This is a genomic window from Stenotrophomonas sp. 78350_Sma, assembly GCF_056482105.1.
In genome coordinates, this window is record NZ_CM151182.1 from 1,708,399 (window position 1) to 1,760,232 (window position 51,834).

62 protein-coding genes and 2 pseudogenes (1 of these 64 only partly in view) are annotated in these 51,834 nt (G+C 65.3%); 11 read left to right on the forward strand and 53 right to left on the reverse strand.

What is annotated here, in order from left to right; translation table 11 throughout:
* The 6 genes in view from ACZK4H_RS07905 to ACZK4H_RS07930 are tightly spaced (at most 16 nt apart) and all read right to left on the reverse strand, a layout consistent with a single transcriptional unit that may run on beyond the window.
* Nucleotides 1-227: the beginning of a TIGR03749 family integrating conjugative element protein gene (locus ACZK4H_RS07905; RefSeq protein ID WP_004350604.1), read on the reverse strand. It extends 685 nt beyond the left edge of the window; only the first 227 of its 912 coding nucleotides appear in the window; it begins with the start codon at nucleotides 225-227; its stop codon lies off the left edge, out of view.
* A complete protein-coding gene (locus tag ACZK4H_RS07910; protein ID WP_004350603.1) occupies nucleotides 224-916 on the reverse strand; it encodes a PFL_4703 family integrating conjugative element protein in 693 nt (230 codons plus the stop codon). Before ACZK4H_RS07910 ends, ACZK4H_RS07905 begins: the two co-directional genes overlap by 4 nt.
* Nucleotides 913-1,311, reverse strand: coding sequence for a TIGR03750 family conjugal transfer protein (locus tag ACZK4H_RS07915; protein WP_003153632.1), 399 nt, complete (start codon nucleotides 1,309-1,311; stop codon nucleotides 913-915). Before ACZK4H_RS07915 ends, ACZK4H_RS07910 begins: the two co-directional genes overlap by 4 nt.
* Before the next feature lie 12 nt (nucleotides 1,312-1,323).
* Nucleotides 1,324-1,683 carry a TIGR03745 family integrating conjugative element membrane protein gene (locus ACZK4H_RS07920; protein ID WP_003153634.1) on the reverse strand — a complete coding sequence of 120 codons (360 nt, stop codon included), beginning with the start codon at nucleotides 1,681-1,683 and terminating at the stop codon, nucleotides 1,324-1,326.
* 16 nt (nucleotides 1,684-1,699) lie between these two features.
* Nucleotides 1,700-1,933, reverse strand: a complete 234-nt coding sequence (locus ACZK4H_RS07925; protein WP_003050225.1) for a TIGR03758 family integrating conjugative element protein — start codon at nucleotides 1,931-1,933, stop codon at nucleotides 1,700-1,702.
* The gene (locus tag ACZK4H_RS07930) at nucleotides 1,930-2,313 is read right to left on the reverse strand and encodes an integrative conjugative element protein, RAQPRD family (RefSeq protein ID WP_003090167.1); all 384 of its coding nucleotides are present in this window, start codon (nucleotides 2,311-2,313) and stop codon (nucleotides 1,930-1,932) included. Before ACZK4H_RS07930 ends, ACZK4H_RS07925 begins: the two co-directional genes overlap by 4 nt.
* Before the next feature lie 203 nt (nucleotides 2,314-2,516).
* Here ACZK4H_RS07930 and ACZK4H_RS07935 point away from each other — a divergent pair, with 203 nt between their 5' ends.
* From ACZK4H_RS07935 to ACZK4H_RS07970, 8 genes are all read left to right on the forward strand, one after another.
* The gene (locus tag ACZK4H_RS07935) at nucleotides 2,517-2,987 is read left to right on the forward strand and encodes a helix-turn-helix domain-containing protein (protein ID WP_003050245.1); all 471 of its coding nucleotides are present in this window, start codon (nucleotides 2,517-2,519) and stop codon (nucleotides 2,985-2,987) included.
* Between the two features lie 68 nt (nucleotides 2,988-3,055).
* On the forward strand, nucleotides 3,056-3,559 hold the full coding sequence (locus ACZK4H_RS07940) for a PIN domain-containing protein (RefSeq protein ID WP_019416316.1): 504 nt from the start codon (nucleotides 3,056-3,058) through the stop codon (nucleotides 3,557-3,559).
* 17 nt (nucleotides 3,560-3,576) lie between these two features.
* The gene (gene cap6 / locus ACZK4H_RS07945) at nucleotides 3,577-4,491 is read left to right on the forward strand and encodes a CBASS system CD-NTase-associated protein Cap6 (protein WP_003050256.1); all 915 of its coding nucleotides are present in this window, start codon (nucleotides 3,577-3,579) and stop codon (nucleotides 4,489-4,491) included.
* Nucleotides 4,488-4,958 (forward strand): type III CBASS phage resistance system CD-NTase-associated protein Cap8, encoded by a 471-nt coding sequence (gene cap8 / locus ACZK4H_RS07950; RefSeq protein ID WP_003153638.1) that lies wholly within the window; start codon nucleotides 4,488-4,490, stop codon nucleotides 4,956-4,958. Before cap6 ends, cap8 begins: the two co-directional genes overlap by 4 nt.
* Nucleotides 4,955-5,455: a type III CBASS phage resistance system CD-NTase-associated protein Cap7 gene (gene cap7, locus ACZK4H_RS07955; protein WP_003090159.1), complete on the forward strand. Its 501-nt coding sequence runs from the start codon at nucleotides 4,955-4,957 to the stop codon at nucleotides 5,453-5,455. Before cap8 ends, cap7 begins: the two co-directional genes overlap by 4 nt.
* Nucleotides 5,455-6,357 (forward strand): CBASS oligonucleotide cyclase, encoded by a 903-nt coding sequence (locus ACZK4H_RS07960; protein WP_003153640.1) that lies wholly within the window; start codon nucleotides 5,455-5,457, stop codon nucleotides 6,355-6,357. The genes cap7 and ACZK4H_RS07960 overlap by 1 nt, the downstream gene beginning before the upstream one ends.
* A gap of 38 nt (nucleotides 6,358-6,395) precedes the next feature.
* Entirely contained in the window at nucleotides 6,396-7,121 is a 726-nt protein-coding gene (nucC, locus tag ACZK4H_RS07965; protein WP_003050273.1) for a CBASS effector endonuclease NucC, read from the forward strand.
* 66 nt (nucleotides 7,122-7,187) lie between these two features.
* Nucleotides 7,188-9,755 carry an AAA family ATPase gene (locus tag ACZK4H_RS07970; RefSeq protein ID WP_425505335.1) on the forward strand — a complete coding sequence of 856 codons (2,568 nt, stop codon included), beginning with the start codon at nucleotides 7,188-7,190 and terminating at the stop codon, nucleotides 9,753-9,755.
* A gap of 40 nt (nucleotides 9,756-9,795) precedes the next feature.
* On the opposite strand, the gene ACZK4H_RS07975 is transcribed toward ACZK4H_RS07970, so the two are convergent.
* The 25 genes and pseudogenes from ACZK4H_RS07975 to merT form a co-directional block, all read right to left on the reverse strand.
* A complete protein-coding gene (locus ACZK4H_RS07975) occupies nucleotides 9,796-10,545 on the reverse strand; it encodes a TIGR03747 family integrating conjugative element membrane protein (RefSeq protein WP_003153644.1) in 750 nt (249 codons plus the stop codon).
* Nucleotides 10,542-12,731: a type IV conjugative transfer system coupling protein TraD gene (gene traD / locus ACZK4H_RS07980; protein ID WP_004350569.1), complete on the reverse strand. Its 2,190-nt coding sequence runs from the start codon at nucleotides 12,729-12,731 to the stop codon at nucleotides 10,542-10,544. The genes ACZK4H_RS07975 and traD overlap by 4 nt, the downstream gene beginning before the upstream one ends.
* 4 nt (nucleotides 12,732-12,735) lie before the next feature.
* A complete protein-coding gene (locus ACZK4H_RS07985) occupies nucleotides 12,736-13,284 on the reverse strand; it encodes an integrating conjugative element protein (protein ID WP_003109779.1) in 549 nt (182 codons plus the stop codon).
* On the reverse strand, nucleotides 13,281-13,850 hold the full coding sequence (locus tag ACZK4H_RS07990) for a transglycosylase SLT domain-containing protein (RefSeq protein ID WP_003050289.1): 570 nt from the start codon (nucleotides 13,848-13,850) through the stop codon (nucleotides 13,281-13,283). The genes ACZK4H_RS07985 and ACZK4H_RS07990 overlap by 4 nt, the downstream gene beginning before the upstream one ends.
* 2 nt (nucleotides 13,851-13,852) lie before the next feature.
* The gene (locus ACZK4H_RS07995; RefSeq protein ID WP_003098886.1) at nucleotides 13,853-14,590 is read right to left on the reverse strand and encodes a TIGR03759 family integrating conjugative element protein; all 738 of its coding nucleotides are present in this window, start codon (nucleotides 14,588-14,590) and stop codon (nucleotides 13,853-13,855) included.
* 12 nt (nucleotides 14,591-14,602) lie between these two features.
* Nucleotides 14,603-15,247 (reverse strand): hypothetical protein, encoded by a 645-nt coding sequence (locus ACZK4H_RS08000; RefSeq protein ID WP_003098888.1) that lies wholly within the window; start codon nucleotides 15,245-15,247, stop codon nucleotides 14,603-14,605.
* Nucleotides 15,244-15,843 carry a PFGI-1 class ICE element type IV pilus protein PilL2 gene (gene pilL2, locus ACZK4H_RS08005; RefSeq protein WP_003098890.1) on the reverse strand — a complete coding sequence of 200 codons (600 nt, stop codon included), beginning with the start codon at nucleotides 15,841-15,843 and terminating at the stop codon, nucleotides 15,244-15,246. The genes ACZK4H_RS08000 and pilL2 overlap by 4 nt, the downstream gene beginning before the upstream one ends.
* A 138-nt stretch (nucleotides 15,844-15,981) precedes the next feature.
* The gene (locus ACZK4H_RS08010; protein ID WP_004350563.1) at nucleotides 15,982-18,261 is read right to left on the reverse strand and encodes a helicase-related protein; all 2,280 of its coding nucleotides are present in this window, start codon (nucleotides 18,259-18,261) and stop codon (nucleotides 15,982-15,984) included.
* 136 nt (nucleotides 18,262-18,397) lie between these two features.
* On the reverse strand, nucleotides 18,398-18,703 hold the full coding sequence (locus tag ACZK4H_RS08015; protein ID WP_003116817.1) for a hypothetical protein: 306 nt from the start codon (nucleotides 18,701-18,703) through the stop codon (nucleotides 18,398-18,400).
* An 89-nt stretch (nucleotides 18,704-18,792) separates the two neighbouring features.
* On the reverse strand, nucleotides 18,793-19,113 hold the full coding sequence (locus tag ACZK4H_RS08020; protein WP_003116818.1) for a hypothetical protein: 321 nt from the start codon (nucleotides 19,111-19,113) through the stop codon (nucleotides 18,793-18,795).
* A gap of 50 nt (nucleotides 19,114-19,163) precedes the next feature.
* A complete protein-coding gene (locus tag ACZK4H_RS08025; protein ID WP_003116819.1) occupies nucleotides 19,164-20,273 on the reverse strand; it encodes a DUF6094 domain-containing protein in 1,110 nt (369 codons plus the stop codon).
* A 64-nt stretch (nucleotides 20,274-20,337) separates the two neighbouring features.
* Nucleotides 20,338-20,985, reverse strand: coding sequence for a hypothetical protein (locus ACZK4H_RS08030; RefSeq protein ID WP_003116820.1), 648 nt, complete (start codon nucleotides 20,983-20,985; stop codon nucleotides 20,338-20,340).
* 76 nt (nucleotides 20,986-21,061) lie between these two features.
* Nucleotides 21,062-21,322 (reverse strand): hypothetical protein, encoded by a 261-nt coding sequence (locus ACZK4H_RS08035; protein ID WP_003090124.1) that lies wholly within the window; start codon nucleotides 21,320-21,322, stop codon nucleotides 21,062-21,064.
* Nucleotides 21,323-21,338: 16 nt separating this feature from the next.
* Nucleotides 21,339-21,746, reverse strand: a complete 408-nt coding sequence (locus tag ACZK4H_RS08040; RefSeq protein ID WP_003116821.1) for a hypothetical protein — start codon at nucleotides 21,744-21,746, stop codon at nucleotides 21,339-21,341.
* A gap of 104 nt (nucleotides 21,747-21,850) precedes the next feature.
* Nucleotides 21,851-22,192, reverse strand: coding sequence for a hypothetical protein (locus ACZK4H_RS08045; protein ID WP_003116822.1), 342 nt, complete (start codon nucleotides 22,190-22,192; stop codon nucleotides 21,851-21,853).
* A 94-nt stretch (nucleotides 22,193-22,286) separates the two neighbouring features.
* The gene (locus ACZK4H_RS08050; protein WP_003116823.1) at nucleotides 22,287-22,976 is read right to left on the reverse strand and encodes a DUF3275 family protein; all 690 of its coding nucleotides are present in this window, start codon (nucleotides 22,974-22,976) and stop codon (nucleotides 22,287-22,289) included.
* Nucleotides 22,977-23,070: 94 nt separating this feature from the next.
* Nucleotides 23,071-23,898, reverse strand: coding sequence for a DUF932 domain-containing protein (locus tag ACZK4H_RS08055; protein WP_003116824.1), 828 nt, complete (start codon nucleotides 23,896-23,898; stop codon nucleotides 23,071-23,073).
* 145 nt (nucleotides 23,899-24,043) lie between these two features.
* On the reverse strand, nucleotides 24,044-24,949 hold the full coding sequence (locus tag ACZK4H_RS08060; RefSeq protein WP_003116825.1) for a DUF3577 domain-containing protein: 906 nt from the start codon (nucleotides 24,947-24,949) through the stop codon (nucleotides 24,044-24,046).
* Between the two features lie 310 nt (nucleotides 24,950-25,259).
* Nucleotides 25,260-25,710: pseudogene (locus ACZK4H_RS08065) on the reverse strand (XF1762 family protein).
* A 141-nt stretch (nucleotides 25,711-25,851) separates the two neighbouring features.
* Entirely contained in the window at nucleotides 25,852-26,136 is a 285-nt protein-coding gene (locus tag ACZK4H_RS08070; RefSeq protein ID WP_031629745.1) for a DUF3085 domain-containing protein, read from the reverse strand.
* 45 nt (nucleotides 26,137-26,181) lie between these two features.
* Nucleotides 26,182-26,700 (reverse strand): annotated as a pseudogene (locus ACZK4H_RS08075) (Tn3 family transposase); the annotation flags it as partial.
* Nucleotides 26,664-27,179 (reverse strand): Tn3 family transposase, encoded by a 516-nt coding sequence (locus tag ACZK4H_RS08080; protein ID WP_003098931.1) that lies wholly within the window; start codon nucleotides 27,177-27,179, stop codon nucleotides 26,664-26,666. The pseudogene ACZK4H_RS08075 and the gene ACZK4H_RS08080, both read right to left, overlap by 37 nt.
* Nucleotides 27,180-27,197: 18 nt before the next feature.
* Nucleotides 27,198-28,886, reverse strand: coding sequence for a mercury(II) reductase (merA, locus tag ACZK4H_RS08085; protein WP_003098932.1), 1,689 nt, complete (start codon nucleotides 28,884-28,886; stop codon nucleotides 27,198-27,200).
* Between the two features lie 10 nt (nucleotides 28,887-28,896).
* A complete protein-coding gene (merP, locus tag ACZK4H_RS08090; RefSeq protein ID WP_003116826.1) occupies nucleotides 28,897-29,184 on the reverse strand; it encodes a mercury resistance system periplasmic binding protein MerP in 288 nt (95 codons plus the stop codon).
* A 12-nt stretch (nucleotides 29,185-29,196) separates the two neighbouring features.
* Nucleotides 29,197-29,547: a mercuric ion transporter MerT gene (gene merT, locus ACZK4H_RS08095; RefSeq protein ID WP_003116827.1), complete on the reverse strand. Its 351-nt coding sequence runs from the start codon at nucleotides 29,545-29,547 to the stop codon at nucleotides 29,197-29,199.
* Nucleotides 29,548-29,618: 71 nt separating this feature from the next.
* Here merT and merR point away from each other — a divergent pair, with 71 nt between their 5' ends.
* On the forward strand, nucleotides 29,619-30,026 hold the full coding sequence (merR, locus tag ACZK4H_RS08100; RefSeq protein ID WP_003098939.1) for an Hg(II)-responsive transcriptional regulator: 408 nt from the start codon (nucleotides 29,619-29,621) through the stop codon (nucleotides 30,024-30,026).
* Nucleotides 30,027-30,287: 261 nt separating this feature from the next.
* Here merR and ACZK4H_RS08105 read toward each other — a convergent pair whose 3' ends face one another.
* The 9 genes from ACZK4H_RS08105 to ACZK4H_RS08145 form a co-directional block, all read right to left on the reverse strand.
* Nucleotides 30,288-31,112: a hypothetical protein gene (locus ACZK4H_RS08105; RefSeq protein ID WP_003098941.1), complete on the reverse strand. Its 825-nt coding sequence runs from the start codon at nucleotides 31,110-31,112 to the stop codon at nucleotides 30,288-30,290.
* A 288-nt stretch (nucleotides 31,113-31,400) separates the two neighbouring features.
* Entirely contained in the window at nucleotides 31,401-31,679 is a 279-nt protein-coding gene (locus ACZK4H_RS08110; RefSeq protein WP_003116828.1) for a hypothetical protein, read from the reverse strand.
* Between the two features lie 97 nt (nucleotides 31,680-31,776).
* Nucleotides 31,777-32,514 (reverse strand): DUF5983 family protein, encoded by a 738-nt coding sequence (locus ACZK4H_RS08115; protein WP_003116829.1) that lies wholly within the window; start codon nucleotides 32,512-32,514, stop codon nucleotides 31,777-31,779.
* An 83-nt stretch (nucleotides 32,515-32,597) separates the two neighbouring features.
* Nucleotides 32,598-33,284, reverse strand: coding sequence for a hypothetical protein (locus ACZK4H_RS08120; protein ID WP_003116830.1), 687 nt, complete (start codon nucleotides 33,282-33,284; stop codon nucleotides 32,598-32,600).
* Nucleotides 33,285-33,466: 182 nt separating this feature from the next.
* Nucleotides 33,467-33,859: a hypothetical protein gene (locus ACZK4H_RS08125; protein WP_003116832.1), complete on the reverse strand. Its 393-nt coding sequence runs from the start codon at nucleotides 33,857-33,859 to the stop codon at nucleotides 33,467-33,469.
* Between the two features lie 21 nt (nucleotides 33,860-33,880).
* A complete protein-coding gene (locus ACZK4H_RS08130) occupies nucleotides 33,881-34,093 on the reverse strand; it encodes a hypothetical protein (protein ID WP_003116833.1) in 213 nt (70 codons plus the stop codon).
* Between the two features lie 337 nt (nucleotides 34,094-34,430).
* Complete coding sequence (locus tag ACZK4H_RS08135) at nucleotides 34,431-34,742, reverse strand: hypothetical protein (RefSeq protein WP_003108988.1); 312 nt, start codon at nucleotides 34,740-34,742, stop codon at nucleotides 34,431-34,433.
* Between the two features lie 336 nt (nucleotides 34,743-35,078).
* Nucleotides 35,079-35,579, reverse strand: a complete 501-nt coding sequence (gene lspA, locus ACZK4H_RS08140) for a signal peptidase II (RefSeq protein ID WP_003098955.1) — start codon at nucleotides 35,577-35,579, stop codon at nucleotides 35,079-35,081.
* Nucleotides 35,580-35,582: 3 nt separating this feature from the next.
* Nucleotides 35,583-38,495 (reverse strand): heavy metal translocating P-type ATPase, encoded by a 2,913-nt coding sequence (locus ACZK4H_RS08145; protein ID WP_003098961.1) that lies wholly within the window; start codon nucleotides 38,493-38,495, stop codon nucleotides 35,583-35,585.
* A gap of 91 nt (nucleotides 38,496-38,586) precedes the next feature.
* Here ACZK4H_RS08145 and cadR point away from each other — a divergent pair, with 91 nt between their 5' ends.
* Entirely contained in the window at nucleotides 38,587-38,985 is a 399-nt protein-coding gene (cadR, locus tag ACZK4H_RS08150) for a Cd(II)/Pb(II)-responsive transcriptional regulator (RefSeq protein ID WP_003098965.1), read from the forward strand.
* A 67-nt stretch (nucleotides 38,986-39,052) separates the two neighbouring features.
* On the opposite strand, the gene ACZK4H_RS08155 is transcribed toward cadR, so the two are convergent.
* Both ACZK4H_RS08155 and ACZK4H_RS08160 read right to left on the reverse strand, forming a co-directional pair.
* Entirely contained in the window at nucleotides 39,053-39,427 is a 375-nt protein-coding gene (locus ACZK4H_RS08155; protein WP_011516992.1) for a DUF3703 domain-containing protein, read from the reverse strand.
* A gap of 12 nt (nucleotides 39,428-39,439) precedes the next feature.
* Nucleotides 39,440-39,649: a sterol desaturase family protein gene (locus ACZK4H_RS08160; protein ID WP_014747696.1), complete on the reverse strand. Its 210-nt coding sequence runs from the start codon at nucleotides 39,647-39,649 to the stop codon at nucleotides 39,440-39,442.
* Between the two features lie 411 nt (nucleotides 39,650-40,060).
* On the opposite strand from ACZK4H_RS08160, the gene ACZK4H_RS08165 reads away from it, so the two are divergent.
* On the forward strand, nucleotides 40,061-40,696 hold the full coding sequence (locus ACZK4H_RS08165; protein WP_099552667.1) for a cation efflux transmembrane domain-containing protein: 636 nt from the start codon (nucleotides 40,061-40,063) through the stop codon (nucleotides 40,694-40,696).
* 723 nt (nucleotides 40,697-41,419) lie between these two features.
* On the opposite strand, the gene ACZK4H_RS08170 is transcribed toward ACZK4H_RS08165, so the two are convergent.
* The 11 genes from ACZK4H_RS08170 to ACZK4H_RS08220 all read right to left on the reverse strand — a co-directional run bounded on the left by ACZK4H_RS08170 (nucleotide 41,420) and on the right by ACZK4H_RS08220 (nucleotide 51,730).
* Nucleotides 41,420-43,450 (reverse strand): DNA topoisomerase III, encoded by a 2,031-nt coding sequence (locus ACZK4H_RS08170; RefSeq protein ID WP_003116834.1) that lies wholly within the window; start codon nucleotides 43,448-43,450, stop codon nucleotides 41,420-41,422.
* A 283-nt stretch (nucleotides 43,451-43,733) separates the two neighbouring features.
* Nucleotides 43,734-44,174, reverse strand: coding sequence for a single-stranded DNA-binding protein (locus ACZK4H_RS08175; RefSeq protein WP_003098976.1), 441 nt, complete (start codon nucleotides 44,172-44,174; stop codon nucleotides 43,734-43,736).
* Nucleotides 44,175-44,247: 73 nt separating this feature from the next.
* Nucleotides 44,248-44,775, reverse strand: a complete 528-nt coding sequence (locus ACZK4H_RS08180) for a DUF3158 family protein (protein WP_003098978.1) — start codon at nucleotides 44,773-44,775, stop codon at nucleotides 44,248-44,250.
* Nucleotides 44,772-45,563 (reverse strand): PFL_4669 family integrating conjugative element protein, encoded by a 792-nt coding sequence (locus tag ACZK4H_RS08185; protein WP_003116836.1) that lies wholly within the window; start codon nucleotides 45,561-45,563, stop codon nucleotides 44,772-44,774. Before ACZK4H_RS08185 ends, ACZK4H_RS08180 begins: the two co-directional genes overlap by 4 nt.
* A 429-nt stretch (nucleotides 45,564-45,992) precedes the next feature.
* Nucleotides 45,993-47,231, reverse strand: coding sequence for an STY4528 family pathogenicity island replication protein (locus tag ACZK4H_RS08190; protein WP_003116837.1), 1,239 nt, complete (start codon nucleotides 47,229-47,231; stop codon nucleotides 45,993-45,995).
* A 3-nt stretch (nucleotides 47,232-47,234) separates the two neighbouring features.
* Entirely contained in the window at nucleotides 47,235-47,795 is a 561-nt protein-coding gene (locus tag ACZK4H_RS08195; protein ID WP_003090097.1) for a DUF2857 domain-containing protein, read from the reverse strand.
* Nucleotides 47,796-47,809: 14 nt separating this feature from the next.
* Entirely contained in the window at nucleotides 47,810-49,489 is a 1,680-nt protein-coding gene (locus ACZK4H_RS08200) for a ParB family protein (RefSeq protein WP_004350508.1), read from the reverse strand.
* Nucleotides 49,482-49,751 (reverse strand): hypothetical protein, encoded by a 270-nt coding sequence (locus ACZK4H_RS08205; RefSeq protein WP_003050422.1) that lies wholly within the window; start codon nucleotides 49,749-49,751, stop codon nucleotides 49,482-49,484. Before ACZK4H_RS08205 ends, ACZK4H_RS08200 begins: the two co-directional genes overlap by 8 nt.
* On the reverse strand, nucleotides 49,735-50,610 hold the full coding sequence (locus tag ACZK4H_RS08210; protein WP_003098988.1) for a ParA family protein: 876 nt from the start codon (nucleotides 50,608-50,610) through the stop codon (nucleotides 49,735-49,737). Before ACZK4H_RS08210 ends, ACZK4H_RS08205 begins: the two co-directional genes overlap by 17 nt.
* Before the next feature lie 42 nt (nucleotides 50,611-50,652).
* Nucleotides 50,653-50,865: an AlpA family transcriptional regulator gene (locus tag ACZK4H_RS08215; RefSeq protein ID WP_003090093.1), complete on the reverse strand. Its 213-nt coding sequence runs from the start codon at nucleotides 50,863-50,865 to the stop codon at nucleotides 50,653-50,655.
* 118 nt (nucleotides 50,866-50,983) lie between these two features.
* Nucleotides 50,984-51,730 (reverse strand): hypothetical protein, encoded by a 747-nt coding sequence (locus ACZK4H_RS08220; protein ID WP_003098991.1) that lies wholly within the window; start codon nucleotides 51,728-51,730, stop codon nucleotides 50,984-50,986.
* Nucleotides 51,731-51,834 lie beyond the last annotated feature (104 nt).

A 51,834-nucleotide genomic window follows, 5' to 3' on the forward strand; every position in this document is an offset into this window, starting at 1 on the left:
GCGCGCAGGTACACCGCGCCACCCGCACTCTGCACGCGCAGGCGTTCGCCCACGCCCGCGGGCACGCCCACGCGCACGTTCCGGTCGATGAACACGATGCGTTCCTGACCGACCTTCAGCGGCACTGCCAGTGGCATGCGTTCCCAACGCAGGATCTCCACCGCCTGGGCGACGGGTGCCGCGGCCACGGCCAGTAGCCCCAGCAGCGCGAGTACAGGATGCTTCATGGGGTGTTTCCTCCTTGAGGCGCTTGCGGAGACAGGCCACTCGACGCCGGGCGCGCCGGCTCCGGTGCACTGATGCGCTGGGGCGCGCCTTCGTAGCAGTCCAGCGCCAGGCCGAACGGGTTGCGGGCGGGATCGACGTCCACCCGCGTGACCTTGATCGGATAACGCACCAGGGCGCGCTTGACCTGCTCGGCGCCGTAGTACTCGTCCGCCGTGATGTCCAGCGTCACCACCCAGTCGCGATCGGACACGGTGCGCACGCGCGCCGTGGGGTCGTCGCCATAGCCGCGGCCGGGAATCTCGTAGATGCCGCGCACGCGCTGGCGTAGCTCGCCGGTGGAGCGGCGGTAGTCGTAGTCCGCGCGAAGGAAGGCCTGGCAGGACGGGGTGAGGTACGGCGAGAGCGTGTGGAGGTTGCGCGAGTAGTCTTCTTCGCCATTGGTCGGCCAGCGGTTCAGCGTCTGGAACACGTAGAACGTGAACGCATAGACCGATTCGGGCGGCACTTCCCACCACTTGCGGGTACTGCCAGAGCGCAGGTCGGGCGGGACGTGGATGGTCAGGTCGCGCGGCGCGCTCCACCAGCCGCCGCCCATGACCAGGGCGACAATGACCAGCGCGCCCGCGCCCAGGCGCAAGGTCTTGATGTGCGCCTGCAGGTGGGCGATCTCGTTCTTGAAGCGACTCATCGCATGCTCCTGCGGGTGGACCAGAAGCCCGAGCGCGAGATCAGCACGTGGCCGCCCACCCAGCCGGCCATCAGCGGATGGCCCGTTGCGATGCGCCACTGCAACTGCCGATAAAGCCAGGTGTCGGGGCGCCCACGCTTGAGGCGGCGCAGGATGCCGCCGCCGATGAACACGCCCAAGGCCACGCCCAGGACAACGAACGTCGGTGCGATGGCGATCGTGCGGAACACCCACGAAAGCGGCGCGCCGACCAGCAGGCCGGCGGCGCCGGACAGGCCGCAGCAGATCCACAGCTCGTCGGCGGTGAGGCCGCGCACGACAACGGGATGGCGGTTGAGCCGGTGCGGAAGGAACGTGACCGTCCCGTCCGCACGGACGTGCTGCTGCTCGGACATACCGGCCTCGCCTTACAGGATGCCCGTGGCTTCGGTGAGCAGCCAGATGCCGATCACGAGCAACACGGCGCCGATGGCGACCGTGAGGCCGAATTGGCCCCACGTCTTGCGGCCGGTGTGGATCTCCGCGTAGGTTCCGTAGGCGTGGTAGCAGACGCCGATGAACATCGACGCCACCACCAGCAGGGCCACGAGCATGATGATGTCGTAGCCGTAGTTGCGGATCGTCTCCATGATGCCGTTGCCGGTGCCGCGCGTCGGGTTCTCCAACTGCGGCAGGCCTTGCGCGAACGACAGCGCGGGCAGCGCGGCGGCGCCCAGGGCCATGGCGGCGCGCTGGGCGAGACGGGAAGTGAGGATGCGGTTGTGCATGGTCGGGCCTTTCAGGTCAGGACAGAAGGAAGAAACTCAGGACGAGGTACATCGCGACGAAGCGGATGCAGACGCCGAGGAACTGGCGCTGGTTGAGGCGGCTCTCGGACCACCCCACGTAGGCCGTTCGGATGGCCCAGACGCCCCACACGAGCAGGACCGCGAACACGACGCCGACCAGGACGGTCGCCATTGCGGAAGGCGCGATGCCGCTGTTGGCTTGAAATGCCGAGACCTGGGCGCCGTTCATTGCTTGCCCCCCGCAGTCGTCGCCGGCAGCGGCTCGGCCGCCCGCTCGGTGCGGTAGTCGCCGGCCAGTTCGGAGGGGTCGCGCGGCTGAGCGCGCGATGGCGTCAGGTGAAACTGGATGCCGGCGCGAACGCGCGCCAGGTCAGCCAGCAGCCGCGGGTAGTCGAAGTGGTAGCGCTCGCCCGGCTGGATGGGGGCATGCGCGGCGCTGTCCGCGACGGTGCGCTCCAGCGCGTCGAGCTGGCGCAGTGCGGCGACCAGCTCCTGGCGCTGTGCCGGAGACTCGGCCAAGGCCATCTGGGACTGACCCAGCAGGAGGGCCGTCACGAGAAAAGTGGGCACGCCGCGATGCGCGGCGCGCAGCCAGATCGAAGCCACCATCGCGCCATTCCTGTGTGATCAGCAATGGGGTGATCGTGGAGATCAGGGCTGTTTTAGGCCGCAAACAATAGGAACTGGCGGACGACCGGATTGGGCATACCGCGAGCGAACCTACAAAAGCCCGGGTGGAGTTTCGATTATTGCGTTTTTCGAGTGTTTCGAATATGATCGGCTCTGCAACCGTTTTCGCTTAGGAGCTACCCATGACCACCGCCACTGCCCAATCCAAGATGACCCTTCCCGCCGCGGGAGAGGTTAAGGCAGCCGTCCAGGGTCAACGTGCCTTGGCGGCTTACCTCGCAACCCAGTTCGAGACGCAGCACATCCAGATCTTTGATGACCACAAACAGGCTCATCAGGTGGAACTGCCTACCTCGGCTTTACGCCTGCTGGTCGACATCCTGGCCGAGTTGGCCGATGGCAATGCAGTAAAGGTGGTGCCCGTCCATGCAGAGCTGACGACCCAAGAGGCGGCGGACTTGCTCAACGTGTCCCGTCCCCATTTCGTCAAGCTGCTAGAAGATGGGGTGTTGGCATTTCATCGCACCGGCAAGCACCGCAGGGTGAGGTTCGCCGATCTGATGCAGTACAAGGAAGCGCGCGAGCGCGCCAGTGAGCAGGCGATGGCCGAACTCGCTCAGCAGTCGCAAGAGTTGGGAATGGGATACGAATGAGGCATTCCCCATTCACCGCCGTCTACGACGCGTGCGTTCTATATCCCGCGCCACTGCGGGATTTCCTGATGTGGCTCGGCCTGTCTGGCCGCTTCCGGGCGCGGTGGAGCCAAGCCATTCATGAGGAGTGGAAACGCAATCTGTTGATCAACCGCCCCGATCTCACCCGGGTTCAGGTCGACAGGACGTCGGATCTCATGGACAGGGCCATTCCGGACGGCTTGGTGGAGGGCTACGAAGCGCTCGTGGCAGGCCTGACATTACCCGATCCGAACGATCGGCACGTCCTGGCTGCGGCGATTCGCTGCGGTGCGAGCGTGATTGTGACGTTCAACGAACGTGATTTCCCGAACGATCTGCTGGCTCCGTACGGCATCGAATCGCAGCACCCCGATGAGTTTGTGGACAACCTGCTGGATCTGGATGCGGCCGCCGTAGTGTCGGCTGCGCAGCGCCAGCGTGCCCAACTCAAGCATCCGCCGATCGATGTGGACCGCTATCTCGAAATCCTGCTGCGCCAAGGCCTTGTGCAAACGACCAAGGTGCTGGCGACCTATCGCACCATTCTCTGACCCGCCGAGAGCCACGGATGACCAAGAATCCTTCATCAGACGCCACTTTGCCGAAAGGCATCCATCGAAGCTGGAAGCTGCCGGATAAGTCGCTGGGTGACTTGTGGGATTCGATCGTGATGGACGAAGCCATCAAAAAACAGTTGCTGTCACAAGCGATCGTCAACTTCACGGTGCGCCCCAAGGTGGAGCGCACGGTACTCCCCCTGCACGGCGTGATCTTGTTGGTCGGCCCGCCGGGGACTGGGAAGACCTCCTTGGCACGGGGCTTGGCGCATCGTGTGGCCGAATCTTTTTCTTCTGCGAAGTTTCGATTGCTGGAAGTGGAGCCTCACACGCTGACGAGCTCTGCAATGGGAAAGACTCAACGCGCCGTGGCAGACCTGTTCTCGCAATCGATCGCAGAATCCGCAGCGGCGGGCCCGACGATCGTCCTTCTGGACGAGGTCGAAACGCTTGCGGCTGATCGAGCGAAGCTCAGCCTGGAAGCCAACCCGGTTGATGTGCACCGGGCCACCGACGCGGTGTTGGTGCAGTTGGACATGTTGGCCGAACGCAACCCGCATCTGCTGTTCGTGGCCACCAGCAACTTCCCACAGGCCGTCGACAGTGCCTTCCTATCTCGTTGCGACATGGTGATGGAGGTGCCACTGCCCGGCAAGGATGCCTGCAAGCAGATCCTAGTGGACTGCCTGAATGGCCTGGCAAAGACATTTCCGGGGATTGGCAAGCTTTCCTCGGCTCACCAGTTCGACGCGTGCGCTGGCGAGTGCGTCGGATTGGATGGTCGGGCCATTCGCAAGGTCGTAGCCAACGCCCTCGCGGCCGACCCGCAAGTGGCTATCGATCCGAACAAGCTTTCCGTAGAGCACTTGCGCAGTGCGATACGACAGGCAAAGCAAATGCGCCTTCAAGGAGGGAAGCAAAAATGACCACCGTTGTCAGCCGGACGTTTCGCAGCTCGCCGCACCGCGATGCGTTGCAGACATGGGATGCCATTGTCGAACTGCTCACTCAGGGCAAGGACGGCACGGCTCGCTCTGAACTCAGGGCCGTGACGGGCGTGGCCGCCAGCTTGATCGCCGACCAGGCACCCAAGAGCGCGCCCATCGTTGCGACATGCGATGGACCACGGACCAGGATCTACTGCCTCTTCGACGAAGACGCGATCTATGGTGATGATGCCAACGAAGAAGTCTTGGGGTTCGAGCCGTTGAAGGGAGACTGGGGAGTCTCGCTGCCGTGTCCGAAGGAGCAGCTCGGCTGGGTGCAAAGCGCGCTCAAAAAGCACAGTTCTCGCATCATTGCACGGGACTTGAGCCAAGGAATTGCCACGCAGGCGCAGGCCGATGCTGGGCAAGCGCTGTCGCTCGACCTCGGAGGTTTCCTCAAGTCATGAGCACCGTCGCCACCTACTCGTACACGCACTCGGTTACCTATGTGACCGACAACATCCTCAAGAGCTTGAAAGACATCATCCTGCTCAGTGGGCTGGACCCTGAGCACTTTGCGGATCGCTGGGAGAGCAATACCCGAGCCATCAAGACGTGGCTCGGGACCGGTGATCTGCGCAAGGTGATTCTGGAGATCTACAACCCGGCAACCGACAAGCTCGTGACCCGATGGGATATCGACATCGTGTATGGGTGGTCCGATGGCGACGGCAGCTTCTGGACAGATACCGAGCAGTTGAAGTACGCGATCAAGAAAGCTGGGCTGCTGCCATCGCAGGCCAAGTACAAGTTAATGCTCGATACAAAGCCAGGGCGACCTGATGTGGAGGGATGGAGCAAAGGAAGTTATCGCTCGACGGATGGAATGGTCAAGCAGAGCCTAGGCTCGACTGTCGAACACAGCGGCCTGGCGGGTCAGGCCGGATATTGGAGGCAACGCTGATGCTGTCGATCGATGAAGCTTTTCGCAAGTTCAAGTCGCGTCTGGAACTCAACGAACGCGAACAGAAGAATGCCTCGCAACGCCAGAACGAAGTGCGGGACTACCTGCAGACCAAGTTCGGCATTGCGCGCAGCTTCCTGACCGGTTCCTATGCTCGATACACGAAGACGAAGCCGCTCAAGGATATCGACATCTTCTTCGTGCTGAAGGACTCGGAGAAGCATTACCACGGCAAGGCCGCATCGGTAGTGCTGGATGATTTCCACTCTGCATTGGTGGAGAAATACGGTTCGGCGGCCGTGCGCAAACAGGCGCGCTCGATCAACGTGGATTTCGGTGTTCACATCGACGCGGAGGACAACACGGACTACCGGGTGGTCAGCGTGGATGCGGTGCCCGCATTCGATACCGGCGACCAGTATGAGATCCCCGATACGGCGTCCGGAAAGTGGATCAAGACGGACCCGGAGATCCATAAGGACAAGGCGACCGCAGCGCACCAAGCCTATGGCAATGAGTGGAAAGGTCTCGTGCGCATGGTGAAGTACTGGAACAACAATCCCAAGCACGGCGATCTGAAGCCGGTGAAGCCCTCGTTCCTGATCGAGGTAATGGCCCTTGAGTGTCTTTACGGCGGCTGGGGAGGATCGTTCGATCGCGAGATCCAGTCGTTCTTTGCCACGCTTGCCGATCGAGTTCATGACGAGTGGCCGGATCCCGCCGGACTTGGCCCGGCGATCAGCAACGATATGGATGCCGCGCGCAAGCAGCGCGCGCAGCAGCTGCTGTTCCAGGCGAGCCAAGACGCAAGCATCGCCATCGACCACGCGCGTCGTGGTCGCAATATCGAAGCGCTTCGCGCCTGGCGCGCACTGTTTGGCCCCAAGTTCCCACTGTCCTGATTCCATCGGCTTCCATACACGTCCCATCGAGGTACAGCATGTCCCAGTGGTCGCTTTCCCAGCTCCTGTCGTCCCTGCATGAGGACATCCAGCAGCGCTTGTCCGTAGTACGCAAGACCTTCGGTCACCCGGGTACGAAGGGGGATGCGAGCGAGAACGTCTGGATCGACATGCTGGATACCTATCTGCCCAAACGGTACCAGGCGGCCAAGGCGCATGTGGTGGACAGCCTGGGGAACTTCAGCCAGCAGATCGATGTGGTGGTGTTTGATCGGCAATATTCGCCTTTTATCTTCACCTACGAGAACGAGACGATCATTCCAGCCGAAAGCGTGTACGCCGTTTTCGAGGCCAAGCAGACGGCTGACGCGGGGCTTGTGGCCTATGCCCAGGAGAAGGTCGCCAGTGTGCGCAGGCTGCACCGCACGAGCCTGCCGATCCCGCACGCTGGCGGGACCTACCCAGCGAAGCCGTTGATTCCGATTCTGGGTGGCTTGCTCACCTTCGAGAGCGAATGGAGTCCTGCATTGGGTCCATCCATGGACAAGGCGCTGAACGCAAACCTCACCGAGGGGCGTCTGGACATCGGATGCGTTGCCGCCCACGGGCACTTTTTCTATGACCAAGCCAGCGGCGCGTACAGCTACACCAACGAAAACAAGCCGGCGACCGCGTTTCTTTTCAAGCTGATCGCGCAGCTTCAGTTCAGTGGAACGGTCCCCATGATCGATGTGGAGGCTTACGGTCAGTGGTTGACCAAGTGAGGGGGCGCTGTGGCAAGCATACGTTCGGAGTACCACCGGTTCCTGGCGCACTTGGCGCAGCGGCACGTGCACGACGACGTGCGCCGGCTGGCGCACCTGGTGCTCGATCACCTGCAGCCACTGGCCGAGGTCGGTGCTGCACGCCGGGGGCGCTCCACGCGCTTGGCGCCGCTGGCCATCGCGCATCTGGCGCAGATGCCTGTCGCCTACGACGGGGACGCGCGCGGCCCCGAAAACGGGCCGGCGCTCGGGCGACTGCACCAGCTCGAAGTCGGGCCGTTTCGAGGATTCATGCGGCAGGAGACGTTCGACCTCAGCCATGACATCACCTTGGTCTACGGTGCCAACGGCACCGGCAAGAGCAGCTTCTGCGAAGCCTTGGAAGTGGCGATGCTCGGTTCGATCAGCGAAGCGCAGGCCAAGCGGGTCGACCAGCGGACGTACTGCAACAACGCTCGCCTGCGCCGCCACGTCGCGCCAGTCCTGTCGTCTACGGCGGCGGGCGAAGCGCAGGCCGTCCAGCCCGACGAAGCTGAGTATCGCTTCTGCTTCATCGAGAAGAACCGCCTCGACGATTTCGCCCGAATCGCCGCGCGGACCCCGAGCGATCAGCGCCAGCTCATCGCCACCCTGTTCGGCGTGGACCAGTTCAGCGAGTTCGTGCGCGGCTTCAACCCCTCGCTCGATCAGGACCTGATGCTTGCCGGCGTGCAGGCGGCGCAGCTGGCGCAGCGTCGCCTGCGGTTGGCGAACTCCGAACAGACCATCGCCGCCTACCCGCAGAAGATCGCAGCGGTCGAGGGCCTGGAACAAGCTTTGGCGCAGCGCATGTCACCTGGCGCGACCTATCAAGCCTGCGTGGACTGGCTGCTGGGTACGCCGCAGCAGCAAGGACGGCTACCGTATGTCCAGGCTCAGCTGGACGCCAACCCGCCTGCCATTCACGAGGTGACCCAGGCCCGCCTGCAAGCGTTGCTGGCAGAGGCCTACCGCGTCCAGGGACTGTGGCAAGCGTCTTCCGCGCAACTCGCGGCCCGCGCGGGCGAGGTGTCGTACGCGAAGCTCTACGAGGCCGTGCAAGCGTTGGCGGACGGGGCGACCGCGTGTCCGGCATGTGGAACCGGACTGGCCGCTGTGGCACAGGACCCGTTCGCCAGGGCGCGAATGGGCCTGGAGCAGCTCGCGCAACTGGCCGTCCTGCAGCAGCAAGAGGCCGGGCATCGGACGCAGTTGAGCGAGGCGGTCCGAGCGCTGTGGGACGAAATGCGCCGCGTGGTGGCGGCGGCTGGGGTCGCTTGTCCTGCCGAATCGCAGGCCGCGGGCCTGCCACTGCTGCCTCCCACGTCGGCGGGCAATTGGCTCGGCGGCTGGGTGAATGGGGACCAGCGCGCCTGGCAAGCCCTCTTACGGATCGCACAGATCATCGAAGGCTTCGACGCGCAGGCGCGCGACGTGCATGCCCAGCGCGGCGCGATGGCCCAGGAGCGGGACCGCCTGCAACAGCATCAGCTGGAGATCGAACGGCTGCGGACCATGCGCACGACTGCGGATCAGGAGCTGGCGGCCGCCCGCCAAACCGTGGCCCAATTCGACGACGCGAACCGCGGCCTGATCCAGGCGGCCACGGACGAAATGCCGGTGGTGGTGCACCATCAGCGGGTCAAGGCCGCCTACGACGGCTTCCTACCCGAGATTCAGGCATACCTGACCGCTCTGCCGGGGGTTCTGCTACAGGGGCTGGGAGACCAAGCCCGCCATCTCTACAACGCATTCAACCGGGCCGATCCGCCCGGCGATCTGCTGCACGCGCTGTGGTTGCCCGTGGCCGAGAACGGCAAGATCGAGGTGGAGTTCGCCGGCGAGCCGGGCGTGCGCTACGACGCGTTGATCGTCTTCAGCGAAGGGCACATCAAATGCTTGGGTCTGGCGATTCTGCTTGCCAAGAACCTCGCGCAGGGCTGCCCCGTGGTCATCTTCGATGACGTCGTCAATGCGATAGACGACGACCATCGCGATGGCATCTGGCGTACCTTCTTCGAGGACGGTTTGCTCCACGGCAAGCAGGTTATCCTCACCTCGCACGCAGAGGAGTTCCTGCACCGCATCCAGCAGGAGTTGGGCGTGCGCCGCGCCGCGGCCATCAAGCGCTACAAGTTTCTCCCGCATCAGGGAGAGCACGAACTGCGGGTCGACAGCGACCCGCCAGCGAAGAACTATGTTCTTCTGGCCCAGCAGGCGTTGGCGGCTGACGAGAAACGCGAGGCACTGCGCCAGGCCCGGCCGGCGCTGGAGAGTCTGACGGACCGCCTGTGGACGTGGCTGGGTCGGCGGGCGGACGGCCGGATCGACATCAAGCTGAGCGGGCCCCGCGCGCCTTGGGAGCTGAACAATAAATGCACCAAGTTGCGGTCGGCCGTCGAGCGTATCGCGGCGCAACATGCGGGTGCGCCGGATGCCGTAGGGGCGTTGGTCAGGCTGCTCAATGTCAGCGGTACGAGTATTGAATGGGGTTACCTCAATAGCGGTGTGCACGACGCTCAGCGCGATCATGAGTTCGATCGGGCGACGGTAAGAACGGTCGTCGAGGCGGTTACGGCGTTGGATGCTGCTCTTGATACCCTGCAGAACCGATGAACGGCACACGGCTTTGCAGAGCAGTGCCGCCCGTGTCACCTCATAAGTACTTCTTGAAGCTGCCTGCGGTCAGGCTGACTGCCATCCCCAGCAACGCCGCGCTGGGCAGCAGGATGACCAGAGGATGCACCGCTATGGGCAGTGCGAGATAGGTGACCCAAGGCAGCACGGCCAACGGCATCAGGCTGGCCTTCGCGCGGTGGTAGATGAAGCCGGATTCGCGGCCCGCGCCGAACCGGCGCACATCCCGTCGCACCAGGCCGTCGATCAGGCCGACGAATGCTGCAGTGAGGATCAGCGGCAGCGTGAGTACCAGGACCAGCAGGCGCACCAGGAAGGTGAGCGTCGTGAAGGCCGCAGCGATCAGGTAGCTTTCGGCCCAGACATAGACTTGGCTGATGTAGTAGCGGAAGTTGCGGCTCTGCCCGTGGCTGGCCGCGCGGGCGCGCTCGGCGGTCTGGCTCATGCGCTCCAGCAACCCCGAGCGCACGAACACCCACTCGTACCCGGTATCCACCAGCTCGTGCGCCGTGCGCCCGGGCTCCTGCACCACCACGCTGCGCGTGAAGTGGTTGGACAGGTGCCCGAGTTCGTACTGCAGCATCTGCTGGGAGTGGCGCCAGCCCTGGTCCTTCCAGAACAGGTGCATGCCGACGCACTCCACCACGATCGAGAACAGCAGCGAGCCGATGAGCACCCCGAGCAGCCGGAACGGCAAGGTGATGGTGCCGACGATCAGCCCCTGGCGCTGGTTCTGCTCCCGCTGCGCGGTCGAGGCGGCATCCTTCATGGTGCGGCCTCGCCGGTGCTGTCGTCGGCGCCGGTGGCCACCGCGTCAGGCTCGGCTGGAGCGGCGTCATCCAGCAGGTCGTCGGGCAAGGCTGCATGCGGCAAGGCTGCGGAACTGGTGAACTCCCACCACTGCGTGGCCTCGCTGTAGCTCTGGCGCATATACCCGGCCAGTTGCTGCAAGTCCGTCGGCATCACTTCATCGGGGTCTGGCGCCGGAAGCGGCATGCGCACCTTCCAAAGCTGGCCGCCCTGCAGCAGCGCGAAGCATTGGCCCTTGGGCAGACCGACGACGTGTGACGGCTCGATCATCGGCACGCTGGCCATGCTGATGCGGTCCTGGGTGTTCGACGTGAAGTCCGTCGCGCCGCGGATGTCTGAGCTGTCCGTCGCGCCCGAGACGATGGTGGTCGTATAGACCTCGACCTTCGGCAACTGCCTCGTCAGCAGTTCCGCGGTGGCCGTCTCGCGCACGCGCAACATGAATAAATTGTTGAAATTCCCGATCACTTGGCCGGCCTTCGCGCGGTTGCCGATGCGGGCCTCGATGTCCGAAAGCGTTTGCGTGTAGGCGGTGACTTGCAGGCCCGCGCCACCGCCCTTGTTGATGAGCGGAATGAACTCGTCACCCATCAATTCATTGAACTCGTCCGCATGCACGTTGATCGGCACGCGCGCACCAGCCGATGCGCCCGGCAGGCCATCGTCGATTCCGTGCTTGTAGATGTGCCCAGCCACCGAGACGAGATCGCTGAACATCGAGTTGCCGACCGCTGCGGCGACCTCCGCATCGGACAGCGCGTCCAAGCCGACATAGACGACGGCGCGCTTCCTGATCACCTGCATCCAGTCGAAGATCGGGCGCGGGTCGGCCAGGTCGGAGTAGTTCGGCGCCAGGAGCTGGGCGATCTTGCCGCTCGTGAGCTTTTCCAGCAGCGGCAGCAGCGATGCAACGATCTTGTCGAAGTAGGTCTTGTCGTAGCGCACCGCCGAGCGCAGGCCATCGAGCACAGGGTCGTAGTTGCGCGCCTGGGAGAGGTATTGCTCCAGCGCCACCACACGCTTCTCGCGCCCGATCATGTTCCTTGGGATGTTCTTCTCGTTGAGCTTGGCCTCGATCTGGACGATCACCTCCCAGGCCTTGGGCTCCGTCTTGGCAAAGTAGTGCTGGGCGTACTCAATGAACAGCGCGTCGATGTTGATGACGTGGCGCTGGATCAGCATGTAGTCCGGGCGCTGCCCCAGTTCCACCAGGGCGCGGGCGATGATGTTCACGAAGCGCCATGCGAACTCGCGGAACGCCGCGCTGTTGCCTTCGCCGGAGAGCTGCCCCGCGATGCGTGTCGCCACTTCCGAGATCCGACCGAAGCGGCCCACGGCGTTGTAGCGGGCGCTGATTTCCGGCCAGCCCAAGTGGAAGATGTAGAACTCGCCTTCGCGGCCAGCGCGCTGGGCTTCGACGTACATCCGTTTCAAGAGATCGGCATCCCCCTTGGGGTCGATGACGATGACGACCTCATGCTCGCCGGCAGCATTCCTGCGACGGATGTCCTGCGTGACGAACAACTCGGCCAGGCGCGTCTTGCCCACCCGCGTGGTGCCCAGCACCAGCGAGTGCCCGACGCGCTCGCCCAGCGGCAGGCTGACGTCCACTTCGTCGGGCTCGATGCCGTGCAGCCTTGGCAGGCCGCCGACAGGCGGCAACGGGCGCACGGGGTTGAAAGGCGCGTCCCAGCCGGTGAGCTTCGGCAGGCGCGAGAGCGGCAATGGCGCGAACTCCAGCCGTTCCTCCAGGCGCCTGGTCAGCCGGTAGGCCGGCGTCGGCTCGACGTAGCGGCGGAACTCGGGCCGGTACGTCTGCATCAGCCGATGCGTGTGCTTCTGCTCCCAGAGAAAGCCGCGCCCCACGAATAGGCGCTGCTGGCTGACCGGCACGTCCTTGCTGGTCATCACGTAACGCGGCAGACGGCGGATGTTGCGCCGGTAGCGCAGGATGATGCGGGCATCGCGGTAGCGGATCGCGCCGTAGGCGCCGAACGCCAAGGCGCTGCCGATGCCCATGGCCGGGCTCAGCGCGAGCGACCATGGGGCCACCAGGCACAGAAACGCGGCGCCTGCACACGCCGCGACGGTGTATAGCTCCACCGCTGGGCGTAGCAGAACCTCGACCGGCTGTTTGCCCGACATGGCTTCATTGCTCGATGCCGGTGGCCGTGATCAGCGCCGGGTAGTGCCGCAGGCCCAGGCGATCGGCCAGGTCGTCGCCGGCCACGGGCGCGAGCGGCACGCCCGGCACCAGGGCGCGCAGCCGCGCCAGGCCCTGCGCGGTCTCGACGTTGACGACCAGGCCGACCGCGCCACGTTCGCGCAAAGCGGCGGCGCGGCGCTGCAACCAGGCCCGGGAAGCCTCGTCGTCGCCGATGACCACGAACGGCCGCAGGCCGGGCGCTTCGATCACCCGTCGCGCGACGGTGCCGGGCGTGAGCTTGGCGCTGCGCACCGGCAGCATCGCGGCTTCGTCCGCCCGTGTGGCAGGAACCTGGGGCGTCGGGATGGACGGCCGCGCCGGTGCGTTGGCGCGCGGCTGGAGATTCAGGGCTTCGTAGTACGGCAATGCCGACGTGCCGCCACGGTCCTCGACAACGATCAGTGGCTCGCCGGCACGCGAGGCCAGCGGCAGGCCTGACAGCAGCATGAGTAGGCCCGTGAACGCGAGATGGGCGGGATGGGGTTTCGTCATGGGGAGGTCTCCTGGCGCGCCGCGAGGACCGCGGCGGCTGGTCGCGTGCCCTGCACGCGGGCAAGGTGGCGCGACACGCTGCGCCGATAGCGGGCGGCGGGCTCGCCGCCTGCGGGGCGGTGGTAGCGGCCGATCGCCAGCAGCCAGTCCTCGCCGGGGGTGTGCTGCTCCTTCAGGATCTCGGCGGCAACGGCCAGGTTGCGATACGGATCCAGCAGGTCGCACGCGCCGGTAAAGCGGTGCTTGTGGTAGCCGAGGTTGATCTGGCCCAGGCCCGCATCAATGCGCGTGTGCGGCGTGGCGCGCATCGCCTGCTGCAGGCCAGCGCAGGCGTCGGCGCGCGTGGCGAAGCGGCGCGACTGGCCGGCGACGTTGAGGGACCACGGCCACGGCACCAGGCGCCCGTTGCGCCGGATGCCGCTCTCCTGCAAGGCCACGGCGTAGAGCACGGTCGAGGGGATGCCTGCGCGCTGGGCGGCAAGCTGGTAAGCCGGTGGCGGAACCTCCTGGGCCAGGGCGGCAACGGCATACAGGCCGGCAGTGAGCACCAGTGCGCGCAGGGGCATGGCTACGGCTGGCGCTGCCATTGGCCGTTCACTTCGCGCACGGCGGCGGGCAGATCGCCGGGCAGGCCCAGTGACAGCCAGCGGCCGCCGTCGTGGTTGAGCGTGATGCTGCCGGCGCGCACGCGCGCCGGGTCGATCTGCGCGCGCTTGGCCCAGTCGCGGATGCGCGCGTCATCCTGGCGGCTGCCCACCATGTACAGGTCGAACTCCGCGCCCGAGGATTGCAGGCGCTGCACGAGCTGTCCGCAGGCTGCGCAGCCGTCCTTGACGAACACCGCCATGCGGCCGCTGCCGCGCAAGGGACTGCTGGATGGGCCGGCGCCCGGCTTGTCGTCGGGCAGGTTCACGCGCTGCATCCCCGGATTCAGGCGCTGCCAGGCCTCGTCGTAGGCGCGCTGGTAGGCGAGCAGCTTCTCGACGCGGCGCGCTTCCACCTGCACCTGCAGTTCCGCATAGCGGCGCCGTTCTTCGTCCGTGCGAGCTTCGATGCCCAGGGCGGACAGCGGGTCCAGGTTGGGCGAGTAGATACCCAGCGGCCCATCCATCAGCTCGCGGTAGCGTGCCCATTCTTGTGGCTGCAAGCCCCATTCGGTTGCCACCCGGTCGTCCAGCACGCGGGCGGCCAGCGGGCGCTCCTGGCTCTGTGCGTTGCGCGCCGAGGTCGTTGCGGGCTGCTGCGCCCAGGCGGGCCATTGCGACGACGCCACCAGGACCGCGAAAAGGAGGATCGACGGCTTCATGGGGTGCTCCGGTCAGGGAATCGCCACGCGGCGGGTCTGGTTGCCGGCCTGGAACACTGCGGTGTTGCCCTCGATCGCCTGCAGGCGCCACGGGCCGACCGCATCCCCGGGCAGCAGCACCTGAAGTTGGGCGGGCGTGAAGTCCCCGATGCTCGGCGCGACGGACACGCTGCGCTGGCCGGCGCGCAGTTCGGCGCCGACGACGCGGAATGGCAGCGGCGGCAGCTCGGTCTTGGAGGCGGCGGACGTGCGCGATGCGCGCCGCTGGGCGGGTGCGGTGGCACGCGCGGCGGCTTGGCGCGCCTTGATCTGCTCGACCTCCGCGCGCAGCGCCTGGAGGTCGTCGGCCGCTGCGTAGCCACTGAGAGATTTCTCGACCTGGGCCGCGCGTGCTTCCAGAATCTGGCGGGTGTCTTTGAGGTCAGCGTCCGTCGCGACGGCCGGGCGCTGCTGGATGGCCTCGATCGTCTCGGCCAAGCCAGTTGCCTGCGCTTCCAGGCGTTGCAGGCGGGAATCCAGCCGCTCCTGGTCGGCCTGGTCGCTGAGGGCCTGGTAGCCCAGGGCCGCCAAGACGCTGAGGAAGATCAACCAGAGCCACATCAGGCTCTGCACCACCACGGCGGCGGTCGATCGCTGGGCAGGTTGCGGGGCGTTCATGGCTGGCCTCCCGAAACCATGGGTGCCAGCGGGAACGTCTGCACCGCCTCGGTGGCGGGTGGCTCGGATGGGGACTCGGCGACCGCGCGATCGCCGGGCCGCTCGAAGCAGATTTGCCGTGCGCGGTCATCCGCGTGCAGTTCCCAGGCCGGGCCAGCCAGCGTGAGCAGCGCATCGCGCAAGGTCATGGGGCCGAGGTGCAGGTGTACCGCCGGCAACGGCAGCGCGTACAGCTCGATCACGGCATGCGCGGTCTGGCACAGGCCATAGCCGCTGCGTTTGAGCACGTGCCGAAGCCCATCCCCGACCGTGGCGCGGGCATCCTCGGGCATGGACACGTCGATGGTCTGCAACAACAGGTCGCGCTGCGCCGCCATGGGTGCCAGTTCGACCAGTGTGTAGCGGGCGTAGCGCACGACCGGGATGTACTCGGAAGCCTCGGGTTCAGGCGCGGCCAAGACTTCCGCGATGGTGTCGGGCGCGACCGGCGCAGTCGTCGTCGCGCAGCCACCGGCCAGCACCGACCACAGCAGGCCGAGAAATCCCGCCAGAAGGCGGCGTTCGGGATAGTGAAACCACGGTGGAGAGGGGCACATAGCTCGGCGTCCTGAAACATCCAGCCCTCACCATCGCCGCTCAGGCCGCGAGCGGCAGCAAACAATGCGAACCAGGCAGCGTCCGATTTACCGGGAGCGGCAAAAAAAACGGCCCCGAAGGGCCGTAAGTGGAACGTGTCATGCGGCGACAAGCTGCCGGGCCAGTGCGACCTCGACGGAATCACCGTCCTGGTTCAGGACATCGAGCCCGGATTCGGGCACGTCGCCCGAGGTGGACTGCGAGACCATGATCTTCTTGGCCATCAGCTCCAGGCAGGTCATCTGCGAGGAACCGGCGTAGCCGAGGTAGATCACACGCACGGGCTGCTTCTGCCCGATGCGCCAGGAGCGGCGTGCCGCCTGCTGGAGCGAGTACACGTTGTAGCCCGACTGCATGAACACGATCGTCGGGAACTCCAACAGGTCCAGCCCCGTCTTGACCAACTCGGGGTTGGTGATGAGCACGTCGATGCCACGGTCCAGTTGCTCGGCGATCCAGTCTTCGCGGCGGCTGGCATCCACGCTCGCGCGCAGCACCGCCACCTTGAAGCCTTCCTGCTCCAGCAACACCTTCAGGCGCGACGTGGTGTCGCGCGTGCCGGTATAGACCGTGTAGGCCAGGACCTTGCGGCCCTGCGCCTTCTCCTCTTTGCAGATGTCGATCAGCTCACGCTCCTTGGGGCTGATCTCGAACTCGTTGAACTGAGCCGGGACAAACGCCAAGGTGTTGCGCGTGCGCGGATGCACCACGGTCTCCGACCGGAAGCAGCAATCCGGCCAGGCCAGCAGCACGTTGAGGACCACACCCAGCAAGGTCGTATCGCGTCGCGCCAGAGCCTGTTTCAGCTCCGCGGTCAGCCGACCCGCCAGATCGCGGTAGGCCGCGGCTTGCGCCGTGTCCATCGCGACTTCACGGAACTCCTCGTCATACGGCGGCAGGACGTTGCCACCGATGTCCTTGAGCTTGAGAAAGATCGTGAACGGCAGGATGCAGCGCAGCACGCCCTTGGGGCCAAACCCCGGGGCCTTGACCGTGCGCACCGATACCTTGGTGCCCTTGGCCGTCTTGTGCGCCGTGCCGGTGCTCTCGGAGTAGATGTCCTTCAACACCCCGTGATCGCGCATGAACGCCATCGCAGCCGAGGTCATGCTGCCGCTCGTGGTCGGGCGGTAGCCGTCTTCGATCATCCGCCCCGGAAGGGCTCGGAACAGCAGGTGGAACAGGTCGTCCCCGTAGCCGCCCATCAACGTGCCGGTCAGCAGCAAGGTCTTGCGAGCCTTCGCCGCCAGCACGCCCATGGCCTGGCCCTGGGCACTGCCCCCGTTCTTGTACTCATGTGCCTCATCGGCGATGAGCAGGTCGAACGTGCCTTGCGGCAGGTAGCGTTTGATGAACTCGGACGGCTGATAGCCGCCCTCGCCAAAGCCGAACTCCATGTTGGCCATCGCACGTTCCATGCGCGTGGCCTGACGGTCGGAAAACACCAGCTCGCCGTTGCCATCCATGAGGTTGATGAACTCATGGATGTTGTCGCCGAGCATCGACGCCAGGAACCCGTCACCGAACTTTTGCATCAGCTTCTGCGCGGTGACCTCTCCGATGGTCGGTATGCGCTTTAAGGCTTTGAGCACGGCCGAGGACTGGTCGCTGCCGGACAGACTGCGCGGGCGGATCAGTGTCCACAGGGGCGCGGCGCAGTGGCCGCACTTCCTGCGGCACTCCTCGGCTTGGAGCGCGATCGGGTTGACCGGCTCGCCGTCGAGGTCGGTGATGACCGTGCCGCAGTCCGGGCAGGCCGCCACGTCGCCGTGGCGGGTGCGCCGCGTGGTGAAGACAGGCTTCCAGTGAAAGCCCATCCGCATCCTGACGCGCCCCAGGACGAAGAACTCCTGGCCCGTGGGCTGCACGCCCAACTGCTCGCGCAGCTTGATGAGCTTGACGAGCGTATCCGGCCCGTTGAGTACCCACACCTTGGCACCGGCCACCGTCTCCTGGATCTCGCGCCGCCACTTGTAAACCAGGTGGGGCGGCGACAGCACCAGAGTGCGGCGATAGCCTTCGGCGTTGAGCACGGCGGCCGTGGCAATGCCGACGGTCGTCTTGCCGCAGCCCATCTCGCCATTGACGATCGCAGCACGTTCGCCACGGTCGATCAGCAGCTCGGCGGCGGCGTGGACGACTTCGGCCTGGGCTGGGAACAGCTTGCGCTTGAGGCTGGCGACCACCAGTTGCCGGTGCGCCTGCGGTTGGCCGGTATAGACCGGCGGATTAGCGCTGTTGAGGGCGTCGAGTAGTTCGTCGCCGAACTCGCCGACAAAATCCTGAAGGCTCAGGGTCAGAGGGGAAGATTCCGCGTCGAGCAGTTCGCCCTGTACGGGCGCGGATTCAGCGGCAGTGGTTTCGAGATCGAGGGACATGGTGATGCTCCAAAGAAAAATGGGGCATGCACCACCCCCAGCGGGGCAATGGCATGCCCCGTGGTGGGAAGAGAATCGACGCGTGGCTGAGGGTGGTTGAAGGTGCTGGCCTGGGCGGCCCGCAGGTGAACCGTGCTCAGTCTTCGGACGGAAGCACGATGACGGTTGCGCAGCGCTGCGAATCGGTGACGATGCGAATGGCGAGCCCCGGATGGATCACGTAGTGCGATTCCAGCGACGCGCCCGATTGAAGCGCGCTGCTGTTCGTCTGCCATTGCTGGATGTTGACGTCGCCCCAGTCGCCACGGGTGTGGCGCCTGAAGTACGGGATCGGGTCCAGGCGACCCGCGCGGACCAGGCGGTCTACACCTCTGCTGAAGATGAGCGCCCCGATGGGGAACGCCAGCCGCTGGCAGTAGGTTTCGATGCGATGCGATGCCATGGGCTCCTCCTTGATGAGTCATTGAGCCACGACACCCCTGCCGGAGTGAAGTGGCTCCGTCAGGTGGATGAGGATGACGATGTGGGGCCTCAGATCAGGTCCCGCTCTTCGGGAAGCTGGACCACCGTGGTCTGGTGGTCCTCGCTGGTCTTGACGATCAGCGCCAGGTCCGGCGTGATCCTGAACTGCGAGATCATTAGGTTGTCCTGTTGGATCGCCACGTCGTTGGCTTGGCGTGTGGCCTCATCGATCTCGCCCCAGTCCCCGCGCACATGGCGCTGGACATAGGCCAAGGGGTCGATCAGGCCTCGCCGGGCCAGCCAATGCACCTTCTCGCTCAACTTCAACGTACTCGGTGCGAACAACGGTTGCTTGTGCGGCGCAGGCCGCTTGAACGGATTGGGGATCATGGTGTTTCTCCTTCGAGTTGGTACAGCAGGACGGCAGCGCGTCCGGTGGATCAGCGAATGGTCAACACCTCGCCCCGTGTCGCGGAGCCAGGTGTCATGTCCCACGCGCGGATGACGGGAACGAACTTGTCGGTGAGGATGCGGGTCTCGGCGATGGAGCCGTCTTCGCGTTCGGTGAACTCCCGCTGGAGCGTCTTGTCCTTGTGGGTGTCACCTTTGACGACGAGCACGCGCCCGGTCTTGGAGCGCACAACCCCCGAGATCGCACCCGCGGCCAGAGCCAGGGCGAGATGCCAGCGGGACAAGGCCCGCGCCGGTGGACGCAGCGATTGCTGCGCAGCCCCCAGGTGCGTGTCCTGCGATGGCCACAAGCCTTGCAGCCTGCCAACCTCATCGGCGAACTGCTCGGGCTCCATCGTCACGCGGAAGAAATGCTCTGGCTCGGCCGGGCTGGCGGGGACGATGTACGGCAGGAACGGCCACTCGCTCGGCAGTTCCTCGGCTTCGACTTCGCCTTGCCCTACCTGCAACAGCAGATTGCGCACGGCCTTGACGCCATCGGGCACCTGCTCGCGCTGGCGCACCCGGCGTCCGAAGATCACCACCTGCTTGAACTGCGTCTCCACCGCTCGGTAGATGCGCAGGTCCGTGTAGTGGCGCGTCAGCCAGCCGACCAACTCCGCGTCGAGCACGTAGCCGGGGACGATGAAAACCAGCACGCCGCCGTATTGCAGCAGCGAGAGCGTGCGCTGGTAGAACAGCTTTTCAAGGCGGGCACGGCCCTGGCCCTGATAGCCGATGTTGCCGTTGACGTCCTTGGACAGGTCCCCATACGGCGGGTTGAGCCAGAGCAGCCCGAAGGACTGCTTGGAGACCATCGTGTCCATCAGGTCCGCGTGCAGGCAGTGATCGACCAGGCCGCGGGCATGGCGCGCCCGCTCCGCGTCGAACTCGACGGCGAACGCCTTTGCCTGCTCGCGCCCGAGGGCATGGGCGGCTTCGGCGATCGCCACGCCTTCGCCGGCGCAGGGATCGAGGATGCACATCGGCCCGTCGCTGGGCATCAGTGCGTTGAGCGCTCTTTCGAGCGTGGGTTCGTCGGTCGGGAAATATCCGTTCTTGACGAAATTGCGGGCGAGCCGCGGGAACATGAGGGCCATGGAAGTCTCCTGGTTGGCGGGGATGAAACACGGAAGTACGCCAAGGCGTGCCTCCGAGGGTGGGTCAAGCCGCTACCGCTTCCGGCGTCCAAATCTTGGCCGGATACGGATAGGCGGTGAGCGCGTCGCTGCGGATCAGGGAGCCGAGCGCCAGGGTCAGCGCCGGCACGTCGATGGCGAGCCGATGGCCTTCCAGCGGCCCGAGGGCGAACGGAAGGCGGGCCAGCATCTCGCGGGTTTGCAGCAGTTCCAGCACGGTCTCGCGCCAGTGATCGAGCAGCGGCAACGGGCAGGTGTCCCGCACCAGCATCCACAGGCGGTCAAGCCTGTGGGCGCTGTCGCGTGGCAGCAGTGCCAATGCGCTGGCGTTGGCCTTGTCGGGCTTGACGCAGCGCCGGTCGAACAGCCACACGTTGGACAGCGAGCCGAACAGCGTCCGCCGGTACGCGCGCGTGATGCGCTTTTCCAGGCGATCGACGTTGCCGATGAATACCGGGACGCTGCCGCCCTGGTCGGTGATGACGTGGAACTGGTCCAGTCCCTGCTCGTCGCGCCCGAGGGTCAGGCGAGCGAGGAACTGCTGGACGGCGGTGTCCCGCGCCCAGATGGACAGGAAGATCAGGTTGCCCTGGTCATCGCCGACGCAGGCGTCGGCCATCACGTCCGGGCATTCGTCGATGCGGTACAGCGTGGAAGAAGTGTTTGCGGGCATGGTGGTGTCCTCGGATGAACGGGAACAGCACCGCCCGCTGGGGCAAGTACTGCCCCAGGGGGTGGAAGAAAACCGCTCAGTCCGGCTCGAACTGCCGGGTGTGCGGGTTGAAGTGAAGCGGCTCGTCCGCCGAAGTGATCGGCGTGAAGCCTTCCAGGTAGATGTTGTTGAGGTACTGGTCGCGGTAGGTCAGTGCCTGCCGTGCCTGGTCCTCGGTGAGGCCGTTGTCGATGAAGTACGCCAGCATTTCCTCGTCGGAGGACACTTCGTCGTTGGACAAACTCCCTTCAACGAGTGCCAGCAACGAGGGCGGAAGCGTTGCCAGGATCGGGTCCATGTCGGTTCCTCCTGGCTCAGGCCATCGACGCCGCGGCGGATGCCGCGGATGCCGTGGGTGTGCGCCGCCGGGCGTGGTAGGCGCGAACGCCTGCACGCCAGTCGGCGGACTGCTCCGGTGCGAGGTCCAGATAGGACAGCGGGCACGTGTAGTAGTACGGGTGCATGGACTCGTCCAAGGACTTGTAGCCCCACTGGCCGCCGCTTCGTTCAAGCAGATCGCAGCGGATGTAGCGCAGGGACTGGCCCGGTGCGAGATCACGATGCACGCCTTCGACCTTGGCGGTCACTTCGGCGACGGACCACAGCACGTTGCCGCGCAGGGTGTGAGCGATGACCTTGACGCTGGCGCGCTCGGTCTCTTGCGGTGCGATCAGTTCCGCGATCAGTTCGGACCGCGATTGGTTTGAGAAATACCAGCCCATGAGAGGCCTCCTCGAAAAGTTGAGCTGAAGGCCTCCCCGTGGGGAAGAACCCCCAGCGGGTGATGGAATGCCGCATCTGCGGCGAAGGAACCTATGCGTCGCCCTCAATCCCAGTCGTCATCGTCTCGATCACAACCGGCCGGGCAGTAGCCGAACTCGATCCCGTGCGAGCAATAGCCATGCTCCGCATTCCAGTCCTGGGTTTCCTGCCGTTCGGCAGGTGTTGCGTAGTCCCATTCCTGGGCCGCGATTTCGAGAGCCTGAGCACGTTGCTCATCCGGCAAACGATTGGCCTGTGCGTCGATCGCCGAACTGAAGAGCGTCACGTAGTGGTCGTAGGACAAGCCGCAACCGCGCTGGGCGTGTGCGGCGGCCGCTTTGCAAAGGTCCCGCCACGCGGGTTCATCCAGCGTTGAACGCGGGGTATCGCAAGCGATGGTGGACATGATGGAGACCTCCAGAAAATGGCCAGGGCCTCCCCCGCATGGGAAAGGAACCCCGGCGGGTGGATGAAGAACACCGCGCATGCGGCGTCTGCGATCACGCAGGTTTTGGTTCGGCCTGGCGGCTCCACTCCTGCGTCTTGAAGTCCAGCGCGTAGCCCAGCTCGCCCAGGCGGGCGATCTGCGCGCGCAGGGTGCGGCGGTCGATGGTCGAATCCAGTTTCACGGACTCGCCCAGCGGCCACAGCAGGCCGAAGAGCGCGGCGTCACCGTCTTCGGTGCTGCCGGGGGCAGCGGCCGTAGCAGGCGGTGGCGCATCCACGCCGAAGGGCGTGGTATCGACCAGCGGGTCCGCGGACGCCTGCACGGGTGCGGGCTTGGCGGGCCTGGACGCTTTGGTGGGCTTGGCCGGCGTTGCCGCAGGCTGCGCCCCTTGCTCTTCATCGAGCGGATCGACGTCCTGGGTGGCGAAGCTGCGGGCTTCGTCGCGGCTGAGTTTGTCGATGCCGTTGAGCGTCATGCCGTCGAGGCTGGCACGGATCTCGAACCGCATGCCGCCGCCGACCGGATAGGACTTCGGGAAGATGTACCTGATGATGAATTCCCCGTCGTACTTGCCTTCGGGGTACTGCTCCAGCTCCGGGTCTTTGACCTCGAAAGTACCGAGGTGCGTCGCGAGGCGGCCAACCGTGAACGGGCCGTTCTTGCCGCGGATGGTACGCAGCGTGAGCTGGCCGGGGACGACGATGGGCGCAACAGATTTCTCGGAAGCCGATGGGGTTGCCATGATGGTTCTCCTGATGATGAATGACGGGCCGCCGACGGCACCCGGTGGATGAGAGGAAATGGCCTCGCCCGAGGTGGGCGAGGTCCGCGTGGCATCACGCCTTGAGCTGGCGCATGCCTTCGGCCAGCAGCCACAACGCCCGGTTCAGGCGCAGGTTCTGGTCGATGCCTTGCACCGGACGGGTGCGCTGATTGCGGCCGTTGGCCGTGCGTCCGTTCAGGCCCCCTTTGACTAGGTTCTCCTGGACGCGGTTGAAGACGGCCCACAGGTCGTTCTTGCGGTCGTCCCATCGCCGAGGGGCCAGCAGTTGGCTCTCGGTGACAGGCGTGGACTTGGCCGGATCGTCGTACTTGAGTGCGAGCGCAGAGTTCGCAAAGACCTCCGCTTCGCCCTCATCGAGGGTGATGGTGCGCATCGCATCGCGCGCGTTATGCACGCGCTCGAAACCTTCGAGGACTCCGTAGGCACCTTCGATCACCTGGCTGGCCACGTCGCCCTTGTGGGGAACGCGGATGTCTGCGGTGGTGTCACCGCAAACCAGGCCGTTGTGGCAGACGAACCGGAACATGCCGGCGAGCATCTGATAGCTGCTCGTGCCGTCATGGCTGTTGAGCAGGATGATCTCGTTCGCCTCGTCGCCGTTGATCTGGCTTGCATGGCGAAGTCGGATGAGGTGCTTCGTGTACTCGCGCCGGTCTTCGTTGCGCACGCGCGTCTGACACACCATGAAGGGCTCGAAGCCCTCCTGGCGCAGCTTGGTCAGCACGGTCGAGGTCGGTATGTAGGCATACCGATCGGACCGGCTCCCATGTGGAGCGTCGGCGAAGATCGACGGAACGACGGCACGAATGCGGTCGTCCGAGAGTGGGCGATCAGAGCGCAGGATCGGGGATTGCGGAGCAAAGCGGGATACCAGAGACATGGCTGATCTCCTTTGAGAAATTCGACAACCGCGTGGCCGTGAGACCACGCGGAACTCGGGGGATGAAATGCGCAAGCACGCGTCCTGGGGACGCGGCGTACGTGGGGAGGAAAAGCGACAAGGCCCCGTGAGAGGCCGTGCCGGATCAGAACGAAGCAGCCAATGCCGGCTCCTGCTCCTGGACTTGCGCCTCGGGCTCGCGCTCGGCGGGCTCGGTGGCCGTGTCGATGGCATCGTCGGCTTCGGACGCGGATGCGTCTTCGGCCGGCGGCGCCTCGGCTTGCGCCTGGCTCGTCGGATAGACCTGGGTGCCGTCGATCTTGATGAGACCGATGTGGACCAGCGTCGATTCCAGGCTGGCGGCCGGTTCCCCGGCGTGCTCACCCTTGGTGCGGATGTACGGATCGATCTTCATGTCGTTCAGACGGAAGGCGATCAGCACCTTGCGGTCACCCTCGACGGCCTGAACGCACCGGCGAACCAGGTGCTCGGCTTCCGGGGTGGCGACGATGGTGTCGAAGTACCGATACTCCGGTTCATCGACAGGCCCGGCCAGTGCCGCGACGGTGCAAGAGAGGAACGAGTCGCCAGCTTTTGGGGTGACGTCCTTCACACGATTGAGATAGCCGATGCCGCGGGTGATCAACTCGTGCTGCTCGATCGAAGCCAGTTCGGCCCGGTCGATCAGTTCGGCCTTGAGCAGTCGCGCCTTGAGGGACGCGGCGGCCTGACCCTTCTGCTCACCCTTGTCGCGGATGTACACATCGCCCCACAGGTCACCGAGGCGAAAGCGCACCAGCGGGCGCTGCTTGGGATCGTCAACGCCGATGTAGCGCTGAACGAGCTTCTTGGCCTCGGCACCCGAGACCTTGACGTCGAAGTAGCGGTAGCTGGGGTCCCGGGCGGGGCCGACCAGCGCGGCGATGGTGCATGCCAGGAAAGGCTGCGCACGGCGGCCGCCCCGGACGGGCACTTCACGGACACGCTGGATGTAGCCGATGCCCGAGGTGTGGAGGTCGAAATACGATTTCTCGTTGGACGTGGTGTTCATGGTGAATCTCCATTGGGATGAAGCGGAGACACACCGGCCCACGCATGCGGGGAAGGTGCGTGACCCCGCGGTGGGTTGATAAGGCGAAAGCATCCGCCACCAGAGGCTGGTGGCCGCTCGCGGAAGGATGCGGTGCGAGCTGGCTCGGTCACGCAGTGGGAACTGCGCCGCAACCTCGAAGACCGATGGTTGCCTGGCATGTCGCTGACGACGTCAGCAGGCATGGGGCCAGCATGGCGGGGCCTCGCGCGCGCGGCAGCAATCAATCGGCACCCGGGCGCTTCCCTTTGTCCGCGCCACCCGGCGCCTGTCACAGGCACTTGGCGCCGCGCAGGTGCTCGGGGGTATCGGCGCGCGGACGGCCGGGACGGCTCCAGGCGCCGCCACCGCGCGCGCCGATCAGCCGCCAGCCGGCGGCGCGCAGGCTGGCGCCACCTTCGTCGGGCATGGTGTAGGTGAGCAGGCGTATGTAGCCCAGCGCCCTTGCCGCCTGCCAGGCCGCGCCGTAGAGCTTGCTGCAGGCGCTGGGTGTGCCGTCGGTGCACAGCCGCGTGACTTCCAGCGTCCAGGTGCCGCGCGACCGGGCGGCCGACAATGGCCACGCCGTGGATCAGGTCGCTGTCGCTCAGCGTGACGGCCAGGGCGAACTTCGCGCCCTGGACCGGGCGGTGGTGGCGATGGTGCGACAGAACGAATGCATTGGCCGTGCGCAGCGACACCGGTAGGAGGTGCAGCCTCGGCGAGGTCGATGGCGTGTTCATGCGGTTGTCTCCGGTGGCATGCCGGCGTTGTGGCCGGCGGGGCGTGCCTCGGCGGCTGGAGACAAACGCGCACGCGCGGCGATGGCGGCGGTGCGAACAAAAGAAGGCCCCCGATGCGGGGGCTGCGAGGCGGTTGCCGCGTCAGGCGGGAGGCACCACTGCTAAGGACAGGTGCGTGGCGGTGGCGGAAAGCACGAGATCGTCCGCCGAGTGCTGGAGGCGCGTGAACAGGCCGTCCTTCGGGTCGAAATACTCCGCGAAGTCATCGCCGCCCAGCTCGCGGCCGGCGAGGTGCCACCAGTCATCGAACGGGTCGGTGTCCGGGTTGCATCCGACGGCGTAGGCGAGCAGTGCCTGGCGCCCATCCGGGCGACGCTCCCCACGCTCGGCGAGGAAGTACACGCCCTGATCCTTGACCAGGACAATGCGGCACTGATTGGGGACGTCTCAGAAAACGGAAAAAATCGTACGCTAAGCCGGTTGCAGCGGTCGTAGCGGCCTGAACTTGCCCGCGCCGATCTTGGCGCTGCTGCGCCAGAGGTAATCGCCGGTCAGGTTGATGTGCTCCCAGCCCAGCGGCGACAGGTACTGCAACAGGGCGTCATCGACAGTCTGGCCGTGACCGCGTAAGGCGTTTGAGGCCCGTTCCAGATAGACCGTGTTCCACAACACTATGGCCGCCGTCACCAGGTTGAGGCCGCTGGCCCGGTAGCGCTGCTGCTCGAAACTGCGGTCGCGGATTTCGCCCAGCCGGTTGAAGAACACGGCGCGGGCTAGCGCGTTGCGGGCTTCGCCCTTGTTCAGTCCGGCATGCACGCGGCGGCGCAGCTCGACGCTTTGCAGCCAGTCCAGGATGAACAGCGTTCGCTCGATGCGGCCCAGCTCGCGCAGCGCCACGGCCAGGCCGTTCTGGCGCGGGTAGCTGCCGAGTTTCCTGAGCATCAGCGAGGCCGTCACCGTGCCCTGCTTGATCGAGGTGGCCAGCCGCACCTTGGCGTTGATCGCCTTGCCGGACGCCTGGAACTGCTGCTGATGCTTGTGCTTGGCAGCGTTGAACAGCTTGCCCAGGATGCGGTCGTGCAGGTCGATGATTTCGTCGGTGACGGTGGCCATGCCCTCGATGGCGAGCGCACCAGGGTCGCGTAGCGGCGCTGTGCCTCGAACTTGGCCAGATCGGCGGGCGTCATCTGGCCGCCTTCGCGGGCGATCTTGAGCAGGCGGTTCTGGTGCACCGACCGCTCGATGCCGGAAGGCAGGTCGAGCGCCTGCCAGGCTTTGAGGCGCTCGATGTGTTCGAGTATGTGGCGCGAGTTCGGCTTGACGGGCGACTGGCGCAGCCAGGCCAGCCAGGTCGTCTTGCCGTTGTCGTGGCGCTTGAGCAGATCGTCGAGGCGGTGCCGGTGGGTGGCCGACAGGGGATCGGACAAGGCCGCGTAGATGCGGCGGTTGGCGCGGCTGTAGGCGTTCATCGAACACCTCCCTTTTCCTCATCCGGCGCAACAGGACAGTTGCTTCACGTCCTTGTTGAAGGTCTGCGCCGCGAGCTTCAGTCCCTCGACCATGGTCAGGTAGGGGAACAACTGGTCGGCCAGCTCCTGCACGGTCATCCGGTGGCGGATCGCCAGCGCGGCCGTCTGGATCAGTTCGCCCGCTTCCGGCGCGACCGCCTGTACGCCGATCAGCCGCCCTGAGCCAGCTTCCGCCACCAGCTTGATGAAGCCGCGCGTGTCGAAGTTGGCGAGCGCCCTCGGCACGTTGTCGAGCGTCAGCAGCCGGCTGTCGGTCTCGATGCCGTCGTGGTGCGCTTCCGCCTCGCTGTAGCCCACGGTCGCCACCTGCGGATCGGTGAACACCACCGCCGGCATCGCCGTCAGGTCCAGCGCCGCGTCGCCGCCGGTCATGTTGATCGCGGCGCGCGTGCCGGCCGCCGCCGCCACATAGACGAACTGCGGCTGGTCGGTGCAGTCGCCGGCAGCAAAGATGTGCGGTGCGCTCGTGCGCATGGCGCGGTCGATGACGATGGCTCCCTGCGCATTGACTTCGACGCCTGCCGCTTCAAGGTTCAGGCTGCGCGTGTTCGGCGCGCGACCGGTGGCGACCAGCAGCTTGTCGGCGCGCACTTCCCCCTGCCCGGTGGTGAGCACGAATTCCCCGCCCGCATAGGCAACGTGGCTCGCCTGGGTGTGGTCCAGCACCTCGATGCCCTCGGCGCGGAAGGCGTCTGTTACGGCTTCCCCGATGGCCGGGTCTTCTCGGAAGAACAGCGTGCTGCGCGCCAGGATCGTGACCTGGCTGCCCAGCCGGGCGAAGGCTTGCGCCAACTCGACCGCCACCACGGAGGAACCAATCACGGCCAGCCGCTCGGGGAGCGAGCTGCTTTCCAGCGCCTCGGTGGAGGTCCAGTGGGGTGTGTCCGCAAGGCCCGGGATTGGCGGAAGCGCCGGGCTCGCGCCGGTGGCAATCAGGCAGCGGTCGAAGTTCACCTCGTGCGTGCCGCCGTCAGCGGTCGCCACGGTCAGCGTGCGCGTGTCCCTGAACCGGGCCTCGCCGCGCAGCACGGTGATGGCCGGAGTGCTTGCCAGGATGCCTTCGTACTTGGCATGGCGCAGCTCCTCGACGCGGCCTTGTTGCTGGGCCAGCAGCCGCTCGCGCAGTACAGCGGGCGCTGCGGCCGGCAGGCCAGCATCGAACGGGCTTTCGCGGCGCAGGTGGACGATGTGCGCGGCGCGGATCATGATCTTGGACGGCACGCAGCCGACATTGACGCAGGTGCCGCCGATGGTGCCGCGCTCGATCAGCGTGACGCGGGCGCCTTGCTCCACGGCCTTCAAGGCAGCCGCCATCGCCGCGCCGCCGCTGCCTATCACAGCCACGTGCAGCGCTTGTTCACCGCCAACATGCTTCGTTTCGCCACCGAGCCAGCCCAGCGCCTTGTCTAGCAGGCCGGCAGGCTTGTTCGGCGTGTCGGTAAGCCGTGCGCGATAGCCGAGCGTGGCCACTGCGGCAACCAGCGGGGCCACGCTCACGCCTGCATCCGCCTCGATTTCGGCCTGCCGCTGCGGATAGGACACCGAGGCCGCGCGCACGCCGGGCACGTTCGTCAAAGCCTGCTGGACGTGCTCGGCGCACGACGTGCAGGTCATGCCTTCGATGTGGAGGGTGATCGCCTCGGCCATGATTACGCCCTCACTGCTTGACGCTGGACGGGTAACCCGCGTTTGCGGTGGCCTTGGTCAAGGCGTCGGCATTGGTCTTGGCCTCGTCGAAGGTGACGACGGCCTCCCGCTTCTCGAAGCTGACTTCGGCCTTCTCGACGCCGGCGACCTTGGACAGAGCCGTCTTGACCGTGATCGGGCACGCGGCGCAGGTCATGCCGGGCACCGACAGGGTGACGGTCTTGGTGGCAGCCCAGGCGGGCGCGCTTAGAGCGGCGGCCAGGGCGATGAGGGTGGTGAGGGTGGTGAGTTTCTTCATGGTGATCTCCTTTCAGTAGAACAGCGGCAGGACGTAGGGAAACGCGAGGGCAACCAGAACCAGGGCGGCCACGATCCAGAAGATCACCTTGTAGGCAGTCCGCACTTGGGGCACGGCGCAAACGTCGCCGGGCTTGCAGGCATGGGCTGGTCGGAAGATGCTGCGCCAGGCGAAGAACAGCGCGATGAGCGCTGCGCCGATGAAGATCGGCCGATACGGCTCCAGCACGGTCAGGTTGCCGATCCACGCGCCAGAGAAGCCGAGCGCGACCAGGACAAGGGGGCCGAGGCAGCAGGCCGAGGCGAGGACGGCCGCGACGCCGCCGGTCGCCAGTGCGCCGCAGCCGTTCTTGGGTTCCGACATAAGGTTCTCCTTCCGGGACTTCGCTTGATGCTGTAACGTTACTTCCGTAGTCAACTACGGAGTCAAGCGCCATGGAGAACGCTCAAGAGAATCTGACCATCGGGGCCTTCGCCAAGGCAGCCCGGGTCAACGTGGAGACGATCCGCTTCTATCAGCTCAAGGGCTTGCTACCCCAGCCGGAGCGGCCCTACGGTCGCATCCGCCGCTACGGGCAGGCGGACGTGGCGCGGGTGAAGTTCGTGAAGTCAGCCCAGCGCCTGGGATTCAGCCTGGATGAAGTCGGCCAGCTCCTGAAACTGGAGGACGGCACCCATTGCAGCGAGGCGGCCGAACTGGCTGCTCACCGGCTGGCCGATGTGCGCGCACGCATGGCGGACCTCACGCGGATGGAAGAGGCCCTGTCGACGCTAGTGAGAGAGTGCAACGCGCACCATGGCAATGTTTCCTGCCCGTTGATCGCAGCTTTGCATTGCTGCTAAAGGGCCCACTTCGGCTCTTAGCGTACGATTTTTTTCCGTTTTCTGAGACGACCCCTGATTGGCGATGGCTTCGGTCAGCACGGGGCGCAGGTCAGCGCCTTTGAATCGCAGTGACATGGATGAAATCTCCTGTGTGGAAGAATGAGAAAGGCCTCCATCCGATGGGATGAAGGGCCTGTAGTGCACGCGGCCGGAACGGCTGGAACGCCGTGGCGGATGCCTCGGGTCAGCCGCAGGACCGCCCGGTTTCGCTGCGGGGCGTCATGCCGGGACGGCCTGGCGCTTGCGGGCCGCTTTCGCGTCGAGGATGCTCACGTCGATCTGGCGCCAGCGCCCGTCGTCGATGAGCCTCTCCAGCACTTCGCCGAGCATGTCGAAATACACCTCGTCGTGCCGATCGACCAGTTCGACCGATTCACCGTTCTGACGGTGCAGTTCCACCACGTAGGTGTCTCCGCCGCGGTCGTAGAGGATCGTCACCCGGCCCTCGAACTTCGCGGTCGAGACCGTGAAGCTGATCGCCGGCGGGGTCTCGATGATCTTGGAGGGCGTGGGATCGACCCAGGTGAAGTCGCGGGCACCGGCATCCACCAGCATGTGGGTGATGCGCCGGAAGCGATCGGGGGCCGGCATCTCCTCCAACTGCTCGATGAGCTGGCCCAACTCCATGCACTGCGGCGTGGGAATGGGCAGCTTGGCCGGCGCCGAGCCGAGGATGTGCCTCGTGATGGTGTACGGCGTGCCGTCCGAAGTCTCCTCGGTGATGACCTCCGGCGTGTCCGCGCGCAGTCCGTCGAAGCGACGACGGGCATAGGGTTGGACATGCACCTTGGCGCCTTCGGCAGGAACCGTGGTCACCAGGCTGGGATCGAGCACCGCGAACTCGGAAGGCTTGAGCTTGACGACGATGGCATCGTCGGTCGCGGCGACCACCTTGCCGTCGAAGGGTTGGGGGTCGATGGCGAAGCCCAGCGTTGAGGACAGCGGCTGATCATCGAACACGCGGTACTTGAACGACCGCACGTTGCGGGGCACATGGCCTGCGACCAGCGAAGGCATCATGGATTTGATGAGGGAACGATCCATGGGGAAACTCCTTGAGGAAAAACAAGGGATTCCCCGCCCGCAAGGGAGAGGTCCCTTGTGGGTGGCGTGGATGGACGCGGTAGGTCCGTAGGAAGAAACGACCAGCACGGTTTCCCGCGCTTGCAGCCTCGAAGGTCTCGACTGCCTGGGCATGTGCCGGCAACGCCGACGAACATGGGGCAAGCATGGCCCTGGGGCGGTCTGCCTGCCCGCAGGAAACGGCACCGCACCACAACCGTTTTCCTGTGCTGCGGGCAAGAAAAAGCCCCTCGAAAGGGGCTGGAGGAATCAGGCTTGGTACACGAAGTAGTGCTCGCGCTGACGCGGAAAGAACACGTGTTTCCACGTGTCGCCGCTTGTGTTGCCACCGTCGAAGACGACCATTTCGTAGTCGTCCACGTCGGTGTCCACCAGGTCGGCGCTGGCGATATGGCGCATGTGCAGCGTGCCGCTCATGCGCTCGAATACCAGGATCTGGCCGATGGCATCTTCCTGGCTCATGGCGTTGACGCAGGCTCCGAGTTGGTGCTCGAAGTCGGATGCGGGTGTGATGAGGTCGGGGAACATGGGATCGCTCCTGTGAAAGTGCGCCGGCCCGGCTCTCTGGCGGGAGACCGGGCCGGCATGCGGTGAGGACAAGGAAGGCCGGGGATGTGTGTGGCAGCTATTCGCCGGCCAGCGATAGGCCCGGCAACACGGGTGCGTCGGCATCGAGGATGAGGATGCGCACGTCGGCCTGGCCGGCCAGTTCAAGGATCTGTGCCAGCTCGTCCGGCATGCCCTTGCTGCGGTGCTCCTGCCGAAGCTGCTCGGCGGCGATCCCCTCGACGTCCTGCAGGTGCTGGTCCGTCCAGGGCGTGGAGATCAGCTTGACGCCGATCGCCGGGCTGTAGGGAATCCGGAACGCGATGAACAAAAAGGCCTCCGGCGTCGCGAGGTCAGCCAGGTTGGCCAGGTACTGGCCGGTTTCGCGGCTGATGTGCGCGCTGCTGATTTCCCAGCACCGGCTGTAGTAGCCGGTCTCGAAGCTCAACCGCTGCACGACTTCCCGTGCGGCCTCGGCCGAATAGGTGTCGCCAATGTGGACGGGGCGGCCGTCGAAGTCGTCGCCGTGGATCGCGTACACCACGGCACCCACCATGCCTTCGCCGCTGCCCCCTTCAGCCGCGTCGCATTCGGCGATCAGTGCGGCGCCGACAGGTTCGGTGCCAGTCCTGACCACCGCGAAGTCGCTGGTGATGATGCAAGGAGAAGAAACCAGCGCCGCGTCGCAGAGGTGCTGCTGGCTCGGGTGGATGTTTCGCCAAACATGCGGGCTTCCGTCCTCGTAGCTGATGGACAGCGTGCGGACGATTTTCAGATTCCAGTAGCCGCGTAGAAAGGGATTGGGATTCTGGGACATGGGATTTCTCCAACAGAATAATGATGGAGCAAATCCCCGCCACCGGGAATTGACCCCGGTGGGTGGAAAGAAAGGAAACAGCGTCAGGTGACGCTGATCGTTGGCGTTTGGGCCAATCGCTCGGCGACGCGCCGGCGCAAATTCATGCGGAATGGCTCGTCGCTGACGCCCGCCAGCAGATTGATGGTCTCCAGCGCGATCAGGGCCGAAGCCTCTTCGATGTCGGCGGCCACAATGGTCTTGCGCAATTGGTCGCCGAGCTGGAGGGCCTGGGAGGAGGAGCTGATGAAGCGGACCTCGCGGCTCAGGTAGCAGCCGTTGCCGCCGAACTCGAACAGCCGCGGCTTGCTGCAGTACCAGCAGCCCTCGAACTGGATGGCGGTCAGGTGGTGCCCGTCATCGAACCGGGTGGCGATCAGAAACAATGCGTCGAGATCGGCGGTGTCCTCGAACGAATGACGGTCGATCAAGTTCCCCAGCTCTTCGTCCTCATCGGCACGGAAGTGCACGGCGAGCAGTTCGAGCAGCGGCGGGATCGACAGCCCTTCGTCGTCCGGCATCGGAATACCGAGTTGCGTGGCCAGGTCTTCCAGGCCATCGAGCACGTCCGGCCATTGCGGATTGGTGGTCTCGGCGATCTGGGCGATGTAGGCCTGCCCGTTGCCGGGGTGGCTCTCGTCCAGCGCGAAGGCGCCGAACAGCGCCTGGATGACGGGCGTCACACGGTCGAGCACGAGAACGCCGGTGGCTTCGTAGTAGTTGTTGGCCATGAAGGCTCCTTTCGATGAATGAACGGAGCCAGCCCTTGCGGACGATGGCATCCGCAGGGGAAACCGCCTGATGCCGGATGGCGCTGGGCGGGGAGAAAACGCGAGGGACATGGCCTCGAACGAGGCGCATGTCCCTCATGGGGTCCCGTGAACGCAGTGATGAAGGTGTGCCAGGGACCGGCTCACCAACCGCTGTAGTTCAGCAGCAGGTCGGCGATCACCTGGCGACGTTGCAGATCGAGACCATCGAAGTCCGACAGTCCTTGGAAGTGGCAGCGCTTGAGCATGGCACCGCCCTCGCGCGCGTTGTAGAAGCTGAACATGGCGGACAGGAACATGCGTTCCCCGCTGCTCAGGACGCCGAGTGCGTCGTTGGCACGCAGCATGTCGGGACGCAGATCCCACTTGCTCTTTGCCTGGTTCAGGCCTTCGCGCGTGCCGTCGCCAAACCATTGCGGGCCTGCGATCTCGACGCCGCGCTTCCAGACCTCGAAGAAGGCTTGGGGCGCGGCGGCGAAATGCTGCTCTTCCCGCATGATCTGATCGACGACTTCCTGGGGCAAAAGCTGGTTCATGACGTGGTTCCTCCAGTTGGATCAGGGTGTGGCGAGCTGGGACCAGCCGCCTCTTTCGAGGGCACGTTGAGCCGCGGCATAGCTGCGGAAGTACTGGCAGGATTCCCGCGAAACGGGACCTTCTGTATCGCGCGTGCCGATGTAGTGGCCGGCGGCGCTATGCAGGATTTCGAGCGGCAGGAACTTGCCGCAATGGATCAAGGCCAACTGGCCGAAAGAGGCTTGCTGGGACATGGACGGGCTCCTTGGAAAAAGCGGGGCCTCGTCCCTCACGGGATGGCAGCTCCCGCACGCGGTTGAGAAAAAAGCATCGGCGTCACGGGTGACGCGCGTCCGCAGACTCGATGCGATGGCGGACTGGCGGGTAGCGCGGAAAGAATCCGCGGCAGCCTGGAAACTCTGGCTGCTGGCATGGTGCTGACGAATCAGCGACACATGCGGGCAGCTTCATGCGCGAGGCGAGCCGCGTCAGCCGGAAATCGGCATTTGCAACAGCCCCGATTGGCGAACGCGGAAAAAAGAAAGCCCCGCAATAAGTGCGGGGCTGTCAGGAGGATGAGGCGAAACTGGGTCAGCGAGGCCTGTCGCCCAGTACATGCTGCTTCCACAGGGCGAATGCCTCGTCCGGTCCCAGCTCTGCGAGGATGACGATGGGCTGGCCCCGACGGGCACGCAGCGATGCGAAATACGCTGGCCGGTCGGCGATGGCGTTGAGCTTGATGCCCTTTAGGAACAGCAACTGGCGGGGGCGAACTTTGGTGGTAACGCAGGCATGATTGCGCTTGTTTGGGGCAAAAGGGCCAGCGAAGCGGGCGGACACGGCCAGAAAACCGCGACGAACTACTTGTACTTGCCAGGCGAGGCGAACGGGTGACATCAGCATATCGCTATGCGGTAAAGAAGACCGTCCTAAAGCTTGCAGGATCCCGGCATAGCTTCATCATCACCTCTCCGTGACGGCTCATTGGAACGAAAAAGGCCAGCATCGCCGTGATGGACTTTCATAATTGCCAGGTCAACTGGCTTGCGTGCTGTTTATTCACAGCAAGGCATTGCGACGTCGTTGCAGCAATCGCCGCCATCGCAACAGGGCGTTGCAGCAAAAGCGGCGGTGGGCGCTAGCATGAGGGCCAAGCCGCGGCCGCTCATGCTGGGGGCCGTTCTCTTCAGATTGGTGTCCTGCACCGTGTGCATTGCGAATTTCCGGATCGTCCCAATGTCACTGGGACTCCTTTGTGGCGGCCGGGTTCTCCACGCTCATGAACGACTGGGCCACCAGCGCGATCGCCCCGCCCACGATGGCCATGTCAGCGATGTTGAAGGCGGGCCAGTGCCAGCCGTGCAGGTGAAAGTCGATGTAGTCGATAACGTGCCCGCGCGTGGCGCGGTCGAACGCGTTGCCCAATGCGCCGCCCAGAATGAGGCTGTACGAAAGGCCTTCCGTTTTGCGCAGCGGCCGGGAGAGCAGCCATGCGAGCCATGCCGATATTGCGAACGCGATCGCCAGAAAAAACCACCGCTGCCAGCCGCCCGCGCCAGCAAGGAAGCTGAACGCCGCGCCGGGATTGAGAGCGTGAACTAGGTTGAAGAATGACGCCACCTCGTGCGACCAACCCAAGGGAGTTGTCGCGTCAATGTAGCTCTTAGCTGCCTGATCGCCGGCGAATATAACGATCGCGAGTGAGTACCACTGCGTCTTGCGAAGAGATGGTTCATCCATTGTTCATGCCGCCTTGAACTTCAGGAGGCGCAGCCCATTGACGACAACCAAAAGACTTGCCCCCATGTCAGCGAACACAGCCATCCACATGGTGGCATGCCCTGTGAACGTCAACGCAAGGAACACCGCCTTGATGCCAAGGGCCAGAACGATGTTCTGCGTGAGGATCGCCGCAGTGCTACGCGACAGCCGGATGAAGGCGGGGATCTTGCGCAGGTCGTCGTCCATCAGGGCGACGTCGGCTGTTTCGATCGCGGTGTCGGTGCCGGCCGCGCCCATGGCGAAGCCGATGTCGGCACGGGCGAGCGCGGGCGAATCGTTGATGCCGTCGCCCACCATGCCCACCTGGCCCTCGCCGCCGACCAGGCTTTCGATGGTCTTGAGCTTGTCTTCGGGCAGTTGGTCACCACGGGCTTCAGAGATTCCGACCTGGGCAGCGATGGCCGCGGCCGTGTGCTGGTTGTCCCCCGTCAGCATCAGCGTGCGCACACCCAGCGCCTGCAGGTCGGCCACCGCCTCACGGCTGGTTTCCTTCACGGTGTCGGCCACTGCAAAAATGCCGAGCACGGTCGCATCGTCCATCAGCAGGATCGCTGTCTTGCCTTGGCGCTCCAGGGTCTCCAGCCGAGCCTGGAGCGTCGCTTCGCTCAGGCCCAGCTCCTGGGCGAGCCTGTGGTTGCCCATGTGCAACATGCGCCCGGCGACGCGGCCGCGCACGCCGCGGCCAGGCAGCGCCGCGAAGTCGTCGACCTCGTGCAGCGCGATGCCGTCACGGTTCGCCTTGCGGGCGATGGCCTGAGACACAGGATGGTCCGAGCGTGCCGCGAGGCTTGCGGCCCAGGCGGCAACTTCCTGCGCCTCGCCGATCAGCGGCACGAAGTCGGTCTGCTCGGGCTTGCCATGTGTGAGTGTGCCGGTCTTGTCCAGGGCCAACGCCTTGAGCTTGCGCCCGCCCTCCAGGTAGACGCCACCCTTGATCAGGATGCCGCGTCGGGCGGCAGCGGCCAAGCCGCTGACGATGGTGACCGGCGTGGAGATGACCAGAGCGCAGGGGCAGGCGATCACCAGCAGTACCAGGGCCTTGTAGACCCAGTCAAACCATGCGCCGCCGAAGGCGAGCGGCGGCACGACGGCAACCAGCACGGACACCGCGAACACCGCCGGCGTGTAGACGCGGGCGAACTGGTCGACGAAGCGCTGCGTGGGCGCACGGCTGCCCTGCGCGGACTCCACGGCATGGATGATGCGCGCGAGCGTCGAGTCGCTGGCGCCTGCGGTCACCTTGTATTCGAAAGAGCCGGTCTCATTGATGGTTCCGGCGAAGACCTGGTCACCTTCGGCCTTCTCGACGGGCAGGCTCTCGCCGGTGATGGGCGCCTGGTTGATGGCCGATCGACCCGAGGTGATCAGGCCGTCCAGTGCGATGCGCTCGCCAGGACGCACGCGGACCACCGCGCCCTTTGCGACCTCCTTGGCCGGCAGCTCTGTCCATGAGCCATCGGCCTGCCGCACGGTCGCGGTCTCGGGCGCCAAGTCCATCAGCCCCCGAATGGCGTTGCGGGCGCGGTCCAGCGACTTCGCCTCGATCACTTCCGCCAACGCGAACAGGAACATGACCATGGCGGCCTCCGGCCAGTGGCCGATCGCCATGCCGCCGGTGACCGCGATGGCCATCAGGGCGTTCATGTTCAGGTTGAGGTTCTTCAGCGCGATCCAGCCCTTCTTGTAGGTGCTGAGGCCGCCGGTGAAGATCGAAACCAGTGCCAGCACGATCACGGCCCAATGATTGCCGTCGTTGACCCAGTACACGCCTTCGGCGGCCACCGCCGCAACGCCCGAAACCGCCATCGGCCACCAATTGGTCTTGTGCGCGGCCACCGGGGCATCGCGCGGCTCATCAGTCCTCTGGACCTCGGCTTCCATGCCCAGCGATTCGATGGCTTCGACTGCCGGCTTGATCGCGTCGGGTGTGTGCCGAACCGTGAGCGTGCGCTGCATCAGGTTGAAATCCATTCCCTGCACGCCCGGCATGCCTTGCAGCTTGCCGCGGATCAGACTTTCCTCGGTCGGACAGTCCATCTTCGCGATGCGAAGTACCGTGGTGGCTGTCTGCATGTCCTGCCGCGCAGCCTGCATTCCAATGGAAGCAAGCGCCTTCTCGATCGGCGCTGAGGTCGCCAGCGTGTGCTGGACTCCCAGCACACGCTGCATCAGATTGAAGTCGAGCGCGGTCACACCCGGCAGCTTGCCCAGCCGGTCGCGGATCAGCGCTTCTTCCGTCGGGCAATCCATGTTCTCGATCCGGTACGTCACCCGCTCGCCGATCGGCGGCGCGGAAACGGCAGCGGTTGGTTGCTGCTGCAGGGCCGAGGATGGGATCACAGCCGCGGCTTCGATCGGCCCCGTGTGGCCGAAGGTCTGCTCCTTGGCGCGCATGCCGATCGAGGCCAGGACCTGCTCCATCTGCGCGCGTGCCTGAGCGAGGTGTTTCACCGACAGGGTGCGCTCAGCGAGGTCGAAGTCGAGGTCCTGAATTCCCTCGACTGCCCCGAGGTGCGAGCGGATGAGTTTCTCCTCGCTCGGGCAGTCCATGTTCTCGATGCGGTAGGTGGTCGACACGGCGGCGTCTCGGACAGCCTGAGCCTTCATGCCCACCGAATTCAGCGCTTGCTCCAAGGCATCGGCCGAGACTTCGCGGTGCGAAATGGTCAACAAACGCTGCGGAAGATCGAACAGGAGCCGCTCGACACCGGGCATGCCCTCCAGCGTTCGCCGCACCAGTGCTTCCTCATTGCGGCAATCCATGTTGCTCACGTGGAAAACGGTGGTTTCAGTGCTGGCCTGCTCACTGGCGCACGCCGTCTGTTGGCCATTGCCGCCGGAGCAGGCGCATGGGCTGGAAGGTTCTTTGTTCATAGATCGCTCTTCATTGACAAGGTTTTCCCCGGATGCCATCATTAGAAAACCTCTAGTAGATATAGAGTCAAGTTTTTTATAGGAAGCAACCATGATGCGGATCGGTGAACTGGGCAAGAAGGCAGATTGCTTGGTGCAGACCGTGCGCTTTTACGAGTCAGAAGGCTTGCTGCCCGAGCCTGCACGTAGCGAGGGCAACTTCAGGCTCTATGACGAAGTCCATTTGCAGCGCTTGCTGTTCATCCGCCGCTGCCGGGCGAAGGACATGACGCTGGATGAGATCCGTCAACTGCTGAACTTACGGGATCGGCCAGAGTTGGGCTGCGGCGAGGTGAACGCGCTGGTCGACGCTCATATCGCGCAAGTGCGGACCAAGATGAAGGAATTGCGCGCCTTGGAGCGCGAGTTAATGGATCTGCGACGCTCCTGCGATAGCGCCCGAACCTCGCGCGAGTGCGGCATTCTCAACAGCTTGGCCGAGCCCGCCTGAAGCTCGAGCGTGTCATCGGTGCTGGAAGTGATCGGGTCCAGTTCTGAGAGCCACGTGCCGCGCTCCATCATGCGAAAGCGCGCGATTCTGACGTTTTGAGACGGCGTGCGACCGAGGGCGTGGCCCACAGGAGCCAGCGCGAGCCGGACGACCTGCGCGCCGCAATCTCCGCCACCTTACGGGTTCTCCAGGCCAGACCGAGCATCGCGGCGTGGCTGCGCAGGTGCAGGTGCAGGCCAAGGTAGCAGTGCGCCACGACGCGGCCCGACTCATGGGCACGCCACGCAACTCGCGATCGCTTCGCAAGAAGCCGCAAGGCCCGACTCGCGCAAGAATGCGACGTGGGCAAGATCGTATAGCCAGCAGCGCAAGCGTTTGCCGCTGCTGGCCGGCTCCGGAAGGGATAGACAAGCTGCGGGCCGTAGTCCATTGGAAAGTCCATCTTTCTTGAGTGTCACTCTTTGGCGCCCAGCGTGTGCTTTTGCGACCGGAAAGCGCTGAACAAGTGGCCCCCGGGCATCCAGAAATCGCCGTAGTTGACTTGGGCGTCTTCGTGCTCACGCTTGTGATGCCAGCGATGGGCTTCAGCCACCCCGATCAACAATCCCAACGGCCCGACCCGGTATCCCAGATTGGAGTGCTGGAAGGCCAGATGCACGACCAAGAAGCCGAGCCATGCGCCGACGGCCAACCACAGCTTGGAACGCCGCTACTGGCTCAACGGGGAGTGGAAAGGCCGCCCGCCCTCTAGCAAGGCGGCACAAGCGAGCGCGACGATCACTGTGAGTAGCTCCGTCGGAAAAGACGGCCGGCCGGTCGCGAGCTCGCCGAAGAGCACAACCGCAGTGGCGCCACGGATCAGTGGATAGCAGCCATACCGGATGACAGTCGCAATGAAGGGGGCGCATTGGTGCTCATCTGTTCTGTCCTAAAGCTCTGACTGGATTGGAAAACCTTCTAGCTACGGTAGAGTCAAGGGCGTCCGGGAAGACCCTGTGGCAAGTTCGTTGCATCTGCGCCTTGACTCTCCAGCCGCTACAGGCTTCAGCATCCATCGATTTGGAAGGAACAATGCATGGCTGAAAACCACAGAAATCACGAAAACGACGAGTTGGGCCGCCTAGATGCGAGCGATGCGAAGGACCGAAAGATTCTTCTGACTGTGTTGCTGATCAACCTGACGCAGTCCGCCGCCGGCATTGCCCTTGGCATCTGGGCTGGCTCTACGGCGCTGATGGGCGCCGGGTTGGACAACCTCGCCGATGCGTCGGTCTATGCGGTTAGCCTGTATGCCGTCGGTCGTGCGGCAACGGTCAAGGTGGGCGCGGCCCGCTTGTCGGGTTTCTTGCTAATCGGCCTGGCCGCGCTGCTGCTGTTGGAAGTCCTACGCCGCTTCGCTGGAGGGGAAGAGCCTGTCGGCCCAGCCATGATGGCCATGGCCGCGCTGAACGCGGCTTTGAACCTAGTGTGCCTCAGACTACTGCGCCTCCATCGCGGGGAAGATGTGAACTTCAAGGCGTCAGCGATCTTTACCAGCAACGACTCCATCGTCAATGGTGCGATTGTGCTGTCCGGGGTGCTGGTGATGGGGTTCGGGTCGAACATCCCGGATCTGGTGCTGGGCGTCATCGTGGCCGCAATCGCAGCGAATGGGGGGCGGGAAATCCTGCGCGAAGCATCGGAAACAGCTCGCCGTAAGGCGGGCACATAAGGCATGTTTTCGCCCAGTTCATCCCGAGGTTTACCTCTGCAAAAGAGGTAGTCCAGCCTTTGGGCTACGGCCTCGGCTGCAGCCGAGCGTACCATTGGCGATGGCCGCGCGATAGGCGGGCATGCCGTTCTCGACCTCCGTCTGCCGTACAGCAGCGGTGCGCAAGGTTGAGGGTGCATGTCGTCTCTCCTGTTCGTGTGGCCCAGGCCAATGGCCGGGCCGGGACGTTGATGGGCAGGAGAATGGCGCCGAAGGCCCAACGGCCTTCGGCTCGGGAGAAAAGAGGAACCACCCGTGGGCTGATTGGCAGGCCCGGTCGTCGCTAGAACCGTCTGCTCATCAAGCAATCACACCCGGCCCATGTCGTGGCTGGGGCCGGCATCGTCTGGCGCACATCCGCGCACAAAGGGAGCCCGTTTTTGCACCGGCGGGCACCGGCACCGATTACCGCTGACCACGAAGGGTCTCCCGGTGGCTCGTGCAGCCTGGCAAGCCACCGGGAGACCCTTCGCAGAGGGCGGAAGAAACGCAGATCAACAGAACGCGCGTGGTGCGGCTCGCAGAGAAGCTACCTTCAGGTCCCGCGGCCGGGGACGGCTGGGCGGGACGCGCACACGGATCAAGAAGGCGTTGCGCGCTGGGCGTCCCGCAGGGCATGCGGCGGAGTGCGGGACAGGGGCCACGCCGCCGAAGGCGGGCACGGCTCACGGGGAACGGGGGCGGTCAGGAGCCTTTGCGGCCGCTACGGCGCGGGCGCGAGGCGCCGCGCTTGGAGCTGCCGGATTCGACTGGCAGCGTGCCTTTGCAGTCCGGGTAGCGGCTGCACGACCAGAACGGGCCGCTCTTGCCGCTGCGCTGGCGCGTGGGTGCGCCGCACTGCGGGCATGCCGGCCCTTGGGGAACCTTGATGGACAGGGAGGCGCTGCCGTACTGCGCAATCAACTGCGAAATCCACGCGGCCTGCTTGCCGATGAACACGTCCAGGGTGAGCTGTCCGGCCTCGATCATGTCGAGCGCCTGTTCCCAGACGGCGGTGGTGCCAGGGTCGGCAATCGCCGCAGGCACGGCATCGATCAAAGTGAAAGCCGCATCCGAGGCGCGGATGGCGCGCCCCTTCTTCACGAGGTAGCCGCGAGCGATCAGGCCGCCGATGATGTTGGCCCGCGTCGCTTCGGTGCCGATGCCAACCGTATCCTTGAGCTTCTGCTTCAGGCGGGGATCGGACACCAGCTTGGCGACGCCTTTCATGGACTTGACCAACTCGCCTTGCGTGTACGGTTTGGGCGGCAGCGTCTTGAGTGCCTTGAGATCGACGTCGGCCACCTGGCATGCCAGGCCCTCATACAGTTTCGGCAGCGCGGGCAGCACCTGGGCGCGGACCGCAGTATCGCCCTCGCCATCACCGTCTTCGGCCTGCGGCTCGGCGAGCACCTGGCGCCAACCCGGGATGACAACCTGCTTGCCCGTGGCCGCCAGGTTCTGCCCCCCGCACGAAAACTTGGCCACAGTGCGGTCGAACTCGTGGTGAGGGAGGAACTGCGCCAGGTAATGCGACCGGATGAGCCTGTACACGGCCAGTTCCTTCTCGCTCATGGCGGAGAGCTTCGCCGGTTCGAGCGTCGGGATGATGCCGTGGTGCGCCGTGACCTTGCCATCGTTCCAGGCGCGCGAGCGCTGCGAGCGGTCGAGCTGGCCCATGATCGAGCGCAGCGAGGGATCGGTCTTGAGCAGGCTGTCGAGAACGGTGGGCACTTCGGCAAACATGCTCTCGGGCAGGTAGCCGGAGTCCGAGCGGGGGTACGTCGTGGCCTTGTGCGTCTCGTACAGGGCTTGGGCAATCTCCAAGGTTTCCTGCACGTCCAGCCCAAGCTGCTTGGAACACACTTCCTGCAAGGTGCCCAGGTCGAACGGCAGCGGCGGGCCTTCGCGGACACGCTCAGTCTCCACCGACACGACGTGGGCACTGCCCGCAGCGCGGATCTGCTGCATGGTCTGCTGTGCGACCGGCTGCCGCAGGCAGCGGCCTGCGTCGTCGGTGCACGCATCGGGTGGAACCCATTGCGCGGCGAAAGTCGAACCGCCTGCGAACAGGGACACGGCGATGGCCCAGTATGGTACGGACACGAAGCGCGCGATCTCGCGGTCGCGGTCCACAACGAGCTTGAGCGTCGGGGTCTGTACGCGGCCGACCGACAGCACGCCGTCGTAACCCGCCTGTCGCCCCAGCACCGTGAACAGCCGGCTCAGGTTCATGCCCACGAGCCAATCCGCACGGGAGCGCGCCAGCGCCGAGTGGTACATCGAAAGCGTCTCGGCCGAAGGCCGCAGCTTGCCCAGTGCCGCCCGAATGGACGCATCGTTGAGCGCCGACAGCCACAGGCGTTCGATGGGGCCGCGGTAGCCGCAAAGCTCCACGATCTCGCGGGCGATCAATTCGCCCTCGCGGTCGGCATCGGTGGCGATAACCAGGTGAGTCGCCTTCGCCAAGAGCGCCTTGACGACCTTGAATTGCGTGGCGGTCTTCGGTTTGACCTCGACCCGCCAGTGCTGGGGAATGATGGGCAACTGCTCAACGGACCATCGTTTGAGCTGCTCGTCGTAGGCCTCGGGCGGCGCCGCCTCCACGAGATGGCCGATGCACCAGGTGACCGTGACGCCGGAACCGTTGAGGCAGCCTTCACCGCGCTGCGTGGCGCCGAGAATCCGGCCAATGTCTTTGCCCTGGGAGGGCTTCTCGCACAAGAACAGCCGCATATCCGTCCATCCCGATTCCTGTTGTTCATGGAGTTGCTGGGATCGAGGATGCCGAGCGCAGCCCCTGGCAGCAGCAAACAAGCCGCATGCGGCAGCGACCGCTTTCACGCCGATGAAATGGCGAGTGCGGGGAAGGTGCGTGGCCGGAAGTGTGCGGGCCGAGAGCCGCGATTTCCGGGAGCGCGCGTGGAACTCGGTGGACGTTGGTGGAGCTATCCCCTGGGGATAATTCGCAGCGCATGGAGGGCGGCGAAGCACTGCGGCAGCCGCCCTCCATGCCCGATCACTTCCTGCGCTTGGTCTCTTTCGGCGCCGTCGATTCCTGGGTGGCCTGGGGCTTCGGCTCTGCCTCCTGTGGCTTCGGGCTGAGGGCCACAGACTCGATGCGGTACGGCAGGATGCCGACACTGCGCGCGTTGACCTGCCAAGTCTCACGCGGCTGATCTTCGTTGTCCGTCCAGGGGTCGCGCTCCATGCGGCCGACGACCAGCACCCGCATGCCCTTCTGGTAGAGCTGCTGCCAGCGGTCGGCGTCGTGGTGCCAGAGTTCCACCGGCGCCCAGAAGCCGCCGCGGTCCTCGAACTCGCCGCCCTTGGTGGGGACGGGGTTGTCGAAGTACACGTTCAGCCGGAGCAACCGGCGAGGATCGTCGTTGCCATTGGGGAATTCGCGGTACTCGGGAGGCGATCCGATGTTGCCCTCGCCGATGAATTGTGTGCTCATGTTGGAATCTCCGTGGTGGTTGAAATACCCGTGCCTCGTTGGGCTCGGGCGCGTGCTCGGATGGCAGGCGCAATCACCGATCGCGCACTGCGGCAGGAACGGACGCGAGCCGGCGCAGGTAGGTGTTGTCCGCCTGCGCGGCCTTGCTGGCGCATTCCTGTGCTTGCCTGCCCAGGGTGTGCAGCAGGCTGATCTGCATGTTCAGCATGACGCGCTGCAGTTCGATCTCGTGCAGGTCGTGCAGCAGGTTGACCGGCGTGCTGGGGCTCGCCATCAGCTCCTGCCACAACGCCACGCCCATGGCCGATCGATCGTGCTTGCGCCAGCGAAGAAAGGTCGTGCCTGCGCCAGTGGTCTGCTGGGCCAGCTCGACGGGAAGCAGGTGGAAGGGATGCCCGCACGCCTGTGGCAGCACCTGTCGCTGCGCCAGGGCAATCAACTCGTCGCGCATGGCGAAGCACTGGCTGGCCCAGGCCTCGAAGTCCCCTTTACCTTTAAAAGGCTTTAAAAGGCCTTTTAGAGAGGCCGCGTGTTCCAGCCGCATGAAGGCTGGCTGTTCCAGACGACGGAAGTAGCGCGGTTCGCGGTTCGGGTCGCTCATGCCGGTTCGTCCTCGCCGGCGGCTGTGGACTTGGCCTCGGCCGAATCGGCGGCAGCGCCTTCGTCGGTGGGAGATGCGGCTGCGGCAGCGCTATCACCACGCTGTTGCAGACCACGGCGCACGACGGGCGGCGCAAACTTCGAGCGGCGCATGCCTTCGAGCACGTCCTGCGGCAGTTCGCCGAACTTCTCCAATGCTGCCCGAGCTGCGGCGTTCTTGGCCGCGAAGTCGTCGCGGGTGCAGCCCGAGTAGCGGTATTGCTGGGCCAGGCTGAACAGGCTGCGCAGCGCGTGGGCACCTTCGTTGAGCCAGCGCTCCAACGTCGAGCGATCGATCAGCGCGGTGTGGTGGGCGAGGATCAGCTTGCGGGCGATGTCGTCGTAGTCGGCCAGCAGATAGACGGCGGCAAAGCCGAGCTGCGCGTTCACGAACAAGGGGAGCTTCACCGGCTGCACGTTGAGGTTCTCACCCAGGCTCAACGCCGCAGGCACGCCGGCCAGTGCCTGGTCAACCTGCTCGCGCAGCGATTGCAACGTGGTCCTGGTCTGGTCGAGCTTTTCCTCGATGCGCAACATCCACCAGTCGCTGTACGGGTCGTCCTGCTCCGAGCCGCGCTTCATCTTGTTCATCACGGCGATGTAGCCGTTCAGGCCGACGATGCCGGGTCGCCCCTCGGCGGCGGCGCGGCCATGCCAGATGCGCGAGGCGTGGTGGGTGTGCAGCGTCAGCGACATCGCGCTGCGCAGGGAGCCGAGGTTGAGTTGCAATGGTTCGTTGCTGGTTGCCATGGTGATCGCTCGCTGGTGGACAGGGAGCCGCCAGCATCCGCATGCAGCGGAAGGCAGTCAGTCAACAAACCGAAATGAGCCGACCCCCGGTTCTGTGCGCGCTGGCGGCGCAGCGCGCAACGGTCCCCTGGGGACCGCTCCGCAGATGGGCACTCACATCGGCGTTCCCGTCCTCGGTTGTTGACGGTATGCGTGCTGCACCGCACGTCGCGCTGCCGTTCGACACGATCCTTCGCCGCGCAGCCGTCCCCAGGGGACCGTTCCGTTGAGCGCCATGGAGGTCTGCTTCATGGTCTTGCATGCGCTCTACTCAGGTTTTGCGCAGCATGTCGCGCCGTCGCCCGGCGCTTCACCGCACAGCCGTCCCCAGGGGACCGTTTCTGCCGACCGCCATGGAGATCTACTTCACGGCTTTGACAAGCCCTGTGCTCAGGATTTGCGCAGCAGATCGCGCAGGCGCTCGATGTGCTGCCGGGCCACCTCGGGCGGCACGACGTTGCGCGGCGGCTCGGTTGGTGGCGCTCGCGCCGCCGATGGTGTTGGCGGTGCCGGGCCGGTCTGCTTGGCCCAGGCATTGAACTCGCCGCGCATGGCGCGCTGGATGATGCCGAACAGATAACCGGCGGGGTTGCGGATGCCATGCTTGCCGCACCGTGCGGCCCATTCGTCCAGCACGGCCTGCCGCAGGGCAGCGTCCACCTGCTGCAACGCCATCTTGGCTCCGGCCTGCTGTTCCGCCTTCAGTTCCGCGAAGCGCTTGGGCCATTGCAGGTCGCCCAGCGCACGCGCCTGCGCGGTAGTACGTACTTCATCAATACGACTACTACGTACTGTACGGTCCTGCTTCGAATTCCGAAGAGCGCCGTCTGGCGCGGGTTTCGGCCCTGCTTCGGATTCCGAAGATGGGCGATCGCCATTCCGAAGAAGGCTCGCGGGCCCTTCTTCGGAATCGTGGACCGCATCCTCCTGTGGATAACTTTCGGAGGCGGTGATGCCCTGGTCGGCCAGGCGCTCGGCGAGCACTTGCAGCCGCGACGGCAAGGTGCGTCCGGACAGCATCGGGTCGTCCGCGATCTCCTGGAGGGTGTTGAGTCCCACCACCTGGACGGCCTTGGCCGAATGCCCCAGCGACTGGCTGACCAGGGCCAGGTAGTCGGCGTCGAGTTGCATCGCCTCGAACGGCGTCAGCGGTTCGTCGTGCAGGACGTAGAGGTTGCCGAGGATGCGACCGGTCTTGGGGTCGCGCCGTCGTCGCACGAGGCTCAGCCAGCGCGTCAGGCGCAGCAGCGTCAGCGCCCGCGCCACGGTCTCATGGGAGGCCTGGCCTGCGCAGGGCATCGACGCCAGCCAGGGGCGCAACTGCTCATAGGTGGGAAATGCCGTGACGCCATCGTCGTTGAGCATCAATCGGAACACCTGCCAGGCGTTGCGCTCCAGCGGTGTCAGGCGGCGGTCGAGGAACAGCCGCCGCGGCACGCTCTCGTGCCGATTGCCACTGAACAGGAAGGCGTCGCCGGACGTAGGAGGCGTGGGCGTTGGAGCAGGCAGGGACGCGGGAGCGCCAGAGCTGGACTTGGGCGCGAGGTCCTTCAGCGCAGCGTCGAACAGGTCGGCGAGTGCGATGGGGCCAGGGCGCTGGGCTCGTGGGGCGGTGTCGTCCACGGCCATGGCCTAGCCCAATCCCTGATCGACCCAGTTCCTGATCGCGGCCCAGACCACCGAGAGCGGCAGCGACATGCCCTCGGCCAGGTCCATGGCCGCATCGAGAATCGAGGTCTCGTCCTCCAGATCGACGTTCCTGCTGCTGGTCACGGCTTTCCATTGCCGCCACAGTTCGGTGTCCTGGGTCTCGTCCAGGACGGGGTGGCGCCCCTTGCGCTTGGGCAGGCCGAGGATCTCCCGCCGCAGGGCGACTTCCTGATGGGTCAGGCCATAGAAGCGGCTGACCATCTCCGTGCTGGCCCCCAGCCGCAGCATGCGATCGACCGTGGCGATTTCCTTCTCCACGTCCTGTGCCTGGTTGAGCAGGCGCTGCAGCACTTCGCGGTTGACCGTGACCGAGCACCACGAGACGCTGGCGTTGGCCAGCACGCTGATCAGCGCGGGGTGCTTGAGCGCATCCAGCTCGGCCTCGCCGAAGCCCATGGCCTTGCAGCGGCGCAGTTGGCCGTTGCGAAGGTCATACAGCGCCTGGGCAATCACGGCCTGGTTGAGCGGATGCGATGTGGACATGCGGCCTCCCTCGCTCACGTCCCGGGCGCCGTGGTGCCGGCTTCCAGGTCCAGCAGACGCCGGGCGAGGCGCAGCAGCCGAAAGAGCTTGACCAACGCCGTGTCGCTCAAGCGCCTTGCGCCGCTGCCATGGCCTTGGCTCTGGCCGTGCAACAGGGTCGGCAGGTCGGCGGCGAGCTGCGCGCCGTCCAGGCCCGCTTCGGCGACGGGCTGACCCGTCAGGGAAGTGAGCAGCGTCAGCACCGCGCGGCCGAGCGGCGACGGGGCTTGGCCGCGGGCGCGGCACGCAAACCCGATGCCATCGGCGCGATCCTCGATGCACTCGTCCAGGCCTGCCTCCCCGGCGATCTCGCGCGCGAACTGCGCGATGTGGATGCGCAGCCGATCGGGCGTGTCCAGGCCGGCGTCGATGTACCAGACGTCGGAGATCGGATAGAGTCCGCCGGCTTGCACCGGGATGGACTGCAGCACGCTCGCCGAGAAGTCGGGCGGCAGCGCATCGCCCAACTGGTCGGCGACCATGCGCTGGATCGATTGGAGCCGTTCTGTCGTCGGTGCTGGCGAGACGATGTGCTCGCGAAGCAGATCGCCCGGTGCGGCCGGCTGGCTTCCCGTGGCCGCTTCGCCAACCGCCGTGTCGTCGTGGCGCAAGGTGGGCTCGGACGCCGGAGGGCTGGCGGGTGGAGGACCGGCCGCCGCTGCAGGCGTGGCGATGGACGATGCTGCGCCCGGCGGAGTCGGCGTGCCGGCGGTGGGCGAAGGCAACGCCGGCTGCGCCGCAGGTGGCGTCGGGTCACTGACCAGCGCCCGGTGGCGGCTTTCCGATTCGGTCAGGTCCAGCGCCAGCACGTCGTAGCCGATGCCCAGCAGCTCGGACATCTGGCCGATCAGCTCGTCTTGCACGCGCTGCGGCGCGAACTCGTCGCCCTGCGTGTCGAACTGCGCCAGCACCTCCTGAAAGAAACTGTCGAAGTCCAGCGGCAGCGAACGGTCCTTGGCGTAGTGCTCCCAGGTGCGTTTGCAGGCCGTGCGCATGACCGACAGCCGCTCGACCTGGTGGCGCCCCAGGCCGCCATAGAGCACAGTGGGAATGGCGGGCAGCAGGTAGCGCACCGCGTCGGCCATGCGGGTGATGTGCGACCGCTGGACGGGGAAGCCATCGGCCGCCAGGCGGCGGGCCAGTTCCGACTGGCTCAGGGCGGCGCCGCTCTCCTGCTCGTAGAACTCCCGTGCTTTCTCGACGCCGAGCGCGCGCTCGATGAACGTGAGGCCGCCGCGCAGTTCGTTCTCGGCAAGATGCCCGGTCAGCGCGACGATTTCACCGCGCTCCGGCCATGGTCGGAACAGGCACGATATGCGGAAGAAGCGTTCTTCCTTGGTCTCCGACCAGAGTTCGCGCAGGATCGCCAGTCGCGTGTTGCCGCCGTTGCGGATGATGTAGTGGTCCTCGCCGGGCCTGCGCGTGATGGCCGGCGCCGCGTCCAGGCCGCGCTCGCGGATGGATGCCTTGATTTCCTCGTAAGCCGGGTTGCGCTTCATGCGCGGGTCATGGTCGTAGGGCCGCAACTGGTCCAGCGTCACGACCATGGGCGTGTCCGCGATCGGGTCGCTCAAGGCCGTAGCCGCTGGGCCGCTGCGCTCGAAGCCGGCCGCGAGCAGCTTGCCTGCCATGTCCTGCGAGGTCATGTCAGCCATGGCCGCACCCCTCGCAGTCCCCACGACCGCCGGCCGGCGCCATGCGGGCCTCTCGCTCGGCGCGGCGGATCTGCGCACGGGCGTTCAATTCGGCCCGGTGGTCACTCGCTGTCGAACTCGTGTAGATCGCCGCGCAGCCGGCCTTGGTGAACTTGAGGTGCCCGCCCGGCGTGCGCTTGACGTGCCAGCCCTCACCGACCGCGAACTCGATCAGGGCGCGCAGCCGCTTGTGGCCGCGGGCCAGCTCATGTGCGTTCGCCATGGGGCCTCCCAGGATCAAGAGGTCGCTGCGGGCGGCCGGATACTTGAGCCAGTCGGTCCTGCCATTGCGGGAACAACTCGCTGGCGAGCGCGCGCATCGTGTCGAGCGCGGCAGGGGCGACTCTGCCGGGCGGCTGGCGGTGCTCGACCCGATGCACCGGCAGGCCGCGCGTTGCGGCACGTGGATACGCTTCTATGGCCGGCACGTCGGTGGCGAGCACGCGGATGCCGGCGCTGTCCTGGAACAGGTCGCGCAAGGCCTGCTGGATCAGCCGTGCGTTGGCGGACACCGGGTGGACGCGGTTGATGAGCAAGTGCAGCGGCGGCGGTTCGATGCCCAGGTGCCGGTACGGCGCAATGTCTTCGAGCAACTGCATGGTGCCGCGCCGCAGCTCGCGTGCCGCGAGGATCTCCGGCGTGACGGGCGACAGCGCGAGATCGGAGGCGAGCACCGCCATCTCCAGCAGCACGGAACGCGCGCCCTGGGTGTCGATCAGCACCAGGTCGTAGAGGGGAGCAAGTGCTGGCAGCAGATGCCGCAACCGCAGGCGGCCATCCGGCGCATGCAGCAACAACGTGTTCAGCTCGCCCCGGTGGTCGTCGGACAGCACCAGGTCCAGGCCCGCGATGATCGTGCGGGACACGAGCTGGCCAAGGTCGCGCTCGTTGAAGGCCAACAGCTCATAGATGCCGCCCGGCGCGCGCTGGGTCAGTTCGTAGTAGGAGGACAAGGTGGGCTGCACGTCGAGATCGAGCAGCAGCACGCGCAGGCCCGCGTCCGCGGCGAGCCCGCCCAGGTTGGCGGCCGTCGTGGTCTTGCCGACGCCGCCCTTCGTTGAAATGATGGACACGACCTGCATGGCGCTCTCCGGCTGGGAATGGGAAGTCCGCGGGAGAGCGGGTCAGGTCCGGTGGTTGAGGCGCTCGGCGATCCACTGGTCGATTTCGATCGAATCCCAGCCGACAGCGCGCACGCCCAGGCGCAGCGCCTGAGGGAACTGGCGCTTCTTCATCAGGTTGTAGATGTGGGCGCGTTTGAAGCCGGACTTCGCTTCGACTTCATCGAGCCGCAGGATGCGGCGCTCGTTCGGCGGGAGTACAGGGGTCTGCGACATGGCGGTCACTCCTGAACGCTCGGTGGCGTTTGTTGGCGTGACCTCTATTCAATAGACCTGGCTGCGGAAAGACATTGCAAATGCAATCTCCGCGATTGCACATACAAGCTGGATAACCTCATGCGCTTGCGCTACGAACGTACCTCTTAGCGTTGGCGAACTTTCCGTTTAAGGTGCGCTCAGTGATGCCCATGGTGCCGCCGTAGTGGGCGACCAATGCAGAGACAAGGGCCTCCTGCGTTTTGAAGCTGGAATAGGGCACGCCTGAAGGCGACTGGCTCAGCATCAGCGTCAACATCCCTCCAATGATGTTGAGATAGGTCGTTTCCGCCCGTTCGCTGATCTCGCATTGCTTGGATGCCAACAGCACCGAGGATTGCTTGAGTAGCGTGTCGTGCTGCTCCTGCAGTTCTCGCATCTCACGTCGGGCTTGTTCAAGCGCGGCCTGAAGGGCCAGCCGCTCCACGAGGATCGCCTGTCCTGTTTCCATGGTGATGAAAGGATGCGCCATGCGTTCGCCACGGCTGAACAGAAATCCTGGCCGGTGCTCGGGATAGTGGGTGCGCATCCAGCGTTTTAGATCGACATGGCGAACAGTCAGATCCAGAGAATTGAGCAGGTTCGGATCATTGAGCGTGATCCCGTTCTTGCCGTAGGGCAGCTCTCCGTTGAGGATGCCGTCATAGATACGTTCCGAGTGCAGCCGGCACTCATTCCATCGAGGGCAGTTCAGCGACCGAGGCAGGACACGCGGTGACGCGATCGTGGCCAGGATCATCGGGAGATACCGCAGCAACCCAGCCCATCGGATGGCCGCCTCGATGGGACGATAGAACACCTTTGATGTTGAAATGTCCTTGTGCATGTCTTCGTCTCCTTTCGGGTGCGCTACATCACCGGCTCCTTTCTTGCCCAAGGGCTGTTGTGTCGTTATGGCCTGCGACGGACGCTTGAGGCGATGCCCTAAGC

Excerpts from the sequence above, each read along its gene's own strand:
- ACZK4H_RS07910 (WP_004350603.1), bottom strand. The coding sequence starts at position 916 with ATGAGTCGCTTCAAGAACGAGATCGCCCACCTGCAGGCGCACATCAAG.
- ACZK4H_RS07915 (WP_003153632.1), bottom strand. The coding sequence starts at position 1,311 with ATGTCCGAGCAGCAGCACGTCCGTGCGGACGGGACGGTCACGTTCCTT.
- ACZK4H_RS07920 (WP_003153634.1), bottom strand. The coding sequence starts at position 1,683 with ATGCACAACCGCATCCTCACTTCCCGTCTCGCCCAGCGCGCCGCCATG.
- ACZK4H_RS07925 (WP_003050225.1), bottom strand. The coding sequence starts at position 1,933 with ATGAACGGCGCCCAGGTCTCGGCATTTCAAGCCAACAGCGGCATCGCG.
- ACZK4H_RS07930 (WP_003090167.1), bottom strand. The coding sequence starts at position 2,313 with ATGGTGGCTTCGATCTGGCTGCGCGCCGCGCATCGCGGCGTGCCCACT.
- ACZK4H_RS07935 (WP_003050245.1), top strand. The coding sequence starts at position 2,517 with ATGACCACCGCCACTGCCCAATCCAAGATGACCCTTCCCGCCGCGGGA.
- ACZK4H_RS07940 (WP_019416316.1), top strand. The coding sequence starts at position 3,056 with ATGTGGCTCGGCCTGTCTGGCCGCTTCCGGGCGCGGTGGAGCCAAGCC.
- cap6 (WP_003050256.1), top strand. The coding sequence starts at position 3,577 with ATGACCAAGAATCCTTCATCAGACGCCACTTTGCCGAAAGGCATCCAT.
- cap8 (WP_003153638.1), top strand. The coding sequence starts at position 4,488 with ATGACCACCGTTGTCAGCCGGACGTTTCGCAGCTCGCCGCACCGCGAT.
- cap7 (WP_003090159.1), top strand. The coding sequence starts at position 4,955 with ATGAGCACCGTCGCCACCTACTCGTACACGCACTCGGTTACCTATGTG.
- ACZK4H_RS07960 (WP_003153640.1), top strand. The coding sequence starts at position 5,455 with ATGCTGTCGATCGATGAAGCTTTTCGCAAGTTCAAGTCGCGTCTGGAA.
- nucC (WP_003050273.1), top strand. The coding sequence starts at position 6,396 with ATGTCCCAGTGGTCGCTTTCCCAGCTCCTGTCGTCCCTGCATGAGGAC.
- ACZK4H_RS07975 (WP_003153644.1), bottom strand. The coding sequence starts at position 10,545 with ATGAAGGATGCCGCCTCGACCGCGCAGCGGGAGCAGAACCAGCGCCAG.
- traD (WP_004350569.1), bottom strand. The coding sequence starts at position 12,731 with ATGTCGGGCAAACAGCCGGTCGAGGTTCTGCTACGCCCAGCGGTGGAG.
- ACZK4H_RS07985 (WP_003109779.1), bottom strand. The coding sequence starts at position 13,284 with ATGACGAAACCCCATCCCGCCCATCTCGCGTTCACGGGCCTACTCATG.
- ACZK4H_RS07990 (WP_003050289.1), bottom strand. The coding sequence starts at position 13,850 with ATGCCCCTGCGCGCACTGGTGCTCACTGCCGGCCTGTATGCCGTTGCC.
- ACZK4H_RS07995 (WP_003098886.1), bottom strand. The coding sequence starts at position 14,590 with ATGAAGCCGTCGATCCTCCTTTTCGCGGTCCTGGTGGCGTCGTCGCAA.
- ACZK4H_RS08000 (WP_003098888.1), bottom strand. The coding sequence starts at position 15,247 with ATGAACGCCCCGCAACCTGCCCAGCGATCGACCGCCGCCGTGGTGGTG.
- pilL2 (WP_003098890.1), bottom strand. The coding sequence starts at position 15,843 with ATGTGCCCCTCTCCACCGTGGTTTCACTATCCCGAACGCCGCCTTCTG.
- ACZK4H_RS08010 (WP_004350563.1), bottom strand. The coding sequence starts at position 18,261 with ATGTCCCTCGATCTCGAAACCACTGCCGCTGAATCCGCGCCCGTACAG.
- ACZK4H_RS08015 (WP_003116817.1), bottom strand. The coding sequence starts at position 18,703 with ATGGCATCGCATCGCATCGAAACCTACTGCCAGCGGCTGGCGTTCCCC.
- ACZK4H_RS08020 (WP_003116818.1), bottom strand. The coding sequence starts at position 19,113 with ATGATCCCCAATCCGTTCAAGCGGCCTGCGCCGCACAAGCAACCGTTG.
- ACZK4H_RS08025 (WP_003116819.1), bottom strand. The coding sequence starts at position 20,273 with ATGGCCCTCATGTTCCCGCGGCTCGCCCGCAATTTCGTCAAGAACGGA.
- ACZK4H_RS08030 (WP_003116820.1), bottom strand. The coding sequence starts at position 20,985 with ATGCCCGCAAACACTTCTTCCACGCTGTACCGCATCGACGAATGCCCG.
- ACZK4H_RS08035 (WP_003090124.1), bottom strand. The coding sequence starts at position 21,322 with ATGGACCCGATCCTGGCAACGCTTCCGCCCTCGTTGCTGGCACTCGTT.
- ACZK4H_RS08040 (WP_003116821.1), bottom strand. The coding sequence starts at position 21,746 with ATGGGCTGGTATTTCTCAAACCAATCGCGGTCCGAACTGATCGCGGAA.
- ACZK4H_RS08045 (WP_003116822.1), bottom strand. The coding sequence starts at position 22,192 with ATGTCCACCATCGCTTGCGATACCCCGCGTTCAACGCTGGATGAACCC.
- ACZK4H_RS08050 (WP_003116823.1), bottom strand. The coding sequence starts at position 22,976 with ATGGCAACCCCATCGGCTTCCGAGAAATCTGTTGCGCCCATCGTCGTC.
- ACZK4H_RS08055 (WP_003116824.1), bottom strand. The coding sequence starts at position 23,898 with ATGTCTCTGGTATCCCGCTTTGCTCCGCAATCCCCGATCCTGCGCTCT.
- ACZK4H_RS08060 (WP_003116825.1), bottom strand. The coding sequence starts at position 24,949 with ATGAACACCACGTCCAACGAGAAATCGTATTTCGACCTCCACACCTCG.
- ACZK4H_RS08080 (WP_003098931.1), bottom strand. The coding sequence starts at position 27,179 with ATGAACGCCTACAGCCGCGCCAACCGCCGCATCTACGCGGCCTTGTCC.
- merA (WP_003098932.1), bottom strand. The coding sequence starts at position 28,886 with ATGGCCGAGGCGATCACCCTCCACATCGAAGGCATGACCTGCACGTCG.
- merP (WP_003116826.1), bottom strand. The coding sequence starts at position 29,184 with ATGAAGAAACTCACCACCCTCACCACCCTCATCGCCCTGGCCGCCGCT.
- merT (WP_003116827.1), bottom strand. The coding sequence starts at position 29,547 with ATGTCGGAACCCAAGAACGGCTGCGGCGCACTGGCGACCGGCGGCGTC.
- merR (WP_003098939.1), top strand. The coding sequence starts at position 29,619 with ATGGAGAACGCTCAAGAGAATCTGACCATCGGGGCCTTCGCCAAGGCA.
- ACZK4H_RS08105 (WP_003098941.1), bottom strand. The coding sequence starts at position 31,112 with ATGGATCGTTCCCTCATCAAATCCATGATGCCTTCGCTGGTCGCAGGC.
- ACZK4H_RS08110 (WP_003116828.1), bottom strand. The coding sequence starts at position 31,679 with ATGTTCCCCGACCTCATCACACCCGCATCCGACTTCGAGCACCAACTC.
- ACZK4H_RS08115 (WP_003116829.1), bottom strand. The coding sequence starts at position 32,514 with ATGTCCCAGAATCCCAATCCCTTTCTACGCGGCTACTGGAATCTGAAA.
- ACZK4H_RS08120 (WP_003116830.1), bottom strand. The coding sequence starts at position 33,284 with ATGGCCAACAACTACTACGAAGCCACCGGCGTTCTCGTGCTCGACCGT.
- ACZK4H_RS08125 (WP_003116832.1), bottom strand. The coding sequence starts at position 33,859 with ATGAACCAGCTTTTGCCCCAGGAAGTCGTCGATCAGATCATGCGGGAA.
- ACZK4H_RS08130 (WP_003116833.1), bottom strand. The coding sequence starts at position 34,093 with ATGTCCCAGCAAGCCTCTTTCGGCCAGTTGGCCTTGATCCATTGCGGC.
- ACZK4H_RS08135 (WP_003108988.1), bottom strand. The coding sequence starts at position 34,742 with ATGCTGATGTCACCCGTTCGCCTCGCCTGGCAAGTACAAGTAGTTCGT.
- lspA (WP_003098955.1), bottom strand. The coding sequence starts at position 35,579 with ATGGATGAACCATCTCTTCGCAAGACGCAGTGGTACTCACTCGCGATC.
- ACZK4H_RS08145 (WP_003098961.1), bottom strand. The coding sequence starts at position 38,495 with ATGAACAAAGAACCTTCCAGCCCATGCGCCTGCTCCGGCGGCAATGGC.
- cadR (WP_003098965.1), top strand. The coding sequence starts at position 38,587 with ATGATGCGGATCGGTGAACTGGGCAAGAAGGCAGATTGCTTGGTGCAG.
- ACZK4H_RS08155 (WP_011516992.1), bottom strand. The coding sequence starts at position 39,427 with ATGGACTTTCCAATGGACTACGGCCCGCAGCTTGTCTATCCCTTCCGG.
- ACZK4H_RS08165 (WP_099552667.1), top strand. The coding sequence starts at position 40,061 with ATGGCTGAAAACCACAGAAATCACGAAAACGACGAGTTGGGCCGCCTA.
- ACZK4H_RS08170 (WP_003116834.1), bottom strand. The coding sequence starts at position 43,450 with ATGCGGCTGTTCTTGTGCGAGAAGCCCTCCCAGGGCAAAGACATTGGC.
- ACZK4H_RS08175 (WP_003098976.1), bottom strand. The coding sequence starts at position 44,174 with ATGAGCACACAATTCATCGGCGAGGGCAACATCGGATCGCCTCCCGAG.
- ACZK4H_RS08180 (WP_003098978.1), bottom strand. The coding sequence starts at position 44,775 with ATGAGCGACCCGAACCGCGAACCGCGCTACTTCCGTCGTCTGGAACAG.
- ACZK4H_RS08185 (WP_003116836.1), bottom strand. The coding sequence starts at position 45,563 with ATGGCAACCAGCAACGAACCATTGCAACTCAACCTCGGCTCCCTGCGC.
- ACZK4H_RS08190 (WP_003116837.1), bottom strand. The coding sequence starts at position 47,231 with ATGGCCGTGGACGACACCGCCCCACGAGCCCAGCGCCCTGGCCCCATC.
- ACZK4H_RS08195 (WP_003090097.1), bottom strand. The coding sequence starts at position 47,795 with ATGTCCACATCGCATCCGCTCAACCAGGCCGTGATTGCCCAGGCGCTG.
- ACZK4H_RS08200 (WP_004350508.1), bottom strand. The coding sequence starts at position 49,489 with ATGGCTGACATGACCTCGCAGGACATGGCAGGCAAGCTGCTCGCGGCC.
- ACZK4H_RS08205 (WP_003050422.1), bottom strand. The coding sequence starts at position 49,751 with ATGGCGAACGCACATGAGCTGGCCCGCGGCCACAAGCGGCTGCGCGCC.
- ACZK4H_RS08210 (WP_003098988.1), bottom strand. The coding sequence starts at position 50,610 with ATGCAGGTCGTGTCCATCATTTCAACGAAGGGCGGCGTCGGCAAGACC.
- ACZK4H_RS08215 (WP_003090093.1), bottom strand. The coding sequence starts at position 50,865 with ATGTCGCAGACCCCTGTACTCCCGCCGAACGAGCGCCGCATCCTGCGG.
- ACZK4H_RS08220 (WP_003098991.1), bottom strand. The coding sequence starts at position 51,730 with ATGCACAAGGACATTTCAACATCAAAGGTGTTCTATCGTCCCATCGAG.